Source organism: Skermanella sp. TT6, assembly GCF_016653635.2.
GTDB classification, from domain to species: domain Bacteria; phylum Pseudomonadota; class Alphaproteobacteria; order Azospirillales; family Azospirillaceae; genus Skermanella; species Skermanella cutis.
In genome coordinates this window covers 2550292-2605710 of record NZ_CP067420.1, presented here as the reverse complement: position 1 = coordinate 2605710, position 55419 = coordinate 2550292, and the positions used below count along the sequence as shown (strand labels likewise).

The 55419-nt window shown below is 67.5% G+C and carries 55 protein-coding genes (2 of these 55 cut by a window edge); 26 read left to right on the top strand and 29 right to left on the bottom strand.

Annotation, left to right across the window (positions count from 1 at the left end; all coding sequences use genetic code 11):
• A protein-coding gene (locus IGS68_RS12270) for an adenylate/guanylate cyclase domain-containing protein (RefSeq protein ID WP_201080351.1) crosses the window boundary here: on the top strand, nucleotides 1-591 show its 3' portion. 306 nt of this gene lie to the left of the window's left edge; only the last 591 of its 897 coding nucleotides appear in the window; its start codon lies beyond the left edge, outside the window; it ends in the stop codon at nucleotides 589-591.
• A 15-nt stretch (nucleotides 592-606) separates the two neighbouring features.
• On the opposite strand, the gene IGS68_RS12265 is transcribed toward IGS68_RS12270, so the two are convergent.
• Entirely contained in the window at nucleotides 607-1368 is a 762-nt protein-coding gene (locus tag IGS68_RS12265; protein WP_201080348.1) for a PP2C family protein-serine/threonine phosphatase, read from the bottom strand.
• Between the two features lie 310 nt (nucleotides 1369-1678).
• On the opposite strand from IGS68_RS12265, the gene IGS68_RS12260 reads away from it, so the two are divergent.
• Together IGS68_RS12260 and IGS68_RS12255 are read left to right on the top strand one after the other, a co-directional pair.
• Nucleotides 1679-1933, top strand: coding sequence for a hypothetical protein (locus IGS68_RS12260; protein ID WP_201080346.1), 255 nt, complete (start codon nucleotides 1679-1681; stop codon nucleotides 1931-1933).
• A gap of 49 nt (nucleotides 1934-1982) precedes the next feature.
• Complete coding sequence (locus IGS68_RS12255) at nucleotides 1983-2951, top strand: ATP-grasp domain-containing protein (RefSeq protein ID WP_201080344.1); 969 nt, start codon at nucleotides 1983-1985, stop codon at nucleotides 2949-2951.
• Nucleotides 2952-3374: 423 nt separating this feature from the next.
• Here IGS68_RS12255 and IGS68_RS12250 read toward each other — a convergent pair whose 3' ends face one another.
• From IGS68_RS12250 to IGS68_RS12240, 3 genes are all read right to left on the bottom strand, one after another.
• Nucleotides 3375-4154 carry a 2-keto-4-pentenoate hydratase gene (locus IGS68_RS12250; RefSeq protein WP_201080342.1) on the bottom strand — a complete coding sequence of 260 codons (780 nt, stop codon included), beginning with the start codon at nucleotides 4152-4154 and terminating at the stop codon, nucleotides 3375-3377.
• A gap of 77 nt (nucleotides 4155-4231) precedes the next feature.
• Nucleotides 4232-5629 (bottom strand): HlyD family efflux transporter periplasmic adaptor subunit, encoded by a 1398-nt coding sequence (locus IGS68_RS12245; protein WP_201080340.1) that lies wholly within the window; start codon nucleotides 5627-5629, stop codon nucleotides 4232-4234.
• 29 nt (nucleotides 5630-5658) lie between these two features.
• Nucleotides 5659-6408: a peptidylprolyl isomerase gene (locus tag IGS68_RS12240; protein WP_201080338.1), complete on the bottom strand. Its 750-nt coding sequence runs from the start codon at nucleotides 6406-6408 to the stop codon at nucleotides 5659-5661.
• A gap of 165 nt (nucleotides 6409-6573) precedes the next feature.
• Here IGS68_RS12240 and IGS68_RS12235 point away from each other — a divergent pair, with 165 nt between their 5' ends.
• On the top strand, nucleotides 6574-8157 hold the full coding sequence (locus IGS68_RS12235; RefSeq protein WP_201080337.1) for a S10 family peptidase: 1584 nt from the start codon (nucleotides 6574-6576) through the stop codon (nucleotides 8155-8157).
• Nucleotides 8154-8744: a hypothetical protein gene (locus IGS68_RS12230; protein WP_201080335.1), complete on the top strand. Its 591-nt coding sequence runs from the start codon at nucleotides 8154-8156 to the stop codon at nucleotides 8742-8744. The genes IGS68_RS12235 and IGS68_RS12230 overlap by 4 nt, the downstream gene beginning before the upstream one ends.
• 12 nt (nucleotides 8745-8756) lie before the next feature.
• On the opposite strand, the gene IGS68_RS12225 is transcribed toward IGS68_RS12230, so the two are convergent.
• The 5 genes from IGS68_RS12225 to IGS68_RS12205 all read right to left on the bottom strand — a co-directional run bounded on the left by IGS68_RS12225 (nucleotide 8757) and on the right by IGS68_RS12205 (nucleotide 12468).
• On the bottom strand, nucleotides 8757-9608 hold the full coding sequence (locus IGS68_RS12225) for an ureidoglycolate lyase (protein ID WP_201080333.1): 852 nt from the start codon (nucleotides 9606-9608) through the stop codon (nucleotides 8757-8759).
• A gap of 37 nt (nucleotides 9609-9645) precedes the next feature.
• Nucleotides 9646-11178 carry a UxaA family hydrolase gene (locus IGS68_RS12220; RefSeq protein ID WP_201080332.1) on the bottom strand — a complete coding sequence of 511 codons (1533 nt, stop codon included), beginning with the start codon at nucleotides 11176-11178 and terminating at the stop codon, nucleotides 9646-9648.
• Nucleotides 11179-11243: 65 nt separating this feature from the next.
• Entirely contained in the window at nucleotides 11244-11738 is a 495-nt protein-coding gene (locus IGS68_RS12215; protein ID WP_201080330.1) for a GAF domain-containing protein, read from the bottom strand.
• A 144-nt stretch (nucleotides 11739-11882) separates the two neighbouring features.
• Nucleotides 11883-12170 (bottom strand): HigA family addiction module antitoxin, encoded by a 288-nt coding sequence (locus IGS68_RS12210; RefSeq protein ID WP_201080328.1) that lies wholly within the window; start codon nucleotides 12168-12170, stop codon nucleotides 11883-11885.
• A 22-nt stretch (nucleotides 12171-12192) separates the two neighbouring features.
• Nucleotides 12193-12468 carry a type II toxin-antitoxin system RelE/ParE family toxin gene (locus IGS68_RS12205; protein WP_459559361.1) on the bottom strand — a complete coding sequence of 92 codons (276 nt, stop codon included), beginning with the start codon at nucleotides 12466-12468 and terminating at the stop codon, nucleotides 12193-12195.
• A gap of 153 nt (nucleotides 12469-12621) precedes the next feature.
• Between IGS68_RS12205 and IGS68_RS12200 the strand changes: the two genes are divergently transcribed.
• The gene (locus tag IGS68_RS12200) at nucleotides 12622-13410 is read left to right on the top strand and encodes a 3'-5' exonuclease (RefSeq protein WP_201080324.1); all 789 of its coding nucleotides are present in this window, start codon (nucleotides 12622-12624) and stop codon (nucleotides 13408-13410) included.
• 6 nt (nucleotides 13411-13416) lie between these two features.
• Here IGS68_RS12200 and IGS68_RS12195 read toward each other — a convergent pair whose 3' ends face one another.
• The 3 genes from IGS68_RS12195 to IGS68_RS12185 form a co-directional block, all read right to left on the bottom strand.
• On the bottom strand, nucleotides 13417-14808 hold the full coding sequence (locus tag IGS68_RS12195; RefSeq protein ID WP_201080322.1) for a dipeptidase: 1392 nt from the start codon (nucleotides 14806-14808) through the stop codon (nucleotides 13417-13419).
• A gap of 114 nt (nucleotides 14809-14922) precedes the next feature.
• Entirely contained in the window at nucleotides 14923-15099 is a 177-nt protein-coding gene (locus IGS68_RS12190) for a hypothetical protein (protein WP_201081744.1), read from the bottom strand.
• Between the two features lie 64 nt (nucleotides 15100-15163).
• Entirely contained in the window at nucleotides 15164-16267 is a 1104-nt protein-coding gene (locus tag IGS68_RS12185) for an alpha/beta fold hydrolase (protein WP_201080320.1), read from the bottom strand.
• 138 nt (nucleotides 16268-16405) lie between these two features.
• Between IGS68_RS12185 and IGS68_RS12180 the strand changes: the two genes are divergently transcribed.
• Nucleotides 16406-16981 (top strand): tyrosine phosphatase family protein, encoded by a 576-nt coding sequence (locus tag IGS68_RS12180; protein WP_201080318.1) that lies wholly within the window; start codon nucleotides 16406-16408, stop codon nucleotides 16979-16981.
• Between the two features lie 6 nt (nucleotides 16982-16987).
• Here IGS68_RS12180 and IGS68_RS12175 read toward each other — a convergent pair whose 3' ends face one another.
• The 6 genes from IGS68_RS12175 to IGS68_RS12150 all read right to left on the bottom strand — a co-directional run bounded on the left by IGS68_RS12175 (nucleotide 16988) and on the right by IGS68_RS12150 (nucleotide 22448).
• Nucleotides 16988-17674, bottom strand: coding sequence for an ABC transporter ATP-binding protein (locus IGS68_RS12175; protein WP_201080316.1), 687 nt, complete (start codon nucleotides 17672-17674; stop codon nucleotides 16988-16990).
• Nucleotides 17675-17677: 3 nt separating this feature from the next.
• Nucleotides 17678-18418 carry an ABC transporter ATP-binding protein gene (locus tag IGS68_RS12170; RefSeq protein WP_201080314.1) on the bottom strand — a complete coding sequence of 247 codons (741 nt, stop codon included), beginning with the start codon at nucleotides 18416-18418 and terminating at the stop codon, nucleotides 17678-17680.
• A gap of 3 nt (nucleotides 18419-18421) precedes the next feature.
• A complete protein-coding gene (locus IGS68_RS12165) occupies nucleotides 18422-19420 on the bottom strand; it encodes a branched-chain amino acid ABC transporter permease (RefSeq protein WP_201080312.1) in 999 nt (332 codons plus the stop codon).
• On the bottom strand, nucleotides 19413-20333 hold the full coding sequence (locus tag IGS68_RS12160; protein WP_201080310.1) for a branched-chain amino acid ABC transporter permease: 921 nt from the start codon (nucleotides 20331-20333) through the stop codon (nucleotides 19413-19415). The genes IGS68_RS12165 and IGS68_RS12160 overlap by 8 nt, the downstream gene beginning before the upstream one ends.
• A complete protein-coding gene (locus IGS68_RS12155; protein ID WP_201080308.1) occupies nucleotides 20330-21511 on the bottom strand; it encodes an ABC transporter substrate-binding protein in 1182 nt (393 codons plus the stop codon). The genes IGS68_RS12160 and IGS68_RS12155 overlap by 4 nt, the downstream gene beginning before the upstream one ends.
• Nucleotides 21512-21587: 76 nt before the next feature.
• Nucleotides 21588-22448 carry an alpha/beta hydrolase gene (locus IGS68_RS12150; protein ID WP_201080306.1) on the bottom strand — a complete coding sequence of 287 codons (861 nt, stop codon included), beginning with the start codon at nucleotides 22446-22448 and terminating at the stop codon, nucleotides 21588-21590.
• Between the two features lie 188 nt (nucleotides 22449-22636).
• Here IGS68_RS12150 and IGS68_RS12145 point away from each other — a divergent pair, with 188 nt between their 5' ends.
• Together IGS68_RS12145 and IGS68_RS12140 are read left to right on the top strand one after the other, a co-directional pair.
• Entirely contained in the window at nucleotides 22637-22849 is a 213-nt protein-coding gene (locus IGS68_RS12145) for a hypothetical protein (RefSeq protein WP_201080304.1), read from the top strand.
• A 66-nt stretch (nucleotides 22850-22915) separates the two neighbouring features.
• A complete protein-coding gene (locus IGS68_RS12140; RefSeq protein WP_201080302.1) occupies nucleotides 22916-24511 on the top strand; it encodes a SagB/ThcOx family dehydrogenase in 1596 nt (531 codons plus the stop codon).
• A 6-nt stretch (nucleotides 24512-24517) separates the two neighbouring features.
• Here the strand turns inward: IGS68_RS12140 and IGS68_RS12135 are convergent, their stop codons facing one another.
• The 3 genes from IGS68_RS12135 to IGS68_RS12125 form a co-directional block, all read right to left on the bottom strand.
• Nucleotides 24518-25180, bottom strand: a complete 663-nt coding sequence (locus tag IGS68_RS12135; RefSeq protein ID WP_201080300.1) for a Fe2+-dependent dioxygenase — start codon at nucleotides 25178-25180, stop codon at nucleotides 24518-24520.
• A gap of 31 nt (nucleotides 25181-25211) precedes the next feature.
• Nucleotides 25212-26069: a hypothetical protein gene (locus IGS68_RS12130; RefSeq protein WP_201080298.1), complete on the bottom strand. Its 858-nt coding sequence runs from the start codon at nucleotides 26067-26069 to the stop codon at nucleotides 25212-25214.
• A 116-nt stretch (nucleotides 26070-26185) separates the two neighbouring features.
• Nucleotides 26186-27475: an amino acid deaminase gene (locus tag IGS68_RS12125; protein ID WP_201080296.1), complete on the bottom strand. Its 1290-nt coding sequence runs from the start codon at nucleotides 27473-27475 to the stop codon at nucleotides 26186-26188.
• Nucleotides 27476-27763: 288 nt separating this feature from the next.
• On the opposite strand from IGS68_RS12125, the gene IGS68_RS12120 reads away from it, so the two are divergent.
• Nucleotides 27764-28285 carry a hypothetical protein gene (locus tag IGS68_RS12120; protein ID WP_201080294.1) on the top strand — a complete coding sequence of 174 codons (522 nt, stop codon included), beginning with the start codon at nucleotides 27764-27766 and terminating at the stop codon, nucleotides 28283-28285.
• Nucleotides 28286-28584: 299 nt separating this feature from the next.
• Here the strand turns inward: IGS68_RS12120 and IGS68_RS12115 are convergent, their stop codons facing one another.
• Nucleotides 28585-31308: a PAS domain S-box protein gene (locus tag IGS68_RS12115; RefSeq protein ID WP_201080291.1), complete on the bottom strand. Its 2724-nt coding sequence runs from the start codon at nucleotides 31306-31308 to the stop codon at nucleotides 28585-28587.
• Nucleotides 31309-31662: 354 nt separating this feature from the next.
• Between IGS68_RS12115 and IGS68_RS12110 the strand changes: the two genes are divergently transcribed.
• The 3 genes from IGS68_RS12110 (at nucleotide 31663) to IGS68_RS12100 (ending at nucleotide 35252) form a co-directional block, all read left to right on the top strand.
• Nucleotides 31663-32781 (top strand): alpha/beta fold hydrolase, encoded by a 1119-nt coding sequence (locus IGS68_RS12110; protein ID WP_201080289.1) that lies wholly within the window; start codon nucleotides 31663-31665, stop codon nucleotides 32779-32781.
• 152 nt (nucleotides 32782-32933) lie between these two features.
• A complete protein-coding gene (locus IGS68_RS12105; RefSeq protein ID WP_201080287.1) occupies nucleotides 32934-33107 on the top strand; it encodes a hypothetical protein in 174 nt (57 codons plus the stop codon).
• Between the two features lie 69 nt (nucleotides 33108-33176).
• A complete protein-coding gene (locus tag IGS68_RS12100) occupies nucleotides 33177-35252 on the top strand; it encodes a PHA/PHB synthase family protein (RefSeq protein ID WP_201080285.1) in 2076 nt (691 codons plus the stop codon).
• 43 nt (nucleotides 35253-35295) lie between these two features.
• Here IGS68_RS12100 and IGS68_RS12095 read toward each other — a convergent pair whose 3' ends face one another.
• On the bottom strand, nucleotides 35296-35937 hold the full coding sequence (locus IGS68_RS12095) for a LuxR C-terminal-related transcriptional regulator (protein WP_247881295.1): 642 nt from the start codon (nucleotides 35935-35937) through the stop codon (nucleotides 35296-35298).
• A 372-nt stretch (nucleotides 35938-36309) separates the two neighbouring features.
• Here IGS68_RS12095 and IGS68_RS12090 point away from each other — a divergent pair, with 372 nt between their 5' ends.
• Both IGS68_RS12090 and IGS68_RS12085 read left to right on the top strand, forming a co-directional pair.
• Complete coding sequence (locus tag IGS68_RS12090; RefSeq protein WP_201080281.1) at nucleotides 36310-36984, top strand: LuxR C-terminal-related transcriptional regulator; 675 nt, start codon at nucleotides 36310-36312, stop codon at nucleotides 36982-36984.
• 173 nt (nucleotides 36985-37157) lie between these two features.
• Entirely contained in the window at nucleotides 37158-37640 is a 483-nt protein-coding gene (locus IGS68_RS12085) for a type III secretion system chaperone family protein (RefSeq protein WP_201080279.1), read from the top strand.
• 73 nt (nucleotides 37641-37713) lie between these two features.
• Here IGS68_RS12085 and IGS68_RS12080 read toward each other — a convergent pair whose 3' ends face one another.
• A complete protein-coding gene (locus IGS68_RS12080; protein ID WP_201080277.1) occupies nucleotides 37714-37893 on the bottom strand; it encodes a hypothetical protein in 180 nt (59 codons plus the stop codon).
• A 210-nt stretch (nucleotides 37894-38103) separates the two neighbouring features.
• Between IGS68_RS12080 and IGS68_RS12075 the strand changes: the two genes are divergently transcribed.
• From IGS68_RS12075 to IGS68_RS12065, 3 genes are all read left to right on the top strand, one after another.
• The gene (locus tag IGS68_RS12075; protein ID WP_247881294.1) at nucleotides 38104-39138 is read left to right on the top strand and encodes an MBL fold metallo-hydrolase; all 1035 of its coding nucleotides are present in this window, start codon (nucleotides 38104-38106) and stop codon (nucleotides 39136-39138) included.
• Between the two features lie 103 nt (nucleotides 39139-39241).
• On the top strand, nucleotides 39242-40159 hold the full coding sequence (locus IGS68_RS12070) for a sugar kinase (protein WP_201080275.1): 918 nt from the start codon (nucleotides 39242-39244) through the stop codon (nucleotides 40157-40159).
• A gap of 21 nt (nucleotides 40160-40180) precedes the next feature.
• Nucleotides 40181-40939, top strand: coding sequence for a 2-keto-4-pentenoate hydratase (locus IGS68_RS12065; RefSeq protein ID WP_247881293.1), 759 nt, complete (start codon nucleotides 40181-40183; stop codon nucleotides 40937-40939).
• 80 nt (nucleotides 40940-41019) lie between these two features.
• Here IGS68_RS12065 and IGS68_RS12060 read toward each other — a convergent pair whose 3' ends face one another.
• Nucleotides 41020-42189, bottom strand: coding sequence for an acyl-CoA dehydrogenase family protein (locus tag IGS68_RS12060; RefSeq protein WP_201080273.1), 1170 nt, complete (start codon nucleotides 42187-42189; stop codon nucleotides 41020-41022).
• Between the two features lie 231 nt (nucleotides 42190-42420).
• Between IGS68_RS12060 and IGS68_RS12055 the strand changes: the two genes are divergently transcribed.
• The 7 genes from IGS68_RS12055 to IGS68_RS12025 all read left to right on the top strand — a co-directional run bounded on the left by IGS68_RS12055 (nucleotide 42421) and on the right by IGS68_RS12025 (nucleotide 49540).
• Nucleotides 42421-44022, top strand: coding sequence for an ABC transporter substrate-binding protein (locus IGS68_RS12055; RefSeq protein ID WP_247881292.1), 1602 nt, complete (start codon nucleotides 42421-42423; stop codon nucleotides 44020-44022).
• A 46-nt stretch (nucleotides 44023-44068) separates the two neighbouring features.
• On the top strand, nucleotides 44069-45022 hold the full coding sequence (locus IGS68_RS12050) for an ABC transporter permease (RefSeq protein ID WP_201080271.1): 954 nt from the start codon (nucleotides 44069-44071) through the stop codon (nucleotides 45020-45022).
• A 3-nt stretch (nucleotides 45023-45025) separates the two neighbouring features.
• Nucleotides 45026-45913: an ABC transporter permease gene (locus tag IGS68_RS12045; RefSeq protein WP_201080269.1), complete on the top strand. Its 888-nt coding sequence runs from the start codon at nucleotides 45026-45028 to the stop codon at nucleotides 45911-45913.
• The gene (locus tag IGS68_RS12040) at nucleotides 45910-46962 is read left to right on the top strand and encodes an ABC transporter ATP-binding protein (protein ID WP_201080267.1); all 1053 of its coding nucleotides are present in this window, start codon (nucleotides 45910-45912) and stop codon (nucleotides 46960-46962) included. Before IGS68_RS12045 ends, IGS68_RS12040 begins: the two co-directional genes overlap by 4 nt.
• Nucleotides 46959-47981 carry an ABC transporter ATP-binding protein gene (locus IGS68_RS12035; protein WP_201080266.1) on the top strand — a complete coding sequence of 341 codons (1023 nt, stop codon included), beginning with the start codon at nucleotides 46959-46961 and terminating at the stop codon, nucleotides 47979-47981. The genes IGS68_RS12040 and IGS68_RS12035 overlap by 4 nt, the downstream gene beginning before the upstream one ends.
• Nucleotides 47978-48697 (top strand): aspartate/glutamate racemase family protein, encoded by a 720-nt coding sequence (locus tag IGS68_RS12030; protein ID WP_201080264.1) that lies wholly within the window; start codon nucleotides 47978-47980, stop codon nucleotides 48695-48697. Before IGS68_RS12035 ends, IGS68_RS12030 begins: the two co-directional genes overlap by 4 nt.
• A gap of 105 nt (nucleotides 48698-48802) precedes the next feature.
• Nucleotides 48803-49540, top strand: a complete 738-nt coding sequence (locus tag IGS68_RS12025) for a TerC family protein (protein WP_201080262.1) — start codon at nucleotides 48803-48805, stop codon at nucleotides 49538-49540.
• Between the two features lie 49 nt (nucleotides 49541-49589).
• On the opposite strand, the gene IGS68_RS12020 is transcribed toward IGS68_RS12025, so the two are convergent.
• Genes IGS68_RS12020 through IGS68_RS12005 form a run of 4 tightly spaced genes read right to left on the bottom strand, consistent with a single transcriptional unit; the run spans nucleotide 49590 to nucleotide 54982 of the window.
• On the bottom strand, nucleotides 49590-51050 hold the full coding sequence (locus IGS68_RS12020; RefSeq protein WP_201080260.1) for a sodium:solute symporter family protein: 1461 nt from the start codon (nucleotides 51048-51050) through the stop codon (nucleotides 49590-49592).
• A complete protein-coding gene (locus IGS68_RS12015) occupies nucleotides 51050-51280 on the bottom strand; it encodes a hypothetical protein (protein ID WP_201080258.1) in 231 nt (76 codons plus the stop codon). Before IGS68_RS12015 ends, IGS68_RS12020 begins: the two co-directional genes overlap by 1 nt.
• A 12-nt stretch (nucleotides 51281-51292) precedes the next feature.
• Nucleotides 51293-52468: a M20 aminoacylase family protein gene (locus IGS68_RS12010; RefSeq protein WP_201080256.1), complete on the bottom strand. Its 1176-nt coding sequence runs from the start codon at nucleotides 52466-52468 to the stop codon at nucleotides 51293-51295.
• 60 nt (nucleotides 52469-52528) lie between these two features.
• Nucleotides 52529-54982 (bottom strand): penicillin acylase family protein, encoded by a 2454-nt coding sequence (locus IGS68_RS12005; protein WP_247881291.1) that lies wholly within the window; start codon nucleotides 54980-54982, stop codon nucleotides 52529-52531.
• Between the two features lie 272 nt (nucleotides 54983-55254).
• On the opposite strand from IGS68_RS12005, the gene IGS68_RS12000 reads away from it, so the two are divergent.
• Nucleotides 55255-55419 carry the start of an MBL fold metallo-hydrolase gene (locus IGS68_RS12000; RefSeq protein ID WP_201080253.1) on the top strand. It continues 831 nt past the right edge of the window, so 165 of the gene's 996 nt are visible here — the first part of the coding sequence; it begins with the start codon at nucleotides 55255-55257; its stop codon lies beyond the right edge, outside the window.

The window sequence follows — 55419 nt, the reverse complement described above, 5'->3', positions numbered from 1 at the left end:
GGGGATGTGTTCGGCGCCACGGTCAACCTTGCGTCCCGCCTCGCCGCCCTCGCAAGTCCAGGCGAGGTGCTGATGACCCGCGCCTGCGTCGACGCCCTTCACCCTGCCTATCGGCCCAATACACAGCGGCTCGACTCGGCGGTCGTCAAGGGCGGCATCGACGCGGTCGAGATCTACCGCACCCTGGGCGATCCGGAGAACGTGACGGTCGCCGCCGGCCAGCTCGACGGAGCCAGCGGCAAGCGCCGGGGCATCCTGATCCTGACCCACCGGGGACGCCAGCTCCGCCTGGACACCGGCTCGGCGCCGGTGCTGATGGGACGCGACGGCGGGTGCGGGCTGGTGATCAACAGCGACTGGGCGTCGCGCCGGCATGCCACGCTGGAGATCATGAACGGCCGGTTCACCCTGACCGACCACAGCACCAACGGCACCTTCTGCCTCGACGAAAGCCAACGCCTGCTGGTGCTCAAGCGGGAACCGACCTACCTGCTGACCTCCGGCCTGATCTCCCTCGGGATCGCGCCGGCCGAGGACCCGGACAATGTCATCCGGTACCGCTGCGGCACGATCGAGGGGGAGGCCGGATAGCCGAGAGGGATCCCGTCAGTCGAACCGGACCAGGGCCACCGTCACGTTGTCGCGGCCGCCATGGGCGTTCGCCTCCTCGACCAGCCGGCGGCAGGCTTCTTCCAGCGGCAGCGGCTCGATCAGTATGTCGATGATCGTGTCGTCCGGGACCATGCCGTTCAGGCCGTCGGAGCACAGCAGGAAGATGTCGCCCGCCCGGGTCTCCTCGACGGAGACGTCGGCCTCGGCATCGTCCGCGACGCCCAGCGCCCGCATGATGATGTTGCGGTTGGGCGGGGCACCCGACCTGCCGGCGTCGACCCACGCCTGGTAGAGGCTATGGTCGTGGGTGATCTGGTCCAGCCGACCGTCGCGCAGCCGGTAGAGCCGGCTGTCGCCGACATGGAAGACGATGGCCGGGGACAGGCCCGAGGGCAGCCAGAAGCCGACGATCGTCGTGCCCATCCCGCGGTTGTCCGGCAGTCCGCGCTCGTGATTCAGGCCGACGATCCGCTGGTTCGCCCGGTGTACCGCGGTACGGACGATCTCGATCGATCCCTCGGTCTCCGTCCGGTCGAGCCCGTCCGGCACCGGCTCGTACTCGAGGATGAAGTCGTTCACAGCCTCGATCGCCGTGCGGCTGGCGACATCGCCCCCGATATGGCCGCCCATGCCGTCGGCGACGAGGACGAGGCCGAGATCCGGATCGATTTGGAACGAGTCCTCGTTCTGGGAGCGGACCCTGCCGACATCCGTGAGGCCGGCATACTGAACTGAGCGGGGTCTGTTGCCTGTCATCCAAGAAATCATCCTGATCGGAGTCCGGCGCCCGCAGCAAGGCGTCCGGTCCACCCTGAGTTAATGTCATTCCCGTTCGAGTGACTCAAGATAAATATAAAATTGTTAGAAACAGTATCCCTTCCGTGCGGAACGCTGTGGGAGCCCTGTGCCGCGGGCACGCTCCCGGACGAAGCCATGGACGAAACCCGCAACAAATGGTACATCGACTGGTACGATACCCGCTACGACATATGGGCGCGACCGGTAATTTCCTCCTGGTTGAGAATTGGGTTCGTTATGGCGACGACATGCGGCAGGGAGTTTGTCCATGGGCACTGATCTGAACTTCGGCCAGAGCGGGAAGTCCGGCGGCGACGCGTTCGGCCATGCCCATGGCGGCTCGTCCGGGATCGGTGGCATGGGAGCGGGCTCGGCATCGGCCGGAGGGTTCGGAGCGTCGCTCAACCAGGCGGAATCGTCCGGGACCGGCGGGGACGGCTATTCCTCCGCCATCTCGCGCGGCGCGCTGGGCGGGGAAGCGGCGGACAACACCGCCATCGGCTCCATCAACATCAGCTTCTGAGCGCTTCGGTTTCTGACCGGCCGGCGACGACCCTGCGGAGATGCCAGGAATGACCCCGAAGATTGCCTTGTTCGCCAACCAGGACAGCGCCCAGATCGCCGAGATCGCCGCCGAGGTCGCGGCGCTGGCGGCCGAGCCCGTCATCCTGGATATCCAGATCGGCCGGACGGGCAAGCCGACAGTCGGCATCGGTGCGCCCGGTTCCGGCGCGGCGCCCCGCTGGGGCGACACGGACTTCGGCGACATCCGCGCGGTCCATATCCGCTGCACGGCGCCCCGCACCCTGCCCGTCCTGCCGCCCGTGCTGAACGAGTCGAGCTATGCCGAGTACCGCGTGTCCTATATCCAGGAACAGGCGCTGAACGCGGCTACCTATGGCTTCTTCGAGCATCTGCACCTGACAGGCCGGCTGGTGATCAACCGGCTGACCTCGGCCTATGTCGACCACAACAGTAAGGGACAGTTCTACGAGAAGCTTCGCGCCGCCGGCTTCCGGGTGCCGCGGTCATTGAGCACGAGCTGCCCGGACGAGGCCGGGCGTTTCCTGGACGAGGTCGGGGAGGCGGTGGTCAAGCCCGCCATCGGCGTCGGCTCCACCCGCAGCGTCACGGCCGAGGACAGAACCCGTCTGGACGAGCTTCTGCTGTGCCCGGCGCTGTTCCAGCATCGGGTGCCCGGCTCGACCATCCGCATCCACATCGTCGGCGACCATGTCGTTCTGCCGCTCCGCATCCTGGCGGACGGGGTGGATTCGCGGACCGCGACCCGCGGATTCGAGCCGGTGACGCTAGACCCGGCGGAGGAGGCGGCCATCGTTCGGGCCAACCGTGCCCTCGGCCTGCACTATGCCGCCTGGGACGCCATCCTGGACGATGACGGCAAGCTTACATATCTCGACTGCAATCCCGGCCCGTTCGTCATGTGGCTGCCGCCCGAACACCGCCACACCGTGTTCGGCGCCCTCGCGCGCTACCTCGTCGCGTTCGCCCGGACCGGCACGCTGGAGGCGGCGGCCTAGAACCGTACCCGACGATCAGGTCGCTCTGCCCGAGACAGCTGAGCCGATGCGTTGCGCCACAGGCGCAACCTACGCTCGTCGGGTCGCATCACCTCAGCCCTGCATTGATCCGTAACGACGAGTGGAACGGCCGGCTGCAAGGACCGGAGCGGTTCAACCTGATCGGCTACCGCTCTAATGGCTCGGTACAGTGGTTTCGATTGATCTACCGTAGGTCGGCCTCGGCCGCAGGCCGACGCCGACAGCGTGGCCGGAGCCATGAGGAAGCGTGTCGGCGTTCCCCCTGACGGGCGAAGGCCGACCTACCGCACTCCGCTCCACGCGACTTGTCAGAACCACTGTGCAGTACCCCGAGGCGCTGCAACGCCACGTGATGCTTCCGGGAGAGCATGATCGAACATCAGCCCGACGGCATCATCCGGATTACGCGCCGGTGAAGGCCACGCGGACGCTGCCGGTGCCGCCGAACACAGCCTCGACCACATCCCCCGGCCGGACGGCCTGGATGCCCGTACAGGTCCCCGTGCTGATCCAGTCGTCGGCCAGCAAGCCGCGGCCACGGCGGGAGAGCGCATTCGCCAGCCAGGTCAGCGCCGTGACCGGGTTGCCGAGGACGGCGGCCCCATTGCCGACGGCGACGTCCTTGCCATTGATCACGCAGCGGACGGACAGCGCCGGAAGATCGAGACCGTGCCAGTCGGGGATCGCGGCACCGGCGACGAAGGCGACGTCGAGCGCATGGTCGGCGATGCACCAACGGACATCCCTGAACGCCTCCGGCGGCAGGCACAGGCCGACGAGTTCGATGGCCGGATGCACGCTGCCCACGGCCTCGACCACCTCTTCGGGCGCATAAGGAAGAGGGCGCGGCGGCAGCGGACGGGCGAGGCGGAACGCGAATTCGCACTCCAAACCCAGGACCCCCTCCGGAACGGGCAATTCGGCACCGGTGCCGTGGCAGCGCGGACCATACAGCGGCCCGGCGAACGGCTCGGCGGTGCCGATCGCCTCCTGGACCGAGCGGCTGGTCGCCCCGATCTTCCAGCCGCATACGGGTTCGTCCATGGCGGCCTGCACCTCGCCCTGGAGGCGGTAGGCCTCGTCCACGTTCGCCGGCGGATCGCCGGGAAACTCCCGGAGCGCACGGCCCGCCTTGCGGGCGCTTGCCAGGATTTCGGCTTGTTCTGTGAGAGACATCGTCATGGCGATATCCTGCCCTACCGCGGGCGGATCGCGAACACATATTCGCCGCGGCGATTATTTCAGGAAAGCCCGGTACCTCAGCCCTCCTCCTTCTGGAAGAAACGGGAAGCCGGGGCGAACAGGATCTCGATCAGGCGCTTCTCGCCGGTCTTGATCTCGGCGGTGCCCTCCAGGCCGATCTCCAGCGTCTTGGTCACGCCGTTGAGCCCGGTCACCGTCTCGCGCTCCAGCGCCACCTTGACCAGGTACATGGACTGTCCGCCGGGCTGGCTGTCCGGCTTGGCCGCGATGTCGGCGACGATTCCGTTCTGAACGCCGTAGTCGACTCCCGGATAGGCGAAGTACTTGATCTGTACCCGCTGGCCGCGCCTGATCCGGCCGATGTCGCGGTTCTTGATCAGCACACGGGCTTCCAGCGGCGCCGTGTTCCGCACCATGGTGAACATCGGCATGCCCGGATTGATGATCGTGCCGCGCTGGACATGGACGGCCGTCACCACGCCGTCCACGACGCTGCTGTAGAGCGCCTTCTCGCCGTCGTAGCGCACGCCCGGGACCAGCGTGCGGGATTCCAGCAGGCGGTTTGTCAGCTCTTCGATGCGCTCGCGGATCAGCGCCTGGTCGCGCTGCCGGGCGCTTTTCAGGTTCTCGATCTCGTTCTCCAGCCGGGACTGGGAGAAGGTCTGCGCCATCTGGACCCGTTCGGCCCGCGCCGTCTCCAGCGCCAGCCGGACGTTCTGGATGTCGGACTCGGCATTGACCTGCGCGCGCTGGAGGTCGCTGACCCGGGTCTGGGCGCGTTGAAGCTCCACCTGCGGAATGTCGCGCATGGCATAGAGCTGCTGCCGGACCCCCAGATCCTGCCGAGCGTTCGCCAGATCCTCGTCGATTCCCTGGCGGTTGCGCTGGGTGATCTGGAGCTGGATCTCGATCTGCCGAATGCGGTTGTCGATCGCCCCCTGCTCGGTGGCGCGGCGGCGCTCCAGGTTCAGCCGGTCCAGTTCCAACTGGCCCAGGCGGAAATCGTATTCCTTGCCCGCTTCCCGCTCCTGCTGCTGAAGGTCGGCGATCTGGCGCTGCATCGCCTCCTGCTCGGGCGTGGTCGCCGCCCGGATCTTCTCCTGGATGGTGGCCAGCGGATCGCCGGCGAACACGGCCGAATTCTCGCCGGCCTCCACCGCCTCCACCAGCCCGCCGCCGACCGCCTGGATCACCATCGCCTGGCGCTGGAGCATCAACGGCGCCTCCACCATCGTGTCCTTCGTGGCGAAGAAGGAATAGATCAGCATCCCGACCAGCGTGAAGAAGAGGACATAGACCGGCGCTCGGAACAGCGGGTTGGGGGAGGAGAACAGCAGCGTCGCCGCCTTCAGCGGATGCCGGTCCTCGTCCCGCGACCGCTTGGCCGGAGACTTGCCGGCCGGCTTCGGCGACGTCCGCGTCCGGACGGGTTTCGCGGGTTTCGCCGGCGCCACGGATCGGCTCCGATCCCGGATCCCCACGGTCACGCCGGCGCGACGCAGACCTGATGGCGCAGCCATTCCTCGAAGATGTGGTCCTTGATCTGCTTCGTCAGGGCGTCGTTCAGCTTGGTCACGGTCCGCGAATAGACCTTGTAGATGGTCCACAGCCCGTTTTCGGAGAATGGGCCGATGATCTCGTTCTCACCGCAGGCGAAGGCCCGCTCGTCCACCTCGGCCGGCAGCATGCCGCGCTTCAGGTTGCCGATATAACCGCCGCTCAGCCTCGTATTGTCATCGACCGAGTATGTCCGCGCCAGCTCCACGAAATCCGCCTGCCGGGCGCCGACCGCGGCCAGCGCGCGCTCCGCGTCGGCCCTGGTGCGGCAGGCGATCCGCGCGATCGAGACGGAGGTGAAGCGGGCGCTGTTCTGGCGATAGTGGTTCTGCACCAGCTCCTTGGTGACCACCAGGTCGCGCAGCCGTTCCCGCCGCATGTCGGCCGCGAGGGCGTCCAGCCACTGCTCGCGGGTCAGGCCGAAATGCTTGAGATAGGAGGAGAAGGCGTTCTCGTCCCACAGCGCCAGCATCGTCTTGCGGCCATGGACCCTCTCCTCGATCTCGGCATCGGTCAGGCTGACGCCATGCTCCTCCAGCTTGTACTCGACCACCCGCCGTTCGATGATCTCATAGATGGCGGTGCGGAAGGTCCCCTTGGCCTTGAGGTGAAGGATCACGTCGGCGACCGTGATCGGGTCGCCTTTGACGGTGGTAACCGCAGTGCCAAGTTCCATGTTCCACCAGAAGCTTGATCTTCTTGGACGTCCTCGAAGCGCATCGGAAAGTGTTTAGCTCAAATTAGTTACTTCATTGTGACCGGGGCGCCGGATCCTCCCGCGCCCCGGAAGGTTGAGTTTCCCAAGAACCCGTCGTCGCAGCCAGTCAGCGAAGGTCCCGGAATGCTCCAGATCCCGTCCCCCTCTTCCCGCCGGCTCTTTGCCGCCGCCCTGACCGCCTCCTGGCTGCTGGCCGGAATGCCCGTCATGGCCCAGGAGGTGCCGCCGCCGATACCCGAGGAAGCGGACGAGGCGGCAACCCCGACCCCGGGAACGACTCCTGCCCCGGCGTCCGCTCCCGCGCCCGATGCAGCCCCGGCGCGCAAGGAGTTGGCGCTCGATCTGCCGGGCCGTCGGCTCGACTACGCCGCCACGGCGGAGATGATGCCGATCGTGAACGGCCAGGGGGAGACCACGGCCCGCATCTTCGTCGCCTCCTACACCGCGCGCGATGCCGACCGCGCCGCCCGCCCGGTGACCTTCCTGTTCAACGGCGGCCCCGGGGCCGCCTCCGCCTTCCTGCATCTGGGCGTGGTCGGTCCCAAGGTGCTGGTCACGAACGCCGACGGGACGCTGACGCCTCCGCCGGCGCGGCTCCAGGACAATCCGGAAACCTGGCTGGCCTTCACCGACCTCGTGTTCGTCGATCCGGTCGGCACCGGCTTCTCGCGCGCGACCGGCAAGGAGGAGGACGCGGAAAAGCGATTCTTCGGGGTGCAGGGCGATGTCTCCAGCATGTCGGAGATCGTCAGGCTCTGGCTGGCCCGCAACGGCCGCTGGGCTTCGCCCAAATACATCGCCGGCGAGAGCTATGGCGGCTTCCGGGCGGTCATGATGGCCCGCCACCTGCAGCGGGACGCCGGGATCGCGCTGAACGGACTGATCCTGGTCTCCCCGGCGCTGGAGTTCTCGCTGCTGCGCGGCGGCGACTTCGACCTGCTCGGCTGGGCCATGACCCTTCCCTCCATGGCCGCCTCGGCCCAGGCGCTCGGGCGGGGCGACGGAACCTCCCCGGAGGAGGCGGAACGCTTCGCGCTCGACGACTATCTGGTCGGCCTCGCCTCGATGCGCGCGCCGGACAGCGAGGAGGCCAAGGCCTTCCACGCCCGCGTCGCCCGGCTGACCGGCCTGCCGGTGGAGGTGGTGGAGCGGTTCCGCGCCAAATTGCCGATCCAGCTTTTCGCAAAGGAGTTGCCGCAGGAACCGGGGCGCGTGGTCAGCCTCTACGACGGGACGATCCGGACCCCCGACCCCAGTCCCGAACGCCAGTCGGTCGGGTCCGACCCCTTCCTGGACGCTCTCATCGCTCCCTATTCCGCCGTGTTCAACGATTATGTCCGCACGGAGTTGGGCTTCGAGACCGAAGTCCCCTACCGGCTGCTGAACCGCCGCGTCTCAGGCGAGTGGAGTTGGGACCTCGGCCGGCAGCAGGGCTATGTCGGGGCGACGGACGACCTCCAGGAGGCGCTGGCCGTCAATCCCGACATGCATGTCCTGGTGACCCACGGCATCACCGACCTGGTGACGCCTTACCTGGCGTCGCGCTGGCTGATCGACCAGCTCCGCCTTCCGGCCGAGGTCAAGGCGAACCTGGCGGTCAAGACCTACCCGGGCGGTCACATGATGTATATGCGGCCCGAGCAGCGCCGCCTGATGAACGAGGATGTCGCCGGATTCTACGAACGATCGTCGGGGGAGCGGCGGTGATCGCCCGCCTGGCCGCGGTGCTTCTCGTGGCCTCGACCCTGCAATGCGCCGCCCTGGCCGACGACCTGGAGACCCTCGGCCGTGTCCGCTGGGGCATGAGCCCGGGCGAGCTTTCCGACGCCCTGGGCCGGTCCGCGAACCCTTTGCCGGGCCGCTGGGACTTCGGCCGCTACTATTCGGAAACCACCGTCGAGGATGTCGAGGTCGGCGGCATTCCGTTCCGCGCGTTCCTCCAGATCGACCGCCGGACCGGCGGCCTGGGGCAGATCCTGCTGGAACGGCGCGGCCGGCAGGCGACGCCCGTGGTGTTCGACGATATCGTCCGGGCACTGACCGACCGCTATGGCGAACCGGAGCAGACGGCACGGGACGGCGATATCGCCGTGCCCAGCGCCGTCAGGATCGTCTGGCGCCTGCCCGACTTCACGATCAACGCCAGCTTCTTCGACTTCCGCACCACCGGCATCGTGTCGGAGAACCCGAACGTCGATCGGGACCCGCTGACTCCCTTCTCCGAGCGCCAGCGGAACAACCCGCGTTTCCTGCCCCGCCGGGCCCTGATCCGCTTCAACCCCCCAGAGGGCTGAAGCGGCCGGCCGTCACTTGCCCGAATAGGCCTCGACCTTCTGGACCTGCTCGCCCAGCCCCTCGACGCCCAGGCGCATGGTGTTGCCCGGCTTCAGCCACACCTGCGGCTTCTGCCCCATGCCGACGCCCGGCGGCGTCCCGGTGGAGATGATGTCGCCCGGCAGCAGCGTCATGAACTGGCTGCAGTAATGCACCAGGTGGCGAACACCGTAGACCATGGTCTCGGTCGTGCCGTCCTGGAACCGCTTGCCGTCGATCTCCAGCCAAAGCTTCAGCTTCTGAGGGTCGGGAACCTCGTCGCGGGTCACCATCCAGGGGCCGATCGGGCCGAAGGTGTCGGCGCTCTTGCCCTTGACCCACTGGCCGGACCGCTCGATCTGGAAGGCCCGCTCGGACACGTCGTTGACCACGCAGTAGCCGGCGACATAGTCCAGCGCGTCGGCCTCCTCGACATACTGGGCCTTCTTGCCGATGACGATGCCCAGCTCGACTTCCCAGTCCGGCTTGGTGCTGTTCTTGGGGATGATCACGGTGTCGTTCGGGCCGCAGATGGCGGACGGCGCCTTCATGAACATCACCGGCTCGGGCGGGACCGGCAGGTTGGACTCCGCGGCGTGGTCGGCATAGTTCAGCCCGATGCACAGGAACTTCGACACGTTGCCGACGCAGGGGCCGATGCGGGGATTGCCCTCCACCGGCGGCAGCGTCGTCGGGTCGATCGCGCGCAGGCGATCGAGCGAGGCATCGTCCAGCGTCGCCGGCCCGATGTCGTCGATCACGCCGGACAGGTCGCGGATGCGGCCTTCGGCGTCCAGGATACCGGGCTTCTCCGCACCGGGCGGGCCATAGCGCAACAGCTTCATGGTGTCTGGTTCTCCACTTCTTTTCTGGTCCAGGATTTCACATTACCGCGCCGATCTGCCACGGCACGAATTCGTTGTCTCCGAAGCCCTGGGCCTCGCTCTTGGTCGGCGTACCCGACGCCACTTCCAGAATCTTCCGGAAGATCTTCTCACCAGCCTGCTCGACCGTCTCCAAGCCGTCGGCGACGGTCCCGCAGTTGATGTCCATGTCTTCTTCCATGTGCTCGTACATGGTCGTGTTGGTCGCCAGCTTGATGCAGGGCGCCGGCTTGAACCCCGACACCGAGCCGCGCCCGGTGGTGAAGCAGACGACGTTGGCCCCGCCCGCCACCTGGCCGGTCGCCGACGCCGGGTCGTAGCCGGGCGTGTCCATGAAGACGAAGCCCTTGGCCGTGATCGGCTCCGCGTATTTGTAGACCTCCACCAGGTTGGTGGTGCCGCCCTTGGCGGTCGCCCCCAGCGACTTTTCCAGGATGGTGGTCAATCCGCCGGCCTTGTTGCCGGGGGACGGGTTGTTGTTCATCTCGCCGCCGTTGCGGGCGGTGTAGCCCTCCCACCAGCGGATGCGCTCGACCAGCTTCTCGCCGACCTTGCGGCTGACCGCGCGGCGGGTCAGCAGGTGCTCGGCGCCGTAGACCTCCGGCGTCTCGCTCAGCACCGCGGTGCCGCCGTGGCGCACCAGGATATCGACCGCGGCGCCCAGCGCGGGGTTGGCCGAGATCCCGGAATAGCCGTCGGAACCGCCGCACTGGAGGGCCACCAGCAGCTCGCTGGCCGGCTGCGGGGTGCGGGTGAACTCGTTCGCCAGCGGCAGCATCTCCATCACGCGCTGCCGGCAGAACTCGATGGTCCGCCGCGTGCCGCCCAGCCCCTGGATGTTCATGGTCTGGAACATCGGCCCGCGCTCGATGCCGTAGGCTTCCAGCAGGAAATCGATCTGGTTGACTTCGCAGCCGAGCCCGACCAGCAGGACGCCCGCGAAGTTGGGATTGCGGGCATAACCCCACAGGGTCCGCTGGAGGTTCGCGTAGCCTTCCCCGCTGTCGGCCATGCCGCAGCCGGTGGAATGGGTGATCGCGACGACGCCGTCCACGTTGGGGAAGGCATCGAGCGCGCCCGGTTTCTCGAACTCCGCCGCGATGTAGCGCGACACGGTGGCCGAGCAGTTCACGCTGGACAGCACGCCGATATAGTTGCGCGTGCCGACCTTCCCGTTGGCCCGCTTGAAGCCCATGAAGGTGGCCCGCTCGGCCTCCGGCACGTAATCGACCGGCTTGACGTCGGCGCCGAACGCGTAGTCGCGCGCGAAATCGTGCATCTCGACGTTATGGACATGGACATGGTCGCCGGCGGCGATGTCCACCGTCGCGAAGCCGATGATCTGGTTGTACTTGCGGATCGGCTCGCCGGCCGCGATCGGCTCGATCGCGATCTTGTGCCCGCGCGGCACCTGTCCCCGGCATGCCACCTCGCCGACCCCGATCGGCGCCCCCGGCAGCATGTTGACGCGCGCCACCACCACATTGTCCGCGGCGCTCAGACGGATCGTCAGCGGCTGTACATCGGACATTCCCGTTCCCTCCTGATCGATTCCCTCCGGAGGGCTTTGCAGTCGCCTCCGTTGATCCCTCTTGCTTATCCTATATGGTCGACAAGCACCGCTACCAAAGCCTCGCACCCGGCCCTGTCCTGCTCGTCGAACCGTCCCGGCACCGGGCTGTCCAGGTCCAGCACCCCGATCACCCGGCCGCCCACGCGGATCGGCACCACCAGCTCCGACCGCGAGGCGGCGTCGCAGGCGATGTGTCCGGGAAAGGCGTGGACGTCCGGCACCACCTGGCTGACGCCCTGCTCGACCGCCGTCCCGCAGACGCCCTTGCCGACCGGGATCCGGATACAGGCCGGCTTCCCCTGGAACGGCCCGAGCACCAGCCCGCCGTCCTTCATGAAATAGAAACCGGCCCAGTTCAGTTCCGACAGACCGTGATAGATCACGGCCGCCATGTTGGCGGCGTTGGCGACCAGGTCCGTCTCCCCCGCCATCAGCCCGTCGAGTTGGGACTTCAGATCGTCATAGATATCGGCCTTCGGCAGATCGGCCGCGGGAGGCAGGAAGGTTTCGGCCGGCATCGCGATGTCCCCAGGCGCTTCGGTTCGGCCGCTAATCTGGACCAGGACGGACTGGTATGTCCAGTCGCACCGGTTCATGGGCGGCATGCGCCGCGGGGGCGGACGACATGAGGAATGCTCCGGGTCCGTAAGGGTTACGGCTCGCTACGCCGCCCGCGGCTGGACGTCACGTTCTATATCGCCGCCGCGATCCCTGGCTGCGACGGACAAGTCGTAGGCTTGCTGAAGATTCATCCAGAACTCGGGTGACGTGCCGAAGTAGCGACCCAGGCGCAGAGCCGTATCGGCCGTGACGGCGCGTCGCTCGTGTATGATTTCACTGATACGCGTGACGGGCACACGCAACGCCGTGGCAAGCGCATTCGCCGATAGCCCAAGGGGAGCCAGGAACTCTTCGCGCAATACTTCTCCAGGGTGGGTCTTCAGTCTCATGTACCCTCCAGGCTGATGATCATCATTGATAATCCACGATCTCCACGTCGTCGGCACCGTCGCCACTCCATCGGAAGCAGATGCGCCATTGTTCATTTATGCGAATACTGTGTTGCCCGTAACGATCTCCCTTCAACGCTTCCAGCCTGTTGCCGGGAGGGCTGCGAAGATCATCCAGTGCGATCGCGGCATTGATCATGTCGAGTTTACGCAAGGCCACCTTCGAAATTGAAGAAAATCTCCTGGCAGATCCGAGCCGGAAAAGCTCCTCGGTGGTCTTGTCACGGAAACTCTTTATCATCCGGTGACGATATAACGCTGCGCGTTAAACGTCAATCGTTGAGCCGGACGGCGGCCTGTCCCTTCCATCGCAGGCCGGTGCCAACATCCGGTTCCGAAACGGCGTGACTCCGACTAAATATTCCGACATCACACGGAAGCGGGAAGCTTGATGAGGACTCTCTACGTCGATACCGAAACCAGCGGGGTCAGGAACGGTCCCGCCGGCCTCGTGGAAATCGCGGTGATCGACCAGGACGGCACCGTCCTGATGGACCAGCTGGTCAACCCGATACACCCGATCGCACCGTTCTGCACCCAGATCCACGGCATCACCGACGAGATGGTGGCCCAGGCTCCGACCTGGGACGATATCCGGCCCGAACTGACCCGCATCCTGGAAGGCGCCCGTTTCGTCGCCCACAACGCGCAGTTCGACCTGGCCGTGGTCGGCGAGGCGGCGGCCGGCATCGCGGAGAGCACCTGCACGGTCAATCTCTGCCGCGCCAAGCTGGGCTATGCGCTCAAGCTGTCGCTGGCCGCCGAGCGCGCCGGCCATGTCGCCGCCGGGCCGTGGCACCGGGCGGCAGCCGACGCGCTCGCCTGCCGGACCGTCCACGGCTGGCTGGAGACCCTGCCCGACCTGACGGCGGAGGAGCGCCGCGCCGTCCGGGCCGAAATCAACCGGGAGAAGGCCGCGCTCAAGGCGGCGCGCAAGGCGATCGATCCCCGGCTCCAGAAGGTCCGCCGCGACCGCTGCCCGGAACCCTTGCGGCGCGGTCAGCCCTGGACTCCGGAACAGGACGAACGCCTGCTCCGGATGTGGCGGGAGGGCGCCGCCGTGCTGGACATCCTGGAGCTGTTCCTGCGGACGCCGGTGTCGATCTTCGCCCGGCTCGTCCACCTCAACGTGATCGAGCCGGTCCACAACCCCTACGGCACCCGCCTCCACGAACCCTGATCGGCTTCAGCCCTCCGCCATCCGGGCCAGGATGGCGGCGTGGGAGCGCATGCCGTTGCGGTAGCACTTCAGCTCGAACTTCTCGTTGGGCGAATGGATCAGGTCGTCCTCCAGCCCGAAGCCGACCAGGATGCTGTCGAACCCCAGGATCTGCTGGATGTATCCCACCACCGGGATCGACCCGCCCGACCCGATCAGCACCGGCGGCCTGCCGTAGATGTCGGCCAGCCCCGCCATGGCCTTTTGCATCAGCGGCTGCTCCGCCGGCACCTTGATGGCCGGCGAATTGCCGAAGGTCTTGATCTCCCACCGGCAATCGGCCGGGGTGCGCGCGTCGAGGAACTCCCAGATGCCCGCCAGGATCTTCTTCGGGTCCTGCCCCGCGACCAGCCGGCAGCTGAACTTGGCCGAGGCCTGGGCCGGGATCACCGTCTTGGATCCGGCTCCGGTGTAGCCGCCCCACATCCCGTTGATGTCGCAGGTCGGCCGAGCCCAGACCCGCTCCAGGGTGCTCCAGCCCTCCTCGCCGCGCGGGGTCTTCAGGCCCACGCCGGCCAGGAAGCCGGATTCGTCGAACCCCAGGCCGCGCCACTGCTCCCGCTCCGCTTCCGACAGGGGCACCACGTCGTCGTAGAAGCCGGGGAACTGCACGCGCCCGGCCTCGTCGTGGATCTGCCCCAGGATTCGGACCAGGGCATTGTTAGGGTTCAGCACGGCGCCGCCATACATGCCGGAATGCAGGTCGTGGCTCGGCCCGTGCAGCGTCACCTCCAGGTAGAGCATGCCGCGGAGCATGCAGGTGATCGCGGGGGTCTCGATGTTCCAGCTGTTGGTGTCGGTCACCACGCAGACATCGGCGCGCAGCTCAGCCTTGTTCGCCTCCAGGAACGGGACGAGGTTGGGGCTGCCGGTCTCCTCCTCGCCCTCCAGCAGGACGGTGATCCGGGCCGGCATCGTCCCGTGGACGGCATGCCAGGCGCGGAACGCCTCGATGAAGGTCATGACCTGGCCCTTGTCGTCCACGGCTCCCCGGGCCACCACCCGCTTGCCATGCCTGGCGTCCACGACGGTCGGCTCGAACGGCGGGCTGTTCCACAGTTCCAGCGGCTCGGGCGGCTGCACGTCGTAGTGGCCGTAGTAGAGCAAGTGAGGACCGGTCGCACCCTCCGGCCCCGGATGGTGCGCCACCACCATCGGGTGGCCGGGGGTGTCGCGCAGGCTCGCCTCGAATCCCATGCCGGTCAGCTGGTCGGCCAGCCACTGCGCCGCCTGCCGGGTCTCGCCCGCATAGGCAGGATCCGTGCTGACGCTGCGGATGCGCAACAGGTCGCACAGCCGGCCGACGGCGGCGTCGAAATCACGGTCGAGATGGTCCAGGACGGGAGCGACGGAAAACATGGGATGGGTCCGGTTCTGCGGAAAGGCTGGAGAGGTCCCTACCAAAGCAGATGCCGTTCCGCGCGGCAATATGCGACATGGCCGGGAGGTCCGGCTCCCGCCGTCGTCACGCCGTCAAGTCAGGGGTCCCGGCGGATTATGGACCGGCGGCACCGGGATCGGGGCCGGCGGCTCGTCGATCGGCGGCGGCGCGTCGGGGTCGGCCGGGTTGTCCGGCTCGGGCTGGCCGGGCGTCGGCGGGATCGGTCCGGTCAGCCGGAACTCCCGCAGTTCATCCATCTTCGTTCGCATGGCAATTCCTCCGCGTTGAAGGTCTCCCCTCCATAACACGCCGGAATGCCCGCCGTTCCGGTCCTCATATCTTGACGAGGTCGCTCAGCACCTCGTTGAGGAACCGCCTGATCGCGTCGTTGACGAACTCGACGTCCTCGGGAACGATGCCGCTCGCCATGTGCCCCTGGTCCGACTCGATCTCGACGAGGACCGACCTGGGTATGTGCTTCGCGGCGAACCGGGCGTCCGCCGCCGGGTGCAGCAGGTCGCGGGTGCCGGGCATCAGCAGCGCCCGCGCCTGGATCCTGCGGAACGCCGCCGCGTAGTCGCCGCCCGCGGCGATGTCGTGAAGGTCCTCGGCCCGGGTCTGATAGATGAAGTCGTTGGCATCCCATGCCTTGGCCGTCTCCGCGGTGCGGGCGTCCAGCCACTCGATCACCGAGCCGTTGTCCTCGAACTGCCGGTCCACGCCGTCCCAGTGCCGGGTCCAGATCTCCAGGGCCGCCGCCGCGGCACGCAACCCTTGCGTCGGCTGCTCGACATAGTCGCCGCCGGCCCAGGCGGCGTCGGCCATGATCGCCTGCCGCTGGCTCTCCCAGATGGCGGTGACCCAGGGCGAGGTGCGGCCCATGGACACGATCGGCACGATCGCCGCCATGGTGTCGGGATGGCTGACGGCCCACTGGTACGCCTGCATGCCGCCCATGGACAGGCCGACGACCGCCAGCAGGCGCTCCAGGCCGAGCCCTTCGGTCACCAGCCGGTGCTGGGCGGCGACCATGTCGCGGATCGAGAACTGGGGAAAGGAGATGCCGGGCTGGGTCTCGCTGTTGCTGGGCGAGATCGCGCGGCCGTTGCCCAGCGTGTCCGCCGCGATGATGAAGAACTTCTCCGGGTCCAGCGCCTTGCCCGGGCCGATCAGGAAATCATGCCGGTGATGGGTCGCCATCAGCGCCGGAAGCACCAGGACGGCGTTGCTTTCCTGCTCGTTCAGCGTGCCGTGGGTGACGTATGTCAGGAAGCCGCTCTCGATCACCTGCCCGTTCTCCAGCTGGAAATCGCCCAGCTCGAAGCGTTGGTGCGGCGGGTCGCCGTCGCGGTCGGCGAGCGCCGGTGCCGCCCCTGCCGCCGCTCCGATCGCCACGGCGACGCAGGCGGCCCGCGCCCGGCTGATCCATTCGTTCATTCCGCTGTCCTCCCCGGCTCTTCCGGGGATTGAACATGCATGGCGCCCGTCGTGCAAGGTTGACCTTGGCCGCGGAACGCGCCAGCTTCCTCCCGCAGCCCCGACCGCCCCAATCACTGCCGAAAGCCGTCCGGACCGATGACCACCGACATCACGACGCCCCTGCTTCCCTACCGCATCACCATCTGCGGCCTCGACGAGCTGGCGGGCCATGCCCAGGGCGGCTTCACGCACGTGGTCTCGATCCTCGACCCGGAGCGGGCCGATCCGGAGGATTTCACGGCCTACCTGCCGCACCGCCGGGTGCTCTGGCGCTTCGACGACACCCTCCAGCCCGGGCCGGGCATGACCGTCCCGTGCGAGCGGGATGTCCGCAAGATCTTGAAGCTGGGCGAGGAACTGCTGGCGGAGAAAGCCGACCAGCTGCTGATCCATTGCCACGCCGGTGTCTCGCGCTCGACCGCCACCGCCGTGATCCTGATGGCCCAGAACAATCCAGGGCGCGAGCCCGAGATATTCCAGGAACTCTCCCGCGTCCGCCCGCGGAGCTGGCCGAACAGCCTGATGGTCGGGATCGCCGACGACCTGCTCGGCCGGGGCGGCGCGCTGGTCCGGGAGCTTCGCGGCCACCATGCCAGGGTGGCGGCCAACCACCCCGACCTGGCGACCCTGATCCGCCTGCACGGCCGCGCCCACGAGGTGCCGGAGGCTTAGGGCCGGTCAGACGCCCAGGTAGCGCTGGCGGATATCCGGCTCGGCGGCCAGCTCGGGCGAGGTGCCTGACCAGACCACCCGGCCCTTCTCGATGACGTAATGGCGGTCGGCCAGGCGAAGCATCGGCTCGATGTTCTTGTCGATCAGCAGGATGGACTGCCCGGCCGCCTTCAGCCGGTCCAGGCAATGCCAGATCTCCTGCCGGATCAGCGGTGCCAGCCCCTCGGTCGCCTCGTCCAGGATGATCAGGCGCGGGTTGGTCATCAATGCCCGCCCGATCGCCAGCATCTGCTGCTCGCCGCCGGAAAGCTGGTTGCCCATGTTGCCGCCGCGCTCCTTCAGCCGGGGGAACAGCTCGTGGATGGCGGCCAGGTCCCAGGGGCCGTGCCGCGCCGTGGCGACCAGGTTTTCCCGCACCGTCAGGTTGGCGAAGATCTGGCGCCCCTCCGGCACCAGTCCCAGCCCGGCCTGGGCCACCCGGAAGGACGGCAGGCCGGAGATCACCGTCCCGTCGAACCGGATGGTGCCTGCGCGGGGCGGCGTCAGGCCCATGACCGAGCGGACCGTCGTGGTCTTGCCCATGCCGTTCCGCCCCAGCAAGGTCACGACCTCGCCGGTGGCCACCTCCAGCGACAGGCCGAACAGGACCTGGCTGGTGCCGTAGAATGTTTCGATGCCCTCGACCGTCAGCATGGCTCAGCCGGCCTCCTCGCCCAGATAGGCCCGGCGGACCTCGGGGTCGGAGCGGATCCCGTCCGGCGTGCCTGTCGCGATCACGGCGCCGTGGACCAGCACGGTGATCCAGTCCGCCAGGGCGAAGACCGCGTCCATGTCGTGCTCGATCAGCAGGATGGTGTAGCGCCGCTTCAGCCCGCGCAGCAGCTCGACCATCTCGGCGCCCTCCGCCGGACCCATGCCGGCCATGGGTTCGTCCAGCAGAAGCATGCGCGGCCCGGTCGCCAGCGCCATGGCGATTTCCAGCTGGCGCTGCTCCCCGTGGGACAGCAGCTCGGCCCGGACGCCCGCCCGGTCGCCCAGCCCGACCAGTTCCAGCGCCCCGCGCGCCGGGCCGTTCAGCGCCTCGTCCCGGGAGGCCCGGCGCCAGAACCGGAAGCTGTGCCCGGCATGGGCCTGGACCGCCAGGGCCACGTTCTGGAGCGCGGTGAACCGGGGAAAGACGCTGGTGATCTGGAACGACCGCGCCAGCCCGGCCGCGGCCCGGCGGTGGACAGGCAGCCGGGTCACGTCGCGCCCGTCGAACAGGATGGCGCCCTGGTCCGGCTTCAGCTCGCCCGCCAACTGGGCGATCAGGGTCGTCTTGCCGGCGCCGTTGGGGCCGATCACCGCATGAAGCTCGCCCTCCCGGATCGAGAGCGACACGTGGTCGGTCGCGACCAGCCCACCGAACCGCTTGCAGAGATTCCGGGTCTCCAGCATCGGCTAGCGCTCCCGCCGGTCCGGGCCGGCGACGATGCCCCAGATGCCGCGCCGGGCGAACACCACGACCAGCAGCAGGATCGGGCCGAGGAAGATCTGCCAATGCTCCGTCAGGTCGGCCAGCCACTCCTCCAGCAGCAGGAAGGCCGCGGCGCCCAGGACCGGCCCGAACAGCGATCCCATGCCGCCCAGCACGACCATCACGATCAGCTCGCCGGAGCGCTGCCACGACATGTAGGCCGGCCCGACGAACTCGGCGGCGTTCGCCAGCAGCGCGCCGGACAGGCCGGCGGCCGCGCCCGAGATCACGAAGGCGGTCAGCTTGTGGCGATAGGGTGAGAAGCCCAGCGCCCGCATCCGCCGCTCGTTGATCCGGGCGCCCTGAACCGCCATGCCGAACCGGCTGCCGACCAGCCGCCGGCACAGCGCCAGGAACGCCACCAGGATTGCCAGGCAGACATAGTAAAAGATGGTCCGGTCGAACAGGTCGAGGGCGGGTACCAGCTCGCTCTTGTTGTAGAGAGCGATGCCGTCCTCGCCGCCGTACTGGCGCAGTCCGATCGCCAGATAGAACAGCATCTGGGCGAAGGCCAGGGTGATCATGATGAAGGAGATGCCGGTCGTCCGCAGGCTGACCGCCCCGATCACCAGGGCGAACAGCCCGCCCATCAGCGCCGCCAGCGGCCAGACGACGAAGGCGTTCTCCGTTCCCTCGACCAGGACCGGCCAGGTGACCACCGGCGAGCCGTCGAACACGTGCCAGGACAGGATGCCGACCACGTAGGCGCCGATCCCGACGAAGGCCGCGTGGCCGAAGCTGACCATGCCGCCATAGCCGAGGATCAGGTCCAGGCTGACGGCGGCCAGCCCGAAGATCAGGATTCGGGTGAACAGGGTGATGTAGAATCCCTTGCCCATGGCGTCAGCCAGCGGCGGCAATGCCAGCAGGAAGGCGAGGCCGATCAGGACCGCCCAGGTTTCGCGGTGACGGAAGTCAGGCATGGGCCGGAAACAGCCCCCTGGGCTTCCAGGCCAGCACGGCGGCCATCAGGATATAGATGGTCATCGAGGCCAGCGACGCGCCCACGCCGTCCGCCTGGGACGGCGGCATCACGGCGCGGAGGAGCGTCGGCAGCAGCGCCCGCGCCATCGTGTCCACCATGCCGACCAGCAGGGCTCCGACCAAGGCACCCCGCACCGATCCCAGCCCGCCGATCACGATCACCACGAAGGTCAGGATCAGCACGCTCTCGCCCATGCCGACCTGGACCGCCAGGATCGGCCCCGCCATGGCGCCCGCCAAGGCGGCCAGCGCGGCACCCAGGCCGAACACCAGGGTGTAGAGCCGCTTCACGTCGACGCCCAGCGCCCCCAGCATCTCCCGGTTGGAGGCGCCGGCCCGGATCAGCATGCCGGTCCGGGTCCGGGTGATCAGCAGGTAGAGGAAGCCGGCGACCGCCAGCCCGACGCCGATGATCGCCAGCCGGAACGCCGGATAGGGCACGCCGGGAATGATCTCGACCGTGCCGGCCAGCCACGCCGGCGGGCTCAGAAAGATCGGCTGCGGACCCCAGACGATCCGGACCAGCTCGTTGAAGAACAGGATCAGGCCGAAGGTGGCGAGCACCTGGTCAAGGTGCTCCCGGCGGTACAGGGTCCGCAACGCCACCATTTCCACCGCCATGCCGACCAGCGCCGCCAGCGGCAGCGCGAGCAGCAGGCCCAGGACGAAGCTGTCGAGCAGCGGCGCGAAGGTCGCCGTCAGGTAGGCGCCGACCATGTAGAACGAGCCATGCGCCAGGTTGATCATGTCCATGATGCCGAAGACCAGAGTCAGCCCGGCCGCCATCAGGAACAGCATCACGCCCAGTTGAAGCCCGTTCAGCCCCTGCTCCACCAGCAGAAGCGTGTTCACATCCTGCACTCGGCCGCGTAGGGATCGGCGTGGTCCTCGAACACGGTGCCGCGGATCAAGTTGGTCAGCCGGCCCTCGTCGTCCTTGACCACCTCCCGCAGGTAATAGTCCTGGATCGGGAAATGGTTTGCGTTGAACTTGAAGTCCCCCCGGATCGACTGGAAGTCGGCCGCCTTCAGCGCCGCCCTCAGGGCGTCCTTGTCCGCCAGGTTGCCGCCCACCTTGCGGACCGCGCTGTCCAGCAGCAGGGCCGTGTCGTAGGCCTGCGCCGCGTAGACCGACGGCAGCCGGTTGTAGGCCGCCTCGAAGCCCTGGACGAACTTCCGGTTCTGCGGGTTGTCGATGTCGCCGCTCCACTGCGCGGTGTTCATGACGCCGAGCGCCGCGTCGCCGATCGCCGGCAGGGAATCCTCGCTGAAGCTGAAGCCGGGCCCGAACAGCGGGATCTTCCCCTTCAGGCCGGCCTGCTCGAACTGCTTGACGAAATTGATGCCCATGCCGCCGGGATAGAAGATATAGACGCCGTCCGGCGCCGCCGCGCGGAGCTGCGCCAGCTCCGCCGCGTAGTCGAGCTGGCCGACCGCGGTGTAGACCTCGCCGACCACCTCGCCCTTGAAGAAGCGCTTGACCCCGGTCAGCGCATCCTTGCCCGCCGGGTAGTTCGGCGCCATCAGGTAGGCCCGCTTGATGCCCTGGGACTGCATGTGCTGGCCCATCGCCTCGTGCTGGCCGTCGTTCTGGTAGGCGACGCCGAAGAAGAACGGGTTGCACTGCTTGCCGGCCAGCTGCGACGGACCGGCGTTCGGGCTCAGGAAGAAGACCTCCGCCCGTTCCAGGCTGGGCATCAGGGCCAGGGCCAGGTTGGACCAGATGATGCCGGTCACCACGTCCACGTCGTCCCGCTCCACCATGCGGTCGGCGATCTGCTTGGCGATGTCGGGCTTCTGCTGGTCGTCGCCCTCGATCACCGTGGCCTTCAGGCCGCCGAGCGTGCCGCCCAGGTCCTTCAGGGCCAGCGCGAAGCCGTCGCGCACGTCGATGCCGAGCCCGCTGCCGGGACCCGACAGGGTGGTGATCATCCCGACCTTCACGTCGCCGGTCTGGGCGGAAAGGGGGGAAGCGAAACAGGCGAAGCCTGCCGCCAGGATGGCGGCGACGCCGCGGGATACGGAATTCATCTACGAGGGACTCCCTGTCCGGTCTTCTTCGTTGCCGCAGTTTAGCGGCGTTTTTTGCCGGTATCCTGCTGAATCTTCAAGAGGTTCGTTTCAGCATGCGCTCCACCTCCCGCCACAGCGGCCCGTCGGCGTCGGCCAGGTCGTCGAGGATGGTGAAGTGGTCGCGCCCCGCCACCTCCAGGACGTCGGCGGGCGACTCCTCGGCCCGAAGCGCGTCGGCATAGGCGCGCGACTGGCGGCGGAACTCGGCGCTCTCCGCCCCGCCGACCGCGGCGACGACGGGGATCGGAACCGGCGGAAGCCGGCGGATGGGGCTTTCGGCCAGGATATCGTCCCCTGTCAGCTGGATGGTCGGCTGGAGCCACGACCAGCGCAGCGGCTCAAGGTCGAATAGCCCGCTGATCGGCAGCGCTCCCTTGATCAGGTCGGCCGGCAATCCGTAGTCGCGCACCCAGTTGGTCGCCAGCAGGCGCCCCACCAGATGACCGCCGGCCGAATGGCCCGACACCACGATGTTGCCGCGGTCGCCGCCGAACTCGGCCGCATTGTGCCAGACCCAGGCCAGCGCGCCTCGGACCTGCCGGGTGATCTCCGGGATCCGGACTCGCGGGCACAGGTCGTAATTGACCACCACGGTCGCAACCCCCTGCCGCAGCCCGGAGTCGGCGATGAAACTGAAGTCGTCGGCTCCGAACGCCCGCCAGTAGCCGCCATGGACGAAGACATGGATCGGCGCACCGGGCCCTCCGGCGGGGAAGACATGGAGACATTCCGCCAGCGTCGGCCCGAACGAGCGGCGCAGCCGGTTCGGACAGGCGTCGCGGGTCGCGGCGCTCCGCTCCACCCAGCCCGCCACCACCCGGTCGACATCCGAGGCGATGAGTCGGGGATTGTACTCCCGGTCGATCTCGTCCTGGGTGCTCAGGTGACGGTACATCCGGTTCCTCCTCTGCGTCTCCCGCCCGGCGTCCGCCGCGCTTTCGGGCACTCTCCCGGCGCGGGACGGCATTTGCAAGGAGAGCTGTCGAAAAGCGTGGCGCGAAGCCGACGTAATATGACTAAAGTACGGGGCGGACGGCATCACGTCATCTCTCCACGACCCAGACCCCAGCATGACGGAGCGGCATGATGAACAGGACCCCCCTTGAGCGAATCGAGCACCTGGAACTGCTCCAGTCCGAAGCCCTGAAGATCCTCGCGGCCTTCGAGAACCTGGCGCTGACCCAGGACCCGCCGCAGCCTGTCACCGAGCGGCTGGTGAACCTGACCCGCGAGCAGGTCGAGGCGATCGGCGAAGCCCTGCAGCTCGCCCGGTCGACCCTGGCCGACGCGGTCTGATCCGGCGGACCGGGGCCGTCCCGCATTCCGGGACGGCCCCGGCTCACCCCGGACGAGGAATCCGCCATGGACGCGCCCGACGACAGCCTGCCGCGCGACATCAGGGGATATCACCGGCGCACCAAGCATGCGCCGCACCGCTATGCGCTCGGCCCGGCCTTCCTGGATTGGGAGTCGCAACCCGACCCCTTCCGCCGCTTCCACGGCGCGCGCATGGTCGACCTGCCTCTCGAATCGGACCGGCCGACGCCGCCGTTCGGCCGGTGGGAGGACATTCCGCCGCACCGCCTGGACGCCTGTTCGCTGGGACTGTTCCTGGAACTGGCGCTGGGATTGAGCGCCTGGAAGGCGGTCGACGGTGCCCGGTGGGCCGTGCGCAACAACCCGTCCAGCGGCAACCTGCATCCGACCGAAGGATACGTCGTCCTGCCGTCCCTTCCCGGCATCGGCGAGGCGCCGGCGCTGTACCACTACGCGGTCGCGGCCCACGCGCTGGAAGAGCGCTGCGTCTTGGGGACCGTACCCGAACTGCCGCCCGGCGGCTTCATGGTCGGGCTTTCCTCGATCGCCTGGCGGGAGGCATGGAAGTATGGCGAGAGGGCCTTCAGGTACTGCCAGCATGATGTCGGCCACGCCATCGGATCGCTGGCCTACGCCGCCGCCTGCCTCGGCTGGCGGCTGACCGTCCTGGCCCGGCCGGGCGACGCCGAGGTCGCGGAGTGGCTCGGGCTGCACCGCGAGGACGCCGGACATCGGTTCGAACGCGAGCACCCCGACCTGCTGGCCCTGGTCCATCCCGGCCCCTGCGCCGCGATCCTTCCGCAGCATCCCGGCGGGACCTGGTACGGGCAGGCCAACCGCCTGAGCGATGACCACGATCCCTGGCCGGCGGTGGATCTGGCCCTGCGTTTCACGGCCAAGCCGGCGGGCGATGCACGGGATCCACGGCCGCACCCGGGACCGCCGGCTTCGGTGTCGGAGGAGGCCGCCGGCGCCGTGATCCGACGCCGGCGCAGCGTCATGCGCATGGATGCTTCGAAGTGCCTTCCGCGGGAGGCCTTGGACGGCATGCTCGCGGCGACATTGCCCGATGCCCGGCACGTCCCCTGGACCGGCTTCCCCTGGCCGGCGCGGATCGCGCTCTTCCTGTTCGTCCATCGGGTCGAGGGGATGGAGCGTGGGCTGTACGCCCTGATCCGGGACCCGGGTTCGTTCTCCGATCTGAAGGCCGCCTGCGACTCCTCCTTCCTCTGGCAGCCGGCGGGGGAGCGGAGCGACCTGCCGCTTTTCCTGCTTGCACGCGGCGACCTGGAAAAGCGCGCATCGCAGCTCAGCTGCCTTCAGGCCATCGCCGGCAAGGGAGCGTTCAGCCTCGGCATGGTCGCGGAGTTCGGGCGCACGCTGGACGAGGAAGGCCCCTGGGCCTACCGGCGCCTTTTCTGGGAGGCCGGATTGATCGGCCAGGTGCTGTATCTGGAAGCGACAGCCGCGGGTGTGTCGGGCACCGGGATCGGCTGCTATTTCGACGACGCGGTGCATGAAACCCTGGGCATCAACGGCCAGGCGATGGCGTGGCAGAGCCTCTACCACTTCACCGTCGGTACCGCGGTCGAGGACTCCCGGATCGCGACCGAGCCGGCTTACGGCCACCTGGACCGGTGAGCGCGGTCAGGACTCCGCCCAGAGGCGCATCAGGTTGGCGGTGCTCTTGGAGATCAGGTCGAACTCCGCCGTCTTGCCCTGCTGCCGGAAGATCGCGCGTCGCGCGGTGTCCAGGTCGAACAGGATCTCCCGCTTTCCGGGATCGCGCACGAGGCTCTGCGCCCAGCCGACCGCGGCCAGGCGGGCGCCTCGGGTGACCGGCTCGACGCGGTGCAGCGCGCCGGACGGGTAGAGGATCATGGAGCCGGCGTCGAGCTTGTAGGCCTGTTCGCCGCCGGTTCCCTCCATCACCAGTTCCCCGCCGTCGTAGGACGCGGGATCGCCGAGGAACAGAGTGAAGGAGACGTCGGTGCGGATGCCGCCCATCATGGCGTCGTCCACATGGGTCCCGTACTCCATGCCGGCGGTGTAGCGGCTGATCATGACCGGCCGCACCGCCTTGGGCCGCGCCGCGATCTGGAACAGCTGATGCCCCTCGATCGCCGCGTTGATGCGGCGGATCAGGTCGGCGTGGGCCGCGTCGGCCGGCGACAGCTGCTCGTTCGCCTTGACCAGCCTGGCGTGCCAGCCGGCGGTCCGCGCGCCGTCGACGAAGCGCGCGTCCTCCAGGCGGCGGACGACGTCCTCCAGCAGGTCGGGCGGCAGGACCTGTGCGATGCAAAGTATCATGAAGGTTTCTCCACCGCCCGATGCCGGTCGCTCAGCGCAGCCGGGCCGACGCGAACTCGATGCGGGACACGAGGCCGGAGACTTCCGCGGCGCTCATGGCCGCCTTGCGCTCCGGCATGACCGACGGCCACGCCTGGAGAAGGGTGTTCATCTCCTGCCGCAGCGTGTTCGCGGCATCGGCGTCCTTGGCGGTCAAGGAGGGGGTCAGCAACTCGACCGAGGCGTTGGCAACGCGGGCGAAGCCCAGCGAATCCTGGTATTCCACCGGGTTGGCGATCGACTCTCCCTCGAAGGCCGCCTCGTACTCGTCCGCCGCGGTGCGAAGCACGCCGATCACGATCGGCAGGGCGAAGGCCGGGTCGGTCTGCTTGGTGGCCGGAACGGCGGCGGTCGCGTCGGTCAGCCGGGTCAGGACGACCTCGGTCTGGGACTGGACCTCGGAAACGGGCGCCTTCCGCTTGACCATGCCGGACAGCTTCTCGAGATCGGCCTTGAACGGCGAGACGCTCTTCTCCTTGATCACCGTTTCGAGTTCGCCGTAAAGCTCCTCGACCGGGTGCAGGAAGTGCGGCAGGGCGTCGTCGGGGCGGCCCTTGGCATAGAGTTCGTTACCGACGTTCAGGTGACCCCGGATCATGGCGATATTCGCAAGATAGGCCTGGTCCGCGTCCAGTCCGGCCAGCGCGTCGGAACCGGCCTCGCCGCCTTCGCCGCCCTCACCCCCTTCGCCCCCTTCGCCGCCATGGCCGTGGGTCGCCTGGGCAACCTGCACGCCGTGCTTGCCGTGGTGATCGGCCTTGGGAACTTCCGCCCAGGCGGTGGCGCCGACGCTGCTGGCCAGCACATATGTCCCCAGCCCGACCCAGATCTTGACCTTCGAACCAGCCATCGTTCCGATGCCTTCCCTATATCCGCGAATGAGAGCTATTCGCAAAGCAATGGAGCATAGGGCCAGCTGCCGCCGCTTGGCAATGGAGAAACGTTGGATTTGTCCCTTCGGCCGGGTCAGAACCAGGTCGTGACGGCGGAGACGATGTCGTACCGGTCATCCACGACGTACAGCACCCGCCACTTGTCGAACGTGGTGCAGGGATGCGAGACGCCCAGGGCCACCATGTCGCCGACCCGCAGGCCCGATTCCGGCGATATCGACAGGTGCGCGTGCTGGTCGTTCAGTTCCGTCACCACGGCGCCGCGCGGCATAGCCGCAGGAGCGTCGTGCAGTCCCGGCCGGAACCACAGGACGGGGACCGGCATTCCGGCATCGTGGGAAATGTCGCGCTTTCCGACCGTCAGGATCGCCTTGTCGGGCTGCGGCCGACTTTGCACGTATGCCCAGACCTCCAGCGCCGCGGCGGGCCCGGGTCCGAGGTCGTCCACCTCGGGCATGCGCTGCCGGACCTGCTCGAACAGCGCCGCGTAGGAACTGCTGTCATGGGTCAGGTAGCAGCCGGACCGCAGCAGGACCATGGTTTCCCGCCCCAGTTCCGCCGCGCCGAGGCGCTCCGCCACCATGTCGTAGAAGGCCGAGCCGCCGGCGCTCAGGATCACCGGTCCGGGCCCGAACAGGCCTTCGGCCTCGCAGCCGGCCGCGACGGCGGCGATGCGGTCGAGATAGGACCGGATCGCCCCGTCCCGGTCGCCGTCGCCGCGCACCATGCCCTCGTAGCCTTCCACCCCGCGCAGGACCAGAAGCGGTTCCGCCCGCCTCACGGCGCGCGCGACGTCCAGTGCGGCCTCGTCGCTGCGGCAGCCGGTGCGGCCTCCGGCGGCGCCGACCTCGACCATGACCTGGAGCGGCCGCCCGGGCGCGCTCGCCCGGAGCCCGGCGGCGAGCTGTTCCACGCCGTCGATCGAATCGACCAGGCAGTAGAAGTCGAACCCGTCGTCCGCCGCCAGCTCGGCGGCGACGTAGCCGATCGCCTGGCGGCCGACCAGCTGGTTGGCGAGGACGATGCGGCCGATCCCGGCGGCACGGGCGACCCGGACCTGCTGCACCGTCGCCAGGGTCAGCCCCCAGGCGCCGTCGGCGAACTGCCGGGCGAACAGGTCGGGGCTCATCGTCGTCTTGCCGTGAGGGGCCAGCGCGGTCCCGGTCAGGTCGAGGAAGCTGCGCATCCACCGGCCGTTATGGTCCAAAGCGGCCGACTTGAGCACGGCAAGAGGCAGGACCATGTCCTCCCGCAGCACGTTCCAGCCCTTGCGGCCTATCCCGGCAAGCGCGAACGGCTCCTGACCCGGCGGGATTCCCTTGGTCCTGCCGTCGATCAGGACGGTCTCCTCCCGCTCCGTCATGGCGCGCCCTTCCCGTGCTGAAGTACTTCCGGATGCAGCTTAAGCGACGCCGAACAGCGTGCCAACGGCAAGATTGGCCGGTACGGTCTGAAGCCGGACATCGGCGGGAAAATCCCGCCTTTTGTCTTAATTGCGCGGGAGCGCCCGACGATCGATCATCACGGCGGCGGCCGGAGCATCCGAACGAAGGGATCGGCGCCTTGGTGGTATTCCGGCCTGTTCCGGATCCTCCACCGGTGTGGTAGGCTCGGGCTCACCCCTGGAGGCAGCGGACCCAACGTGACGGACATGTCGATATCAGCCAATCCGAAGGACGTCCAGATCGTCATCGGGATGGCGCGCACCCTGGCCGCCGATATCACCGATCTTCAGCGCCAATCCAATGGCGGCGCCATCAAGACGTTCCTGCATTACAAGAAGGTCCGGGAAAACTATCTTGGAATCCAGAGCCTGATCTTCACGGTCGAGGACAGGTTCCCGCGGGTCGAGAAGAGCCTGCCGACCGGTTTCAAGCAATGGGTCATCAGGGCGAAGCTGAAGGCCCTGTCCGCGTTCACCCATATCAGCCACGTCTTCTTTTCCAACCCGCCTTTGACCCTGACCCACTCCCTGGGAGCCTGGGACATCCTTTCCGACGAGATGACGGCCTTCGCGGCGGTGAACGGCTATTTCGACAACATGATTTTCGAAGCCGGGATCGACGACAAGACCGCCGACGCGCTCGAAGCGACCCGCATCGAGATCGAGGAGATCGTCGGAATGCTGGAAACCCTGCTGAAAAGCAGCCCGAAGCGACTTGAAGAGTTCTGAAGGCGCGGCACCATCCTCGCGAATGCACGAAATGCGCGTTTACTGGCGGGGAAATGCGCCTGAGGAAGGGTGCGACAAATTGGTCCAAATGCAATTCGCCGCCCGACCCGATTTTTCTCAGGACCTGTGAGGTCGCTCACAGCTTGTTAACCATTATGGTCTTACAGTGCCTCTCACGATGTCCTTTGGGCAGCGTTTCCTCCCTGTAAAACTCGAGCCGCTCGGGCATTCCCCGGGCGGCTTTTTTCTTGCGTGTCCCGTCTCCCCCACGGGAGGCGCCCGCCGACATCCGGCCCGCGTCAGGTGACGCCGGCGTCGCATTTCGCGATCAGGCCGGACAAGGTCGCGATCAGATGATCGGCGAGCACCGGCTTCGCCAGCAGCGGTGCCCGCCTCAGGTTTTCGCTGAGGTCGTCCAGCCTCGAATAGCCGGAGCAGAACAGGAACGGGACGCCGAGCGCCTGAAGCCGCTCGGCCACCGGGAAAACCGTGCGGCCGAAAAGATTGACGTCCAGCACGGCGACGTCGGGAACGGTCTCGCGCAGGAGGTCCAGGGCGTCTTCGACCCGCCCTACCGGTCCGAGCACGGCCAGGCCGGCATCGAGCAGGACCTGTTCCATGGCAAGCGCCGTCAGCGCCTCGTCCTCCACGACGAGGACGCGCGCGCCCGGGCCGGCCAGCTTCGCCGATCCCCCCTGCTCGACGGCTTCGCTCAACGGCTCGGCGGCTGGCGCGGCCGAGAAGCAGTCCGTGGGCAGCGCGATCCGGCAGCACAGTCCCGCCGGGTTCCAGTCGAGGACCAGGTCGCCGCCGAGCTGGCTCTCCACCGTCTGCCGAAGGACCATCGAGCCGAAACCCGTGCGGTCGGGCGGCGTCACGGGAGGGCCGCCGGTCTCCCTCCAGTCCAGGACAAGGCTTCCGCCCCCCTCCTGCCCCTCCATCCGCCACGACAGTTCCAGTCGGCCGGCGGGAGCCGACAGGGCACCGTATTTGGCGGCGTTGGTGGATAATTCGTGCAGGCACATGGCAACGGCCTGGGCGGCTTCCGCGGCGATCGACACGGCGGGTCCCTGGACGGCGATCCGGCCGGCGCTGGCGAACGGGGCAAGTTCATCGACGATCAGGGCGGCCAGATCGGCACCGGACCAGCGGCTGGCGGCCAACAGGGTGTGGGCACGGGCCATGGCCGCAAGGCGGCCCTCGATGGCAGCCGTGAAATCCGCAGGGTTCTCGGCACGCGTGAGATGCAGGATCGACTGGACGACGGCCAGGGCGTTCTTGGCGCGATGGTCGACCTCGCGCATCAGCAGATGGAGGCGCGCTTCGTTTTCCTTCCTCTCGGTCAGGTCCACCGCCATGGTGACGACCAGCCGGCGCCCGTCGATGTCCCGGCCGATCGGGGCCGAGCGGAAACTCCAGGTCCGGCGCGATCCGTCGGCCGTCCGCACCACGTTCTCCCTCTCGTCGATCGGGCAGTCCTGCTGGAACAGGGACCGCACCCGGGCCATTATCGTATCGGCGTCGTCGCCGTAGGCGAGGCGGGCCCAGCCGGCGACGGTCCGGATATCCTCGGCGGCATAGCCGGTGATCGACAGCCAGGCCCGGCTGAGATGTACGACTGTTCCATCCTCCGCATGGACCATGACCGGGAAGGGAGCGTTCTCCACCGCGCGCCGGAGCCTGGCCTCGCTGTCCCGCAGGGTATCCGCGCCGCGCCGCTCGGCATCGATGTCCACTATGGTGACCACGATCCCGGTGACGGTTCCGTCGGGATCGCGGGTCGGTGCGCTGGTGATCCGCAACCAGGCCATCGAACCGTCGTCCCGAGGGCTCAGGGCGGTCAGCTCCGCCGGCTCGCCGGTCGCCATGGTGATGGCGAGCGGCTGGTCGGCGGCGGCGATTTCCCGGCCGTTCTCGTCATGGCCCTTCCAGCGCTCCAGCAGCCAGGCGGCGGGGTTCTCCGGGATCCTGCATCCGGTGATCCGCTCCGCCTGGCGATTCCCGACCAGGGTCCGGCCGGACGGGACCTCCACCAGCAGGAGCCCGACCGGTACATGCTCGACCACGGTCTTGAACCGCATGCGCTCGCTCAGGAGCGCCTGCTGGGTCGCGTTGCGGTCCGTGACGTCCTGCAACGTGCCGATCACCCTGATAGCCTTGCGGTCACCGCGCTCCCCCTCGAAGACCACATGCGATTGGGCATTGATCCAGCGGGTCTGCCCGTCCGGGCGCACGATGCGGTAGTCGATCGCCCAGAAGCCCATCCCGCCAGGGTCCAGCCCGCGTTCGACCGCCTCCGCGACGCGGCTCCTGTCCTCCGGGTGGATCAGGCGGAAGGCATGTTCGCAGGCGATCGGTCCGGAACGATCGAAGCCGTGGATCGCGTGGCTCTCCGGGGACCAGAACAGCAGGCCGTTCGCGACATCCCAGTCGTATGTGCCGAACCGCGCCGCATGTGCCGCCAGCCGGAGGCGCTTCTCGCTTTCGTGCATGGCGGCTTCCGCCGCCTTCTGGGCGGATATATCGCGGGAATGCACCAGCAGGCCGCCGTCCGGCCGGGGCAGCACGAGGTAGGATTTCCAGCGCTTGAGGATCGGGGAGACTCCGACGAACTCCCGCGCCTTGCCGTCGCGCATGACCTGGATGCAGCTGTCGTGGAGCCCCGACCCCTCGGCCTGGGGAAACACATCGAGGAACGGCCGACCGATCAGCTGGCCCCGAGGGCTGCCGATCTGTTCCAGCGCCTTGCGGTTCAGATAGGTGAACCTGAATTGGCGATCCACCGCATAGAAGGCGTCGCCGACGCTTTCCAGTATTTCGGACGTCTGCCCAAGCACCTGCTCGTCGATGAGCATGCGGCCCATCCGGCGACGCATGACGGCGAACAGGATGGCGGGCATCGCCGCGAAGAACGCGGTCAGCGCTGCCGGCAGGTCGAGTAGCACGCCCGCCTGGACCGCGTTGGCAACCAGGGAAATCGCCAGACTGCACTCAAGAGTCCAGAGGAGCCTGATCCTTTTCATGCATTCCATAACTGGTTATGTTATCCAGGACAGGGACTTCATGTTCCGGCCGCGCTTCGACCGATATCATGGATTGCTTATGGTTACTACCTGAGTGAAAAGATAGAACGGTCGTTCCTGTCCGTAACGGAAGAATGTTCCTATCAATACTAAGAAATCTCAGGAGAGTGATCTGCCCTATACTGGCCAGGATCCCGTGCGGACGGAACCAGGGACAGGAGAAGTCGGATGCGCAGGCGCGACGCTTCGTCGAAGAAGCCGCGATGTCTGCTTGTCCGGACGAGCCCGGCCTGTGTTACAAGGCTCTCCCAAGGTGACGGCCGGAAGCCGCTCGAAAAAGGAAAGCTGATCTAGATGACCGAGGACAGGCGGCGGACATCCCCCGGCGGCGCGACCTTCTGGGCCGATGCGCTCCATCACTTCGATGCCGTCCGCCGCTGGCGCGGCCTGGCCATGGACGGCATGGGCCTCGGGCCGCAGGAAAGCGCGTACGGGATCGTGATGGAGCAGCCCGGGGTCCGCCTGCGGCGGTACGAACCGCTCCCCGGCTCCGGTCCGGCCGTCCTGATCGTTCCCGCGCCGATCAAGCGCGGCTACATCTGGGACCTGCTGCCCCATGTCAGCGTCGTCCGGCGGTTGTCGGCCGAAGGCTTCCGGGTCTACATGACGGAATGGACGGAGCCCGGCGAGGCCGAGCGCGACTTCGGTCTGGCCGACTATGCCGACCGCCTGATCGGGAAGTGCGTTTCCGCCGTCGCCAGGGACTCCGGGAGCGCGCGGGTGTTCCTGGCGGGGCATTCGCTGGGCGGCACCTTGGCGACCCTGTTCGCCAGCATGCATGCCGACCGCGTGCGCGGCCTGATCGTCGTGGAAGCGCCGCTCCATTTCGGGGAGGACGGGGGTGCGCTGGCGAGGATGGTCGCCGAGGCGCCGCCGGCCGCGACGCTGCGCGAGGCCTTCGGCAACATCCCGGGAAGCTTCCTCAATCTCGTCTCGGTGCGGGCATCCCCGCGTGAGTTCAACTGGCAGCGCCGGGTGGACATGATCGCGAGCCTCGCCGATCCCAGGGCCCTGAAGACCCATCTGGCGGTGGAACGGTGGACGCTGGACGAGTTCCCCATCGCCGGGCGGTTCTTCGAGGATCTGATCGAACGGCTCTATCGGGACAACCAGTTCTCCCGCGGCCAGCTGGCGATCGGCGGCCGGCCGGCGCTGCCGTCGGGACTGGCGGCGCCGCTGCTCGCCGTCATCGGCAAGGGCAGCGAGATCATTCCGCCCGGCTCCATGCTTCCGGTGATCGACGCCTCGCCCGCGGACCGGAAGCTGGTGCTCGACTATGCGGGCGACGTCGGCGTGGCGCTCCAGCATGTCGGCCCCCTGATCGGCCGGGCGGCGCACGAACACCTCTGGCCCGGGATCACGCGCTGGATGCGGGAGATCGTCCGTTCGGAGGAGCCCGGCCGGTCGGCCTGAGCGTCGGTCGGAATGACGCACCCCATGACTGCCTCTGCCGCCAAAGAAGGCTTTATGGTAAATCTTTTCAGGGAGGAACGCGCTCGTCCCGTGTTGACTCTGGCAACGCCAGGCGCCGCACCCGCCCGGCTTCAGGATCCAGGGAGAAGCAGATGAGTGGTTCCCGCAGCGGCAAGGATGAACCTACCTTCGCGAACGACACCGACACACCCGAGACGCCCTCCATCGAGACGACCCCGGGCGTCCTCCCGCAGAAGCCCATACCGGGCAAAGCTCCGTCGCGAGAGCAGGCCGACCGCAGCCGCTCCACGGCGGCGGACCGCTAGGTCCCGGATCAACAGACCATAACCTGCCAAAGCCGGCTCGTCCGGCGTCAGAACTAGGGGGGAACCAGCATGGCGACCATGAAGAGCGATGAAACCAGGCGCAAACGGCCGCCGGCTGCGAAGCGGGCCGTCGAAGCTTCGGAGAGCCCGGGCCGCCCGGCCCCCGAACAAACCTCCCGAGGTCAGGCGCCCCAGGGCTCGGGCCGGCAGGACGATGCCGGACAGCCGGCCGGCATGGGCATTCCGACGCCGGAGGCGGCCCTCGGGCTCTGGATGTCGTGGATGTCCCAGAATGTCGGCGGCATGGGGAACATGATGGGTGCCCCGGCGGCCGGGGGCGACGGCGCCCAGCCCTGGTGGGCGATGAACGCCGACGCGCTGTCCGGGACGCTGCTGGCCAGCGGGGTGGAGCAGTTCCAGCGGTTCGTCGCATCGGACCCGATGCTGGCCTCGATCGACAAGGTGTGGAACGCCAACCCGCTCCGGGAGGTGATCCCGGTGGACTGGGCCGAGGCCGTCCGCGCCCTCCGCATCGTCTGGCTCCGGTCGCTCCGCGACCCGGCCAAGACCCTGACGCGGTCGGCCGAGCTGAACATGCAGATCTGGACTTCGGCGGTCGAGGCCTGGAACGCGGCCGGCGCGCGCTGGTGGGGCGTCGCGTCGGGCGCGCCGGCCGGCGGGGACAAGCGGTTCGACGCGCCCGAATGGCATTCGAACCCGGTCTACCGGACCCTGAAGGAGATGTACCTGCTCGCCTCCGACTTCCTGCTGCGCCAGGGTCTGGAGGACAACGACATGGATCCGCAGGAGCGCGAGCGCATCACGTTCCACCTGCGCCAGTTCGTCGACGCGATGAGCCCCAGCCTGCTGCTGCTGTCGAACCCGGTGGCGCTGCGCCGCGCGATGGAGACGGGCGGCGCCAGCCTTGCGGACGGCGCCCGCAACCTGCTCCATGACCTGCGCGAGGGCCGGCTCAGCATGGTCGACGCCACCGCCTTCGAGCCAGGTCGCAACCTTGCGGTCACCAAGGGCAAGGTCGTCTACCGGAACCGGCTGATCGAGCTGATCCAGTACAGCCCGACCACGGAGCAGGTCCAGGAAGTCCCCATCCTGTTCATGCCGCCATGGATCAACAAGTTCTACATCCTCGACATGCAGCCCAAGAACAGCATGGTGAAGTACCTGGTCGACCAGGGCTTCACGGTGTTCATGGTCAGCTGGAAGAACCCGGATGCCTCGATGGAGGACATCACCTTCGAGGACTACATGAACCTGGGCCCGCTCGCCGCGGCCGACGTGGTCCGGGATATCACCGGGAGCAAGACCGTCAATCCGGTGGGCTACTGCATCGGCGGCACCCTGCTGGCGATGACGCTGTCCTATCTGGCCGAGAAGGGCGACAAGCGGTTCGGAACCGGGACCTTCATGGTGTCGATGCAGGATTTCAGCCGGGTCGGCGACACGGCCTTCTTCATGGACGAGCCGCAGATCGACTTCATCGAGCAGCAGATGATGGAGCGGGGCTATCTCGACAGCCGCGAGATGGCGAACATGTTCAACCTGCTCCGCTCGAACGACCTGATCTGGAGCAACGTCGTCAACAACTACCTGCTCGGCGGCAAGCCGCCGGCGTTCGACCTGCTCTACTGGAACAGCGACGGAACCCGCATGGCGCGCGCCGCCCACAGCTGGTACCTGCGCAACACCTATGTCGAGAACAACCTGATCAAGCCGGGCAAGATCGAACTGGGCGGCGTGCCGATCGACCTGGGCCGGATCAAGCTGGACATCTATGCGGTCGGAGCGGAGAAGGACCACATCGTGCCCTGGAACTCGGCCTGGCGGATCACCCAGCTGACCGGGGGCAAGGTGCGTTTCGTCATGGCGACCAGCGGCCATATCGCCGGCATCATCAACCATCCGGCCGGCAAGAAGGGCAGCTATTCGGTGCTTGAAGGGGAGAAGCCGGCGGAAAGCCCGGAGAAGTGGCTGGAGGCCGCCGAGCGGAACGACGGCAGCTGGTGGACCGACTGGAACCGCTGGCTGGTCGCCCATTCCGGCAACAAGGTAACCCCCCCGCCGGTCGGCAACGCCAACCACCCGGCCCTGTGCGACGCTCCCGGTACCTACGTGCTGGAGAAATGACGCCACCCCGGGGCCGGCCCTCGCGCCGGCCCCGGAGCGCCGTTCAGACCTCCTCCGGGAAACAGCCGGCACGCGCCGCCGCCACGGCGACCTGCGTCCGGTTCTTCACCCCGAGCTTCTGCATGATGGCGCGGACATGAACCTTCACCGTTCCTTCCAGAACGCCCAGCGACCGTGCGATCTCCTTGTTGGAGTGGCCGGCCAGCAGGAGCTGGAAGACGTCCCTCTGCCGATCGGTCAGCCGGTCCAGCATGTGGTTGGTCGGACGGTCCGGCTCGGCGGTGGCCGCGCTGACCAGCACCGTGCGCGGCATCGGAACATAGGTTTCCCCGGACAGGACCAGCAGGATCGCGTGTTCGAGCAGGGCCGAAGATCCCGATTTGAGGAGGTAGCCCTTGGCTCCGGCGCGTACGCTGTCGATCACGTCGGCGCTTTCGTCGGAGGCCGAGATCACGATCAGCGGTACGTCGTCAAGCGCCTCGATCATGCGGCGCACGTTCGACAGGCCGTCATCGCTGTCCAGGTGAAGGTCGAAGAGGACCAGCGACAGATCCTCGGTACGTCGCACGATCGACAGGGCCGCGTCCAGGGAGTTCGCTTCGAAGACCTCCGCTTCGGGGAACAACTCGAGGACCGAAAGGGCGAAGCCATGCAGAACGAGGGCGTGATCGTCAACGATCAGCACTTTCAATCTATCGCCGGTCATTGCGCCAGATCACGTCTGCAGTTGGACAAATTGGTTCGGAAAGAAACCTTTTCAGGTCGGACTGTGGGTTGCTGCAGTGCAACCGTCTGGCTGGCGTCCATGGATACTCCCCCTCGCAAGGATTCACGAACCCTGATCCGGCTCGACCAAACGTCTCTTTTTAGTTGCCCCTTACGATCACCGGATTAGGATTGCGTCTTTGGACTTGTAAGTATCCTATAGCACTGCACTACATGATTCATGTAGGTTTTTGTTAACGATGATCTCAACTACTCCTTTTGACGAAAACAAGCCGAAGAACCTGATCTAACTCCAAACTATGCGGACTGAGCCGCCAGATCGGAGAGCCCGATGACGACCAACTGCGAAGTCATGCTTGTCGACAGCGACCGTCTTTTTTGCGCCGCGTTGGCAGCTCTGCTGGAAACGACCGCATTCCGCATTTCCGCGGAATTCTCGACGCTCGCCGATGCCAACAACGCCGTTCGCCAGGGACGGCGGCCGGACCTGATCCTGCTCAACCTGCAGAGCGGCAACGCCGAGGAACTGGGCCAGCTCAAGCTGCTGCGCGCGACCGCCGCCCAAGCCCGCATCGTCGTCCTCGCGTCGGAACTGACTTCCCAGATCCTGAGCGGTGCGCTGCAGAGCGGTGCCGACGGTTGCCTGAACAAGACGATGTCCTGCGAAGCCCTCCAGCGGTCCCTGCATCTCGTCATGCTGGGGGAGGCCGTCTTCCCGCGCAGCATCGCCGATCTGTTGATCAGCAATGCGCTGGAAGAAGTCGCCCTGCCCCCTTCGGCCGCAATGCCCTCGCTCGGCAATGAACTCTCGAAAAGGGAGATCGAGATCCTTCGCTGCCTGCTGGGCGGCCAGTCGAACAAGGCCATCGCGCGCAACTTGAATATCACCGAGTCGACGGTGAAGATGCATTTCAAGAACGTGATGCGAAAGATTCGTGCTCAAAACCGCACCCAGGCAGCCGTCTGGGCGATCCAGCACGGCATCTCACCCCGACTTTCCGCCTAGGCAGGTCGGCCAGGGATCTCGAATTCACATATCCTTAAGCAGTCCTCACCTTCGACTGTGTTGCAACTGCGAACCCATTGGGGGCACCATCCGGGTATAAGGCTCACGGAACGTTCCGTCTTCACAAGGCGGAACGCTTCGAACGCTGCTCCAGGGAAGGGGGGTACGCCGGCATGCAACGGGTTCTCGAACATCTGCGCAAGGATTTGGGAAAGCGCCACGCGGGGTCTCCGCGCCGGGGTGAGGACCCGCAGGCGCTGCGTTTCCACGCCATGGGCCGCAACGGTAACTGGGCGGTCGTCATGACTGTCGACGAGCCATGCCCGGAACGGGCGGACGATGTCCTGGACATCGTTTCCACGCTGCCCCTGACCGTCAGCCGGCGCCAGCGCGCCGCGGTCGGGGAATTGGTCGCGTGCCTGAACGCTCTGGCCGACGACGGGCGCTTCGAGGGGCCGGACGCTTCCGGGCGTGTCCATTGCCGGGGCCTGCATCGCATCCCGGCCGATGCCGTTCCCAGCAGCCTCCGTCTGCTGGTGGAGCGTCATATCGCCCTTGTCGATCGCCACCTTCCGAGCTTCTTCGCGGTCGTCGCGGGCGGCCAGACCCCCACCGAAGCGGTCAGCCAGCTCGAAAGGATGCGCCGCTTCGCCTGACCCGCACCCCTCGGACCTTCGCCCGGGAGCCGACGCCCCTCGGGGTATCGGCCAATGCCGTGATCCCGTTTCCTCACGCCGCCTTGCGCAGCTGCGACCGGGCTGCCCTGACGGCCTCGCCGGCATCCTCGAAGACGCGGCCTTCCAGTTCGGCCATTCGGGCATCCGACGCATGGAAGGTGACGCGGCTGCCAAAAGGCACGACGACGCCGACCGCATCGTCCTCCAACTCTATGATATAGCTTTCCCGCATGACCGTTCCTGACATGTCTCGACCGGGGGTATCCGTGCGCCCAGTCTGGCGGCGGAGTGTGACAGTTTCCACCGGGGCGGCGGCAATCGTTGGATGACCTGAAAGTCCGCCCTTCCTGCATAATCCTTGACGCGTCCGACCGGCGGCCCTGTATAACCGGATGGGTGATGCCGGCCGGACGCCCGACTTCAACGAACCGAGCCCACGCAGATGCAAGAAGCCCGAAGCGTCCCGATCGAGGCCATGGACGGCTTTCCCGAACCAGGGACCGTGCGACGGGTGGCTCCCGGCATCCTTTGGGTTCGGATGCCCCTTCCGTTCGCGCTCAACCATATCAACATCTGGCTTCTGGAAGCCGAGGACGGCTGGACGATCGTCGACACCGGCATCGGCAGCAATCGAACCAAGGACTGCTGGGAGCGGATCTTCAGGGAGTCGCTCGCTGGAAAGCCGGTGGTCCGCATCGTCGCGACCCACTTCCATCCGGACCATGTCGGCCTGGCGGGATGGCTGGTCGACCGATGGCAGGCCGAGTTTTGCGCCAGCCTGACGGAGTGGCTGTTCGGCCGGATGCTCAGCCTGGAAAGCCCTGAAGCCATGGTCCGCACCAGCCTTGCCTTCTACCGCCGCGCAGGACTGGACGAAGCGGCTCTCGCCGTCATGGCGGAGCGCGGCAATTCCTATGCGAAGGGCGTCACGCCCCTGCCCGCCCGGCTGCGCCGCCTGAAAGCGGGCGACCGCCTGCCGATCGGCGGGACCGACTGGCATGTGATCACGGGCGGCGGCCATACGCCGGAACATGTCTGCCTGCACTGCCCCGACCGCGGCATCTTCATCGCGGGCGACCAGGTGTTGCCACGGATCAGTCCCAACATCAGCGTCTGGGCATCCGAGCCGGACGCCGATCCGCTGGACGACTTCCTGCGTACCCTGGACCGGCTGCGAAGCCTGCCGGACGACCTCCTGGTCCTGCCGTCCCACGATACGCCCTTCACCGGCCTGCACGCGCGGCTGGACGCCCTGGCCGCCCATCATCGCGAGCGGCTGGAGGAGGTGGTGAATGCCTGCGCGGAGCCGAGCACCGTCGCCCAGGTGACCCGCGTGATGTTCAACCGCCCGCTCGATCCGCACCAGCTGGTGTTCGCCGTCGGCGAGGCGCTGGCACATCTCAACCATCTCGCCGCCCGGGGGCGGCTGATCCGGCGGACGGACAGGGACGGCCTGCTCCGCTTTTCGCGTCCCTGATCTCCCCGGAAATTCTGAAGCTTTCTTTACCAAACACCGTCCGGGCGGGTATTGCTGGGCAAGGCCCCGGGTGCGGGCGCCACTGGCATGGACGGAGAAAAGCATGGTTCGGGTCGCCTGCATCGGCGAGTGCATGATCGAGTTGTCGGAGCGTGCCGACGGAACCCTGTCGCGCAGCTTCGGTGGCGACACCCTTAACACCGCCCTCTACATGGCCCGTCTCGGCGTCGAGGTCGATTACGTCACCGCGCTGGGCGATGACGGGTGGAGCGAGGAGATGGTCACGGCCTGGACCGGGGAAGGGATCGGAACCGGCCGCGTGGTCCGCATGGCAGGCCGTCTCCCGGGGCTCTACGTCATCCAGACCGACCCGAAGGGCGAGCGCCGCTTCCAGTACTGGCGCGACCGTGCGGCGGCGCGCGACCTGTTCGACCAGCCGGGCACCCCGGATCTGGTCGAGGCGCTGGCTCGCGACTATGGGCTTCTCTACCTCTCCGGCATTACCCTGTCGCTCTATGGCGAGGTTGGTCGCCAGCGCCTGTTCGAGGCGATCGACCGTGCCCGCGCCGGCGGCGCCCAGCTGGCCTTCGACACCAATTTCCGGCCGCGCGGCTGGCCCGAGCCCGAGGTGGCGCGCCGGGCCTATCGCCAGACCCTGGACCGTTCGGACATCGTGCTGGCGTCCACCGAGGATCTCGACCTGCTGTACGGCGGCCGCGGCGAGGAGACCCTGATGCAGGGCGGCCGGCCTGCGGAACTGGCCCTCAAGCTGGCCCACCCCTCCTGCCGGGTGATGAAGGACGGCACCGACACCGTGGTCGATGCGGCGCCGGTGGAGAACGTCCTGGACACCACCGCGGCCGGCGACAGCTTCGCCGCCGCCTACCTGGCGGCCCGGCTGAAGGGCGCCGATCCGGAGGCGGCGGCGCGGGCCGGCCACAGGCTGGCCGGCGTGGTCGTCCAGCACCGCGGCGCCATCATCCCGCGGGCGGCGATGCCCGCGACCGTGTTCGAAGCCTGAAAAACCGAAGGACTGACAAGCGTGACCGAAACAGACCTGTCCGCAGCCGCCGACCTGCTGCTCGACGCCCGGCGCACCGGCGCGTGGCTGACGGAACTTCCGGAATCGGCCCGGCCCGGCTCCCTTGATGAGGCCTATGCGATCCAGGATCTGCTGGTCCGCCGCAAGGGCGGGGCGGCCGGTTGGAAGGTCGGGGCTCCATCCCCCACCGCCGAGCCGATCCGCGGAGCCCTCGCGTCCGACACCATCCATGAGAGCCCGGCCCGGCTCCCGGCCACGAGCTTCAACGTGATCGGCGCCGAGGCCGAGCTGGTCTACCGCTTCGCCTCTCCCCTGCCCCTCCGGGACAGGCCCTACGATCTCGAGGAAGTGCTGGCGGCCGTCGGCTCGGTCCATGCGGCGATCGAGATCGCCGACACGCGCTACAAGGTGTGGAAGTCGGTGGACCAGTTCAGCCAGATCGCGGACCAGACCAGTCACGGCGTCCTCGTCGTCGGCACCGGCAAGACCGACTGGCGCGGCATCGAGCCGGTCAACGAACCGGTCACGCTGTGGGTCGACGACCGGCGGGAGTTCGAGACGATCGGCGGCAACTCGGCGGGAGATCCCCGGCGCATGCTGCTGTGGCTCGCCAATGTCGGTTCCCGCGGCCAGGGCGGCATCAAGGCCGGAGACCGGGTGACCTCCGGCTCGACCTGCGGGACCATTTTCGTGAAGGCACCCTGCCGCCTGACCGCCGAGTTTCCCGGGGTGGGCAAGGCCGTACTCGACATCGTCTGAAGCGAAGCTGTCCGGGCGCGGGCCTGAAGGACAGGCTGCGCGCCCGGGTCCCGGCCAGCCGTGCCGCGCCTGCATTCCGTTCAATAGGACCGCGGCATGCCCAGCACGTGCTCGCCGACATAGGCCAGGATCAGGTTGGTCGAGATCGGCGCCACCTGGTACAGGCGCGTCTCGCGGAACTTGCGCTCCACGTCGTATTCCGCCGCGAAGCCGAACCCGCCGAAGGTCTGGAGGCAGGCGTTGGCCGCCGCCCAGGAGGCGTCGGCCGCCAGCAGCTTGGCCATGTTCGCCTCCGCGCCGCAGGGCTGGCCGGCGTCGTGCAGGCGGCAGGCCGTGAAGCGCATCAGGCTGGCCGCCTCCACGTCCACGTGGGCGCGGGCGATCGGGAACTGGATGCCCTGGTTCCGCCCGATCGGCTGGTCGAACACCACCCGCTCTCCCGCATAGGCGGAGGCCTTCTCGACGAACCAGCGGCCGTCGCCGATGCACTCCGCCGCGATCAGCGCGCGCTCGGCGTTCAAGCCCTCCAGGATGTAACGGAAGCCCCGGCCCTCCTCGCCGATGCGGTTCTCGACCGGAACTTCCAGGTCGTCGAAGAAGACCGAGTTGGTCTCGTGGTTCACCATGTTGCGGATGGGATGCACGGTCATTCCGTTGCCGACAGCCGATTCCAGGTCAACGATGAAGACCGACAGCCCTTCCGACTTCTTCGCCACCTGGTCCAGCGGCGTCGTCCGGGCCAGCAGGATCATCAGGTCCGAATGCTGGAGCCTCGACGTCCAAACCTTCTGCCCGTTGACGACGTAGCGGTCGCCCTTTCGGACCGCCGTCGTCTTGAGCTTCGTCGTGTCCGATCCCGTCGTCGGCTCCGTGACGGCCATGGATTGCAGGCGAAGCTCCCCCGAGGCGATGCCCGGCAGGTATTTGCGCCTCTGTTCCTCGCTGCCGGCCCGCAGCAGCGTGGACATGTTGTACATCTGCCCGTGGCAGGCGCCGGAATTGCCGCCGGACCGGTTGATCTCCTCCATGACGATGGACGCTTCCGTCAACCCGAGGCCCGAACCGCCGTACTCCTCGGGGATCAGCGCCGCCAGCCAGCCGGCCCGGGTCAGGGCGGTGACGAACTCCTCCGGATAGCCCCGCTCCTCGTCCACGCGGCGCCAGTAGGCGCCATCGAAGTCGGCGCACAGGGCTCGCACGGCGTCCCTCAGGTCGGAATGGTCGTCACGGCTCGGTATCTCGATCGGCATCGGTGCTCGTTCCTTTGGAGTCTTCGACAAGTCTTCCCTGGATAACATCGGCCAGCGGAATGTGCTGCCGGTGATTTGAGCATTACCGGCATACTGCCGTATTTTTAAGCATGAAACGCAGCGTTGCGAACAGTCAGTCGGACCAATCGCCGCGCGCCGCCTCCCTGGCACCGATCTTGAACAAGCCCTGCGACAAATCGGACCTGAAGCAGGGCGGAGGCACTTTTGCGCATGAGCACGATGAAGAGACTGATGGCCGCGGCGGCGGTCGCGACGGCGCTGATGGCGCCGGGATACGCCAATGCCCAGGGAACCCTGCGGATCGGAATGACGCTGGCGGACATCCCGCTGACGACCGGCCAGACCGACCAGGGCGGCGAGGGGCAGCGGTTCATGGGCTACACCGTCTATGACGCGCTGGTGAACTGGGACCTGACCTCGGCCGACAAGCCGTCCGAGCTGGTCCCCGGCCTCGCGACCGAATGGGCGGTGGACGCCAGCGACAAGACCAGATGGACCTTCAAGCTGCGCGAGGGCGTCAAGTTCCACGACGGCTCCGACTTCACGGCGCAGGCCGTGGTCTGGAACCTGGACAAGCTGCTCGACGACAAGTCGCCGCAGTACGATCCCAAGCAGGCCGCCCAGGGCCGCAGCCGGATCCCGGCGGTCGCCTCGTACCGGGCGGTCGACGACCACATCCTCGAGATCACCACCAAGGAGCCGGATGCCTTCCTGCCCTACCAGCTCGCCTGGATCCTGATCTCCAGCCCGACCCACTGGGAAGCGGTCGGCAAGGACTGGGTCAAGTTCGGCGAGAAGCCGTCCGGCACCGGCCCCTGGCAGCTCGTCTCCTGGACGCCGCGCGAGCGCGCCGAGATGCTGCCGTTCAAGGACTACTGGGACAAGACCCGCGTTCCCAAGCTGGACAAGTTGATCCTGGTCCCGATCCCCGAGGCCGCGACCCGCACCTCGGCGCTCCGCTCCGGCCAGGTGGACTGGATCGAGGCCCCCGCCCCCGACGCGATCCCCAGCCTGAAGTCGGCCGGGTTCCAGATCACCTCCAACGGCTATCCGCATAACTGGACCTGGCACCTGAGCCGGGTCGAAGGCTCGCCCTGGAACGACATCCGCATCCGCAAGGCCGCCAACCTGGCGGTGGACCGCGAGGGACTCGGCGAATTGCTGGGCGGCATGATGGTTCCGGCCAAGGGCCACGTGCTGCCCGGCAGCCAGTGGTTCGGCAAGCCCGAGTTCGACATCACCTACGATCCGGAAAAGGCCAAGGAGCTGCTGGCCGAAGCCGGCTACGGGCCGGACAAGCCGGTCACCGTCAAGGCGCTGATCTCGGCCAGCGGGTCGGGCCAGATGCAGCCGCTCCCCATGAACGAATACATCCAGCAGACGCTGGGCGAAGTCGGCATCAATGTCGAGTTCGAGGTGGTGGAGTGGAACACCATGGTGAACCTGTGGCGCGCCGGCGCCAAGTCCGACCAGGTCAAGGGCGCCCACTCCATCAATTTCAGCTACTTCATCCAGGACCCGTTCACCGGCTTCATCCGGCACCTGGACAGCCGGCTGACCGCGCCGAACGGGACCAACTGGGGCTGGTACAACGATCCGGAGATGGACGCCCTGTTCCTGAAGGCCAAGACCGCCTTCGACCCGGCCGAACAGGCCAGGGCGCTGCAACAGGTCCACGAGAAGTTCGTCGACGACGCCCTGTTCCTCTACGTCACCCACGACGTCGCGCCGCGCGCCATGTCGCCCAAGGTGAAGGGCTTCGTCCAGGCGCAGAACTGGTACCAGAACTTCTCCTCCATCACCGTCGAGTGACGGGCCGGGGCGGCGCCCTGCCGCCCCGACTCAGGAAGGCCGCGCCATGATCTCCTACCTGATACGACGGCTGCTCTATTCCGTGCCGATCGCGCTCGGCGTGTCGCTGATGATCTTCCTGCTGGTCCATCTCGCTCCCGGCGACCCGATCAGCGCCATTGCCCCCGCCGACGCCCCGCCGGAAGTGGTCGAACGGCTGCGCGCCGACTATGGCTACGACAAGCCGCTGCCGGTCCAGTTCGCGCTGTGGCTCGGCCGCGCCGTCACCGGAGACCTGGGCAACTCCGTCGCCTCCGGCCAGCCGGTCGCGGCGGAGGTCATGTCCGCCGTCGGCAACACGATCCTGCTCTCGCTCTGCGCGGCACTCGTCGGTTTCACCCTGGGCGCCGTGCTGGGCTTCGTCGCCGGCTACAACCAGGGACGGGCGATGGACAAGGCCGCGACCGCCATCGCCGTGGCCGGCATCAGCGTGCCCCACTACTGGCTCGGCATGGTGCTGGTGATCATCTTCTCGGTCCAGCTGAACGCCCTGCCGGCGGTCGGCATGGGTCCAGGCGGCTCGACCGACTGGGCCTGGGACTGGGACCATATGCGGCACCTGATCCTGCCCGCGATCACCCTGGCGGTGATCCCGATCGGCATCGTGATGCGGACCACCCGCTCCGCGGTCGCGGAAGTCCTGAACCAGGAGTTCGTCCAGGCTCTCCGCGCGAAGGGCCTGTCCGAACGCCATGTCCTGGGCCATGTCGTCCGCAACGTCGCTCCCACCGTCCTCGCCGTCATGGGCCTGCAACTCGGGTACCTGCTCGGCGGGTCGATCCTGATCGAGACGGTGTTCTCCTGGCCCGGCACCGGCTTCCTGCTGAACACCGCGATCTTCCGCCGCGACATCCCGATGCTCCAGGGCACCATCCTGGTGCTGGCGCTCTTCTTCGTCTTCCTCAACGTCGTCGTGGACCTGATCCAGACGGCGGTCGACCCCCGCATCAAGAGGGCCTGACCCATGGCCGAAACCACCCTGCCGGGACTGGTCCCCGACGTGCCGGTCACGTCGCGCGGCTACTGGAGCACCGTCTTCCGCCGGCTGAGCGGCGACTGGACGACGATCCTCTGCCTCGTCGTCCTGGCCGCCATCATCCTGTCCGCCGTCTTCGCGCCCTGGATCGCGCCGGCCGATCCCTACAAGACCAGCGTGATCCGCCGCTTGAAGGATATCGGGACGCCGGGCTTCCCGCTCGGCACGGACGAACTGGGCCGCGACATGCTGAGCCGGCTGATCCATGGCGGGCGGCTGTCGCTCCTGATGGGGATCACCCCCGTGATCAACGCCCTGGTGATCGGCAGCCTGCTGGGCATCGTCGCCGGTTTCGTCGGCGGCAAGGTCAACATGGTGATCATGCGGACGGTGGACGTGTTCTACGCCTTCCCCTCCGTCCTGCTCGCCATCGCGATCTCCGGGGCGCTGGGCGCCGGTCTGGTCAACAGCATCGTGTCCCTGACCATCGTCTTCATCCCGCCGATCACCCGCGTCGCCGAGAGCGTGACCACCAGCGTCCGCAACCTGGACTTCGTGGAGGCCGCGCGCGCCAGCGGCGCCGGCAGCTTCACCATCATCCGCGTCCATGTGCTGGGCAACGTGCTGGGGCCCGTCTTCGTCTTCGCCACCGGCCTGATCAGCGTGTCGATCATCCTGGCCTCCGGCCTCAGCTTCCTGGGGCTGGGCGTCCGGCCGCCCGAACCCGAGTGGGGCCTGATGCTGAACACGCTGCGCCAGTCGATCTACGTCAACCCCTGGGTCTGCGCCCTGCCCGGCGTGATGATCTTCATCACCTCGATCTGCTTCAACCTGATGAGCGACGGCCTGCGCGCCGCCATGGACGTGAAATCATGACCGCGGCGATCTCCGCCCCCGGCAGCGCCCAGCCGCTCCTCCTGGTCAAGGACCTGAAAAAGTATTTCCCGATCCTGGGCGGCGTGCTCAACCGCAAGGTCGCCACCGTGCAGGCGGTGGACGAGGTCTCGTTCGAGGTCGCCCGGGGGGAAACCCTGGGCGTCGTGGGCGAGAGCGGATGCGGCAAGTCCACCACGGCCCGCCTGCTGATGCGCCTGATCGAGCCGGATTCCGGCGACGTCATCTTCGACGGCGAGGGCGTGGGCGAGCAGCACGGCATCTCCGTCCGGGACATGCGGCGGAACATGCAGATGGTCTTCCAGGACAGCTACGCCAGCCTGAACCCGCGCCTGACCATCGAGGAGTCGATCGCCTTCGGCCCCAAGGTCCACGGCCTGTCCGCCAAGGCGGCGCGGGAGCGCGCCCGCGCCCTGCTCGACAAGGTCGGGCTGGATCCCAACCTGTTCGTCCGGCGCTATCCGCACGAACTGTCGGGCGGCCAGCGCCAGCGCGTCAACATCGCCCGCGCCCTGGCGCTGGAACCCCGCCTCGTCATCTTCGACGAGGCAGTTTCCGCCCTGGACAAGTCGGTCGAGGCGCAGGTCCTGAACCTGCTGAACGACCTGAAGCGCGAGATGAACCTGACCTACATCTTCATCTCCCACGACCTCAACGTGGTCCAGTATATCAGCGACCGCGTGCTGGTCATGTACCTGGGCAAGGTGGTCGAGACCGGCACCGTCGAGTCCATCTACGGCGATCCGCGCCACCCCTATACCCGCGCCCTGCTCTCCTCCATGCCCAGCATGGACCCGGCCCGCCGCACGACCGCGCCGGCCCTGACCGGCGACCCGCCCAATCCGATCAACCCGCCGTCCGGCTGCCGATTCCGCACCCGCTGCGCCTTCGCGGAGGATGTCTGCGCCCGGACGGAGCCCCGCCTGGAAACCATCCGTCCCGCCGAACGCCACGCCGCCGCCTGCCACATGGAAATCGCGGGTTCCGGCCATACCAGGGCCGCCCCCCAGCCGATCGGAGCCGTAGCATGACCGCAGCCCTCCGCCAGGACGCCGCCCCCGCGGCGGCTCCCGCCGAAGCGCCCCTCGTGTCGGTGGAAGGCCTGACCGTCCGTTTCAAGACCGGCGACGGCGAGATCGCCGCCGTCAACGGCGTGGACTTCACCCTGGAGCGCGGCAAGGTGCTGACGATCCTGGGAGAATCCGGTTCCGGCAAGAGCGTCACGCTCAAGGCGATGATGCGCCTCCATCCGCCCCGGCGGACGCGGTACGGCGGCGGGATCCGGATCGGGGGGCGCGATATCCTGTCGCTTTCCGAGCGCGAGTTGGGACAGGTGCGCGGCTCGGTGGTCAGCATGATCTTCCAGGAGCCGATGCTGGCCTTCGACCCGGTCTACACGATCGGCCGCCAGATCGCCGAAACGGTCGTCCGCCACGAAGGCGTCTCGTACCGCGACGCGGAGAAGCGCGCCCTGGAACTGCTGGAACTGGTCCAGATCCCCTCGGCCGCCCGCCGTCTGAAGGCCTACCCGCACGAGATGTCCGGCGGCATGCGCCAGCGGGCGATGATCGCGCTGGCGCTTTCCTGCCGGCCCGACCTGCTGCTGGCCGACGAACCGACGACCGCGCTGGATGCCACCGTCCAGATGCAGGTCCTGGTCCTGCTGCGACAGCTCCAGCGGGAGATGGGCATGGCTGTGATCTTCGTGACCCATGACATGGGCGTCGCGGCCGAGATCGCGGACCATGTCGCGGTCATGTATGCCGGCCGCTTCATCGAGGCCGGCCCGGTCGGGGACGTCATCGGCCGGCGCCTGCACCCCTACACCGAGGGGCTGCTCGCCTCGACCGTCCACGGCGCGTCCCGCGGCGAACGCCTGCAAACGATTCCCGGCGCCCCGCCCAACCTCGCCCGCCTGCCTGCCGGCTGCAGCTTCGCGCCGCGTTGCCGCTATGTCGAGGCCCGGTGCCGCGAGACCGACGTCCCGCTGTTCCGCCCGGCACCCGACCACACCGCCCGATGCCTGAGAATCGACCGCGAGAGATCATGAGAGTCCTTGTCATCAATCCGAACACGACCGTCGCCGTCACCGAAAGCATCGTGGCGGAGGCGCGGCGGGTCGCGAGCCAGGACATCGAGATCACCGGCGTGTCCGCCCGTTTCGGTTCTCCGTTCATCCAGACGCCGGAAGAGTCGGCGACGGCTGCCGAAGCGGTCCTGGAACTGGTCGCCCGGCTGGCCCCGGGATTCGATGCCGTCGTGATCGCGGCGTTCTCCGACCCGGGGCTGGATGCGGCGCGCGCCGTCTCCCCGGTGCCGGTGGTCGGCATCGCGGAAAGCGCCATGCTGACCGCCCTGCTGTGCGGCGGCCGGTTCGCGATCGTCACCCTGGGGTCCGCCCTGAAGCCGGTCCTGGAACAGGCGGCCCGCCGGCTCGGCTGCGCCGACCGCCTGTCCGCGATCCATGCGCTCGACCTGCCCGCCGGCGCGGCGGACGGTGCCCGGAGGGCCGCCACCGTGCAGCATGATCATGGCGCGACCCTGGCCGGGCTGTGCCGCAGGGCCGCCGCGACGGAAGGCGTCCGGTCGATCATCCTCGGCGGAGGTCCCCTTGCGGGCCTGGCCCACCGCATCCGCGACCAGGTTCAAGTCCCGCTGCTGGACGGCACCGCCTGCGCCATCAGCCATGCCGCCACGCTTGTCCGGCTGGGCGTCCGCTACTGGCCGGAACCCGAACCGAGACCGGAGGTGGCGCGGGCATCCTGACCCGTCCCGTGCAAATTTGCGGTAGGCATGACCCGAAGGGGCGGCGTGTCCGTTATCAGCGGCCACTGCCCATGACGGAAACCCAACAGGGGACGCTTGCCGACGATGGAATACCTGCTCGCGCTTGCCGCTGATCCGGCAGCCTGGATAGCCCTCGCGACGCTGATCGCGATGGAAGTGGTCCTGGGCATCGACAACCTGATCTTCATCTCGATCCTGACGAATCGCCTGCCCGAGGATCAGCGCTCGCGCGGACGCCGCATCGGCATCAGCCTGGCCCTGATCCTCCGCCTGGGCCTGCTCGGCACCGTCGCCTTCATCGTCCAGCTGACGGAGCCGATCTTCGCCGCCTTCGGCCACGGCTTCTCCTGGCGCGACCTGATCCTGATCGCCGGCGGCCTGTTCCTGGTCTGGAAGGCGACCAAGGAGATCCATCACAACGTGGATCCCGATCCCGGTCCCGACATGTTCGACGACAAGGGAGGCAGCATCGGCTTCGGCGCGGCGATCGGGCAGATCCTGCTGCTGGACCTGGTCTTCTCCGTCGACAGCATCATCACCGCCGTCGGCATGACCGAGCATATCCCGATCATGGTGATCGCCGTCGTGGTCGCCGTCACGGTCATGCTGGTGGCCGCCGATCCGCTGGCGAACTTCATCGCCAGGAACCCGACGGTGGTGATGCTGGCCCTGGGTTTCCTGCTGATGATCGGCATGACCCTGATCGCCGAAGGTTTCGGCGCCCACGTGCCCAAGGGCTACATCTATGCGGCGATGGCCTTCTCCGCCCTGATCGAAGGCCTGAACATACTGGCCCGGCGGTCCCGCCAACGCGCGCATTGAGGATGGGGAACGCGCGGGCCGGGCGCCCTGGCGCCCGGCCCGCCCATGATCAGGCCTCGACGTAATCGTCGGCCGCGGCCTCGTCCGGCTGCGTCGCCATGCTGACCCCGACGAACAGCACGATGTTGACCATCAGGCCCAGGATGCCGGCATTGATGTCCAGCGGCGTCGCGGTCTGGACGAGCTGGAAGTAGTAGTTGACCACGATGCCGCCGACCAGGCCGGCGATCACGCCCGGAGCGGTTCCGCGCCGCCACCAGAGGGCGCCGTAGACGGCCGGCGCGAACTGGACGATCGACCCGTACGCGCCGACCAGGAGCTGCACCAGCCCCGCGGCCCCGAAGATCGACAGGTAGTACGCCACCGTGCCGATCGCGACGACCGACAGGCGCATGATCCAGATCTGCGCCCGCTCGGACAGATCGGGCTTGAGAGGCTGGATGATGTCCCGGCCGAAAGATACTGATCCGCCATGGGTAATCGCGTCCGCCGAGGACATGGCCGCCGCCAGGGCGCCGGCCCCGATCAGGCCGTACACCAGCCCGCTCGTCCCCAGTTCGTTGGTCACCAGGTGCGGCAGGATCGTGTCCGGGCCGGACAGCTCGGACGGATCGACGATGCCCACTGCGGAGAAGCCGATGAACAGGATCGGCACCAGGAAGATCGCGAACAGCGGATAGACCAGCACGGTCTGCTTGATTTTCTTCTCGGTCGTCGTGAAGGACTTGGTGAAAAGGTGCGGCCACATGATGAATCCCACCACCGACACGAGCAGGATGGTGGTGTAGGCCATGGGCGACATCGCCGACCCTTCGCCGCCGATCGTCAGGAAGCCGGGCCGGGTCTCCGCGATCCCCCGGAACATCGCGCCGATGCCGTCGTGGAACTGGTAGACCAGGGCGAACCCGACCACCCAGGCGACCACCAGCATCAGGATGCCCTGCAGCACGTCGCTCCAGGCGGCTCCCCGCACGCCGCTGGTCGCGACATAGACGATGACGATCCCGTAGGAGATCAGGGCGCCCAGCCAGATCGGGATCGCATCTTCGGTCAGCACATTGAAGACATACGCCATCCCCTTGATCTGCAAGGTAAGATATTGGATGAAGGCCAGTACGGAGATGATCCCCACGAGCACCTGGATGGCCCGCGACCGGTACCGGTCGCCCAGGAAGTCGCCCATGGTATAGAAGTTCTTCCGTTCCCCGATGCGGGCCACCTTGGGACCGATCAGGTACCAGGGCAGCAGGCCGAGGCAGGTATAGGCCAGGATGTAGAAGGATGCCGCCCCCTTGGAGTAGGCCCAGCCCGGCCCTCCCAGGAAGGCGAAGGCGCTGAACACGGTCCCGCCCATCAGGAACCACATCAGCACGAGACCCAGGCCGCGGTCGGCGACGGTGTATTCGGATACAGACCAGAAGGACCGGCCGCGGCCGGCCAGCAGACCGACCAGGAAGGCGAAGACCAGGTACACGCCCATGGCCAGCAACGCGATCATCCACCGTTCCATCAGCGGTCGCCTCCCGTGAATTCATAGGCGATGAAGCAGACCAGCCCGACGAACTCGACGCAGATCCAGGCGATGATCCAGAACAGGGAGAACGGCAGGCCCAGGATCATGGGCTCGACGCTGTTGGCGAAGCCGTAGACTGGAAAGATCATGACCAGCAGCATGATCAGGGTGAAGATCGCGAAAGGCTTGCTCGCGTCCCGGCGGCTTTCATTCGGCAGTCTCGCCACGGATCACCTCCCTCAGCCGCGCGCCGGGAGCGCGCGCTCGACCAGTTCGCCCCAATAGGCGACGCCGATCGGCAGTATGTCGTCGTTGAAGTCGTACCGGGGATTGTGAAGCAGCCGGTTGCCGTCGGTCGGCCCGTTGCCCACCCAGACATAGCAGCCGGGCCGATGCTCCAGCATGAAGGCGAAATCCTCGGCACCCATGCTGGGCGCCAGGTCCGCCCGCACTTGGTCGGATCCGACGACCTGCGCAGCGACGATCCGGGCGAACTCGGTCTCGGCCGCGGTATTGACCGTCACCGGATACCCATAGGTGTACTGCAGGTCCATGGTGATGCCGTGTGCATGGGCCAGCCCCTCGCAGATGCGGCGCAGCGCCGGCTCCATCCCCGCCTGGACGTCGCGGTCGAGCGTCCGGACCGTGCCGCGGATCACCACCGTCTCTGGGATCACGTTGAAGGCGTCCCCGGCATGGAACTGGGTCACGCTGACCACCACCGCGTCGGTCGGCGCGATCGCCCTGCTGGCGATCGTCTGGAGGGTCGAGACCAGGTTGGCGCCCGCCACGATCGGATCCCTGCCCAGGTGCGGCATCGCGGCGTGGGTGCCCAGGCCGTTCACCGTGATCTCGAAGGTGTCCATGGAGGCCATGACCGGCCCGATCATGGCGCCGATGGTTCCGACCGGCAGGCCCGGCCAATTGTGCATGCCATAGACCGCGGCCATCGGGAACCGGTCCATCAGCCCTTCCTCGACCATCACCCGGCCGCCGCCGGCGGTCTCCTCCGCGGGCTGGAAGATGAAGTAGGCGGTGCCGTCGAACCGTTTCGTCTCCGCCAGATAGCGGGCGGCGCCCAGCAGCATGGTGGTGTGGCCGTCATGGCCGCAGGCATGCATCTTGCCCGGCGTCACGGACTTGTACGGCAGGTCGTTGGCTTCGGTGATCGGCAGGGCGTCCATGTCGGCCCGAAGCCCGATCGCCTGGTTTCCCCCGTGCCCCGCCCGCAGCACGCCGACCACTCCGGTCTTCGCGATGCCCCGGTGGACCTCCAGGCCGAACGCCTCCAGCTTGGCCGCGACGAAGTCGCTCGTCCGGTGCTCCTCGAACCCCAGTTCCGGGTGGGCGTGAAGGTCACGCCGCCATTCCGTCAATTCGCCGTGCATCTCCTTGATGCGATCGTCGATCTTCATCTCTCTTCTCCAAGACTTTGCCCGCCGTCCTGTCAATGGGCGGCGGGCCGTATCGTGCCGTCAGTTGGACGGCATCAGCCGGATCCGCTCGGCGGCGGCTCCTTCGATCTCCTTGCGGCTGTAGAGCAGCGGGAAATACTGCTCCTGCTGCCAGAGCGGTGCGAGGTCGCGGTAATGGGGGCTGTTCGGATCGCCGGACTGACCCGGCGTGTTCACCGCGCGCGACGCGTCCCAATTGCCGACGTCCAGCACCATCTTGAAAGAACCGCCGGCGGTGATGCGGAAGTCGCTGGTCCGATAGGTCGTCGCGTTCGGCGTGAAGCCGCTGCCCCCCTTGGGGAACGGACCGACATCCAGCCGGCCTTTCTCCTCCGCCCCGACAACCGCGGCCAGGGGATGCTCGAAGTAGCCGTGGTGCAGGCTTGCCCAGCGCCACGCCTGCATGTTCGGTCCCAGCTTGGCCTTCAGCTCCGATACCGCCGGCTTCAGGGTTTCCAGCAGCAGCGCGTCGCGCGCCTCTGCCGGAGTGTCGCCGAGCCGCTGGTCCGGCTGTTCCAGCACCGCGATGATCGCCGCCGGCTCGCCGCTCCGGACGCCGCCCTTGTCGACCAGTTCCACGGCGTCCTTCGGCACCGTCGCGCGGACCACCGCGGGCCGCAGGTGCTTCATGAACCAGACCTCGTAGAGCGCACCGGCGGCGGTGTCGGCGGTCAGCACGCCGTTCCAGGAGGTCAGCATCCGGAGCGCTTCCTCCACGTCCCCGTCCGAGCTCTGGAGCCCCTTGAGCAGCGCGGTGACGCGCCGGCCCTGGATGGAGGTGTTGTCGGCCTGCAGCGCCATGGAGTCCTCCAGCCCGAACTTTCGGTCGGCGTCCAGGACCTCGCTGATGCGGTCGAAGCGGGACGGGTCCGTCCATTCGAAGCCGATCTTCTTCTCGGCGTTGGGATAGCCCGCCGGCAGGTTGTTCTGGTTGGCGCTGCCGACCCAGTTCCGTTGCGGATTGTACTCGACCGGCAACTCGTCCATGTCGCGGTAGCCCGCCCATTCGTAGCGGCCGTCGCCCGGCACGGGCAGCAGCCCGTCCCAGTTGGGCCGCACGGGAGTCAGCCCGCCCGGCTTCCAGCCGATGTTGCCGTCGGTGTCGGCATAGACCTGGTTCTCCGATGGGGAGCCCCAGCGGTTCATGGCGGCCAGGAACTCGTCCCAGTTCTCGGCGCGCATATAGTCGATGCTGCCGAAATAGGGCGCCATCCCCGGTTCCAGCCAGGCGGCGCGCACGGCGTAGGCCTTGTTGGTCGCCTCGTCGACGTGAAGCACCGGTCCGTGCCGGGTGTAGCGAAGGTCCACCTTGCGATCGGGCTGCCCCTTGACCGGAATCTCGTCGGACGCCGTCGTCATCGGCTCCCACCGTCCCTGATAGCTGTACTGGGAGCGGTCGGCCGGGTTCAGGTCATAGACGTAGAGGTCTTCCTGGTCGATCGAGAAGATAGTCAGGCCGAACGCGATCCTGCCGTTGTGGCCGATCGAGATGCCGGGAAGCGACGGCTCGCCGGCTCCGATCACGCTGAAGCCCGGCGCGTTCAGGTGAGTGATGTAGCGCAGCGACGGCGCCCCGTGGGCCCGGTGGGGGTCGTTGGCCAGGATCGCCCTGCCGGTGGTGGTCTTCGCCGGGGCGATCGCCCAGTTGTTGCTGCCGAGCGCCGTCGGCTCGATCTCCGGCACCCGTCCGGGCTCCAGCTCCGCCCGCTGGGCGCCCGCCAGCTTCTCCTTGGTGAAGGTGACGCCGCCGGTGCCGAGCTTGTAGGCCTGCGCGACCTGGGGCGGAATCGCGCAGGGATCGAGCCCCTCCGGGACCTTCGTCTGCCACTCCGCCGTTTCGGAATCGACTTCGAGGGTGCGGCGCATCAGGTCGGTCTCGAGGTCGGCGGCGCAGGCCACGGCCGCGCGCTCGATCTCGCTGTCGAGGTTGCGGGTCAGGCCGTGGCTCCGGATGCGCACGATGTCTTCCGGCAACCAGTAGGACGGCTGGTAGCCCAGGAGCTTGAACTCCAGGGGCAGCAGGTCGGCGTTCTGCCGGGCGAGGGTGACGAAAGCGTTCACGCCGTCGGTGTACCGCTGGGCGATCCGTTTCGCGTCGGACCCGTACGCCAGCCATTCCCGATACATGTCGCCGCGGTACAGGAATTGCCGGGCAATCCGGTCCTGCTCGACATAGGCCGGGCCGAAGTCGCGGGCGAGCTCGCCCATGCCGCGCTTCCGCCACAGGTCGATCTGCCAGAGCCGATCGCGCGCCGCGTTGAAGCCCTGCACGAAGAATACGTCGTAAGTGTTGTCCGCGTAAAGATGCGGAACGCCCCACCGGTCGACGATGATCTCGGCCGGAGAGGTCAGGCCCGCGACCCTGTAGGTCTTTTCCGCCACCGATGCCGTGCCTCCGGTCTGCGCCGCGGCGGCGGTCCCCATCAGCGCCAGGAGCGAACAGGCTGCCAGTGCCCGTTTCGTGAACCTCTCCATCGTTCCTCCCCCTTTTTCCATGTGGCTGCTGAACTTGCGGTTGAGCCCAGTCTATTCGGCACTTCCGACATCCGGACAGGGTTCCGGTCCGGGAAAAGCCTCATGGCAGGCATGCCCGACTTTCGACGGGAGCTGCAGGAACAGGGCAGCACCTGATGCATTTCACAGGGTTGTCCTGCTTGAACGGGCGGCGGAGACTTTCGCGCGCGTCGACCTAAATGACGGTACCGGCAGGCAAACGGCAGCCAGCAAACAGCAAGAGGAACGAAGCCATGACAGAAGCAGGAATGAACCGTCGGGCTCTACTCGGCACCGCCGCGGCCGTCACCGCGGTGGCCGCGGCAGGGCCGCTCGCCTCCGGCAAGGCCAGCGCCCAGGGCGTGCCGCCGCAGGCCAACGCCCAGCTTCCGGGAGCTTTCCGCTACAAGGTCGGTTCG

Coding starts and splice junctions, on each gene's coding strand:
- IGS68_RS12080 (WP_201080277.1), bottom strand. CDS start 37,893: ATGCGGGAAAGCTATATCATAGAGTTGGAGGACGATGCGGTCGGCGTC.
- IGS68_RS12250 (WP_201080342.1), bottom strand. CDS start 4,154: ATGACGATGTCTCTCACAGAACAAGCCGAAATCCTGGCAAGCGCCCGC.
- IGS68_RS12040 (WP_201080267.1), top strand. CDS start 45,910: ATGACCGCGGCGATCTCCGCCCCCGGCAGCGCCCAGCCGCTCCTCCTG.
- IGS68_RS12260 (WP_201080346.1), top strand. CDS start 1,679: ATGGGCACTGATCTGAACTTCGGCCAGAGCGGGAAGTCCGGCGGCGAC.
- IGS68_RS12120 (WP_201080294.1), top strand. CDS start 27,764: ATGTCGATATCAGCCAATCCGAAGGACGTCCAGATCGTCATCGGGATG.
- IGS68_RS12010 (WP_201080256.1), bottom strand. CDS start 52,468: ATGAAGATCGACGATCGCATCAAGGAGATGCACGGCGAATTGACGGAA.
- IGS68_RS12225 (WP_201080333.1), bottom strand. CDS start 9,608: ATGAAGCTGTTGCGCTATGGCCCGCCCGGTGCGGAGAAGCCCGGTATC.
- IGS68_RS12220 (WP_201080332.1), bottom strand. CDS start 11,178: ATGTCCGATGTACAGCCGCTGACGATCCGTCTGAGCGCCGCGGACAAT.
- IGS68_RS12005 (WP_247881291.1), bottom strand. CDS start 54,982: ATGGAGAGGTTCACGAAACGGGCACTGGCAGCCTGTTCGCTCCTGGCG.
- IGS68_RS12195 (WP_201080322.1), bottom strand. CDS start 14,808: ATGTTTTCCGTCGCTCCCGTCCTGGACCATCTCGACCGTGATTTCGAC.
- IGS68_RS12150 (WP_201080306.1), bottom strand. CDS start 22,448: ATGTACCGTCACCTGAGCACCCAGGACGAGATCGACCGGGAGTACAAT.
- IGS68_RS12025 (WP_201080262.1), top strand. CDS start 48,803: ATGGAATACCTGCTCGCGCTTGCCGCTGATCCGGCAGCCTGGATAGCC.
- IGS68_RS12235 (WP_201080337.1), top strand. CDS start 6,574: ATGCTCCAGATCCCGTCCCCCTCTTCCCGCCGGCTCTTTGCCGCCGCC.
- IGS68_RS12130 (WP_201080298.1), bottom strand. CDS start 26,069: ATGGCTGGTTCGAAGGTCAAGATCTGGGTCGGGCTGGGGACATATGTG.
- IGS68_RS12045 (WP_201080269.1), top strand. CDS start 45,026: ATGGCCGAAACCACCCTGCCGGGACTGGTCCCCGACGTGCCGGTCACG.
- IGS68_RS12020 (WP_201080260.1), bottom strand. CDS start 51,050: ATGGAACGGTGGATGATCGCGTTGCTGGCCATGGGCGTGTACCTGGTC.
- IGS68_RS12165 (WP_201080312.1), bottom strand. CDS start 19,420: ATGCCTGACTTCCGTCACCGCGAAACCTGGGCGGTCCTGATCGGCCTC.
- IGS68_RS12145 (WP_201080304.1), top strand. CDS start 22,637: ATGATGAACAGGACCCCCCTTGAGCGAATCGAGCACCTGGAACTGCTC.
- IGS68_RS12240 (WP_201080338.1), bottom strand. CDS start 6,408: ATGGAACTTGGCACTGCGGTTACCACCGTCAAAGGCGACCCGATCACG.
- IGS68_RS12180 (WP_201080318.1), top strand. CDS start 16,406: ATGACCACCGACATCACGACGCCCCTGCTTCCCTACCGCATCACCATC.
- IGS68_RS12030 (WP_201080264.1), top strand. CDS start 47,978: ATGAGAGTCCTTGTCATCAATCCGAACACGACCGTCGCCGTCACCGAA.
- IGS68_RS12070 (WP_201080275.1), top strand. CDS start 39,242: ATGGTTCGGGTCGCCTGCATCGGCGAGTGCATGATCGAGTTGTCGGAG.
- IGS68_RS12185 (WP_201080320.1), bottom strand. CDS start 16,267: ATGAACGAATGGATCAGCCGGGCGCGGGCCGCCTGCGTCGCCGTGGCG.
- IGS68_RS12210 (WP_201080328.1), bottom strand. CDS start 12,170: ATGAGACTGAAGACCCACCCTGGAGAAGTATTGCGCGAAGAGTTCCTG.
- IGS68_RS12115 (WP_201080291.1), bottom strand. CDS start 31,308: ATGAAAAGGATCAGGCTCCTCTGGACTCTTGAGTGCAGTCTGGCGATT.
- IGS68_RS12190 (WP_201081744.1), bottom strand. CDS start 15,099: ATGCGAACGAAGATGGATGAACTGCGGGAGTTCCGGCTGACCGGACCG.
- IGS68_RS12085 (WP_201080279.1), top strand. CDS start 37,158: ATGCAACGGGTTCTCGAACATCTGCGCAAGGATTTGGGAAAGCGCCAC.
- IGS68_RS12255 (WP_201080344.1), top strand. CDS start 1,983: ATGACCCCGAAGATTGCCTTGTTCGCCAACCAGGACAGCGCCCAGATC.
- IGS68_RS12265 (WP_201080348.1), bottom strand. CDS start 1,368: ATGACAGGCAACAGACCCCGCTCAGTTCAGTATGCCGGCCTCACGGAT.
- IGS68_RS12125 (WP_201080296.1), bottom strand. CDS start 27,475: ATGACGGAGCGGGAGGAGACCGTCCTGATCGACGGCAGGACCAAGGGA.
- IGS68_RS12105 (WP_201080287.1), top strand. CDS start 32,934: ATGAGTGGTTCCCGCAGCGGCAAGGATGAACCTACCTTCGCGAACGAC.
- IGS68_RS12215 (WP_201080330.1), bottom strand. CDS start 11,738: ATGCCGGCCGAAACCTTCCTGCCTCCCGCGGCCGATCTGCCGAAGGCC.
- IGS68_RS12155 (WP_201080308.1), bottom strand. CDS start 21,511: ATGAATTCCGTATCCCGCGGCGTCGCCGCCATCCTGGCGGCAGGCTTC.
- IGS68_RS12170 (WP_201080314.1), bottom strand. CDS start 18,418: ATGCTGGAGACCCGGAATCTCTGCAAGCGGTTCGGTGGGCTGGTCGCG.
- IGS68_RS12200 (WP_201080324.1), top strand. CDS start 12,622: ATGAGGACTCTCTACGTCGATACCGAAACCAGCGGGGTCAGGAACGGT.
- IGS68_RS12090 (WP_201080281.1), top strand. CDS start 36,310: ATGACGACCAACTGCGAAGTCATGCTTGTCGACAGCGACCGTCTTTTT.
- IGS68_RS12035 (WP_201080266.1), top strand. CDS start 46,959: ATGACCGCAGCCCTCCGCCAGGACGCCGCCCCCGCGGCGGCTCCCGCC.
- IGS68_RS12175 (WP_201080316.1), bottom strand. CDS start 17,674: ATGCTGACGGTCGAGGGCATCGAAACATTCTACGGCACCAGCCAGGTC.
- IGS68_RS12110 (WP_201080289.1), top strand. CDS start 31,663: ATGACCGAGGACAGGCGGCGGACATCCCCCGGCGGCGCGACCTTCTGG.
- IGS68_RS12075 (WP_247881294.1), top strand. CDS start 38,104: ATGCAAGAAGCCCGAAGCGTCCCGATCGAGGCCATGGACGGCTTTCCC.
- IGS68_RS12060 (WP_201080273.1), bottom strand. CDS start 42,189: ATGCCGATCGAGATACCGAGCCGTGACGACCATTCCGACCTGAGGGAC.
- IGS68_RS12135 (WP_201080300.1), bottom strand. CDS start 25,180: ATGATACTTTGCATCGCACAGGTCCTGCCGCCCGACCTGCTGGAGGAC.
- IGS68_RS12050 (WP_201080271.1), top strand. CDS start 44,069: ATGATCTCCTACCTGATACGACGGCTGCTCTATTCCGTGCCGATCGCG.
- IGS68_RS12055 (WP_247881292.1), top strand. CDS start 42,421: ATGAGCACGATGAAGAGACTGATGGCCGCGGCGGCGGTCGCGACGGCG.
- IGS68_RS12140 (WP_201080302.1), top strand. CDS start 22,916: ATGGACGCGCCCGACGACAGCCTGCCGCGCGACATCAGGGGATATCAC.
- IGS68_RS12100 (WP_201080285.1), top strand. CDS start 33,177: ATGGCGACCATGAAGAGCGATGAAACCAGGCGCAAACGGCCGCCGGCT.